General features: G+C 69.4%; 46 protein-coding genes and 2 pseudogenes (2 of these 48 cut by a window edge). 17 read left to right on the top strand and 31 right to left on the bottom strand.

Annotated features, from left to right (window positions below; translation table 11 throughout):
* Window positions 1-412 carry the end of a glycoside hydrolase family 3 N-terminal domain-containing protein gene (locus ACQEVY_RS10570; protein ID WP_432947153.1) on the top strand. The gene continues 1,907 nt to the left of window position 1, outside the view, so 412 of the gene's 2,319 nt are visible here — the last part of the coding sequence; its start codon lies off the left edge, out of view; it ends in the stop codon at window positions 410-412.
* Here ACQEVY_RS10570 and ACQEVY_RS10565 read toward each other — a convergent pair.
* From ACQEVY_RS10565 to ACQEVY_RS10540, 6 genes are all read right to left on the bottom strand, one after another.
* Window positions 376-1,290, bottom strand: coding sequence for a carbohydrate ABC transporter permease (locus ACQEVY_RS10565; RefSeq protein ID WP_432947151.1), 915 nt, complete (start codon window positions 1,288-1,290; stop codon window positions 376-378). The genes ACQEVY_RS10570 and ACQEVY_RS10565 overlap by 37 nt on opposite strands.
* Entirely contained in the window at window positions 1,287-2,306 is a 1,020-nt protein-coding gene (locus ACQEVY_RS10560) for a carbohydrate ABC transporter permease (RefSeq protein ID WP_432947149.1), read from the bottom strand. Before ACQEVY_RS10560 ends, ACQEVY_RS10565 begins: the two co-directional genes overlap by 4 nt.
* Window positions 2,306-3,676 (bottom strand): extracellular solute-binding protein, encoded by a 1,371-nt coding sequence (locus tag ACQEVY_RS10555; protein ID WP_432947147.1) that lies wholly within the window; start codon window positions 3,674-3,676, stop codon window positions 2,306-2,308. The genes ACQEVY_RS10560 and ACQEVY_RS10555 overlap by 1 nt, the downstream gene beginning before the upstream one ends.
* A gap of 210 nt (window positions 3,677-3,886) precedes the next feature.
* Window positions 3,887-4,273, bottom strand: a complete 387-nt coding sequence (locus ACQEVY_RS10550; RefSeq protein ID WP_432947145.1) for a hypothetical protein — start codon at window positions 4,271-4,273, stop codon at window positions 3,887-3,889.
* 344 nt (window positions 4,274-4,617) lie between these two features.
* The gene (locus ACQEVY_RS10545; RefSeq protein WP_432947143.1) at window positions 4,618-8,907 is read right to left on the bottom strand and encodes an NEW3 domain-containing protein; all 4,290 of its coding nucleotides are present in this window, start codon (window positions 8,905-8,907) and stop codon (window positions 4,618-4,620) included.
* Window positions 8,908-9,164: 257 nt separating this feature from the next.
* Window positions 9,165-10,055, bottom strand: coding sequence for a MurR/RpiR family transcriptional regulator (locus ACQEVY_RS10540; RefSeq protein WP_432947141.1), 891 nt, complete (start codon window positions 10,053-10,055; stop codon window positions 9,165-9,167).
* Window positions 10,056-10,325: 270 nt separating this feature from the next.
* Here ACQEVY_RS10540 and ACQEVY_RS10535 point away from each other — a divergent pair, with 270 nt between their 5' ends.
* Window positions 10,326-11,090 (top strand): sugar isomerase domain-containing protein, encoded by a 765-nt coding sequence (locus tag ACQEVY_RS10535; RefSeq protein WP_432955163.1) that lies wholly within the window; start codon window positions 10,326-10,328, stop codon window positions 11,088-11,090.
* A 51-nt stretch (window positions 11,091-11,141) separates the two neighbouring features.
* Here the strand turns inward: ACQEVY_RS10535 and ACQEVY_RS10530 are convergent, their stop codons facing one another.
* Genes ACQEVY_RS10530 through ACQEVY_RS10520 form a run of 3 tightly spaced genes read right to left on the bottom strand, consistent with a single transcriptional unit; the run spans window position 11,142 to window position 12,644 of the window.
* Window positions 11,142-11,873: a VOC family protein gene (locus tag ACQEVY_RS10530; RefSeq protein WP_432947139.1), complete on the bottom strand. Its 732-nt coding sequence runs from the start codon at window positions 11,871-11,873 to the stop codon at window positions 11,142-11,144.
* Entirely contained in the window at window positions 11,870-12,436 is a 567-nt protein-coding gene (gene cpt / locus ACQEVY_RS10525) for a chloramphenicol phosphotransferase CPT (protein ID WP_432947137.1), read from the bottom strand. The genes ACQEVY_RS10530 and cpt overlap by 4 nt, the downstream gene beginning before the upstream one ends.
* 52 nt (window positions 12,437-12,488) lie before the next feature.
* A complete protein-coding gene (locus ACQEVY_RS10520; RefSeq protein WP_432947135.1) occupies window positions 12,489-12,644 on the bottom strand; it encodes a DUF397 domain-containing protein in 156 nt (51 codons plus the stop codon).
* Between the two features lie 65 nt (window positions 12,645-12,709).
* Here ACQEVY_RS10520 and ACQEVY_RS10515 point away from each other — a divergent pair, with 65 nt between their 5' ends.
* Window positions 12,710-13,144 (top strand): VOC family protein, encoded by a 435-nt coding sequence (locus tag ACQEVY_RS10515; protein WP_432947133.1) that lies wholly within the window; start codon window positions 12,710-12,712, stop codon window positions 13,142-13,144.
* A gap of 128 nt (window positions 13,145-13,272) precedes the next feature.
* Here ACQEVY_RS10515 and ACQEVY_RS10510 read toward each other — a convergent pair whose 3' ends face one another.
* The 3 genes from ACQEVY_RS10510 to ACQEVY_RS10500 form a co-directional block, all read right to left on the bottom strand.
* Entirely contained in the window at window positions 13,273-14,088 is an 816-nt protein-coding gene (locus tag ACQEVY_RS10510) for an SAM-dependent methyltransferase (protein WP_432947131.1), read from the bottom strand.
* Between the two features lie 112 nt (window positions 14,089-14,200).
* The gene (locus tag ACQEVY_RS10505; protein WP_432955161.1) at window positions 14,201-14,413 is read right to left on the bottom strand and encodes a DUF397 domain-containing protein; all 213 of its coding nucleotides are present in this window, start codon (window positions 14,411-14,413) and stop codon (window positions 14,201-14,203) included.
* A 28-nt stretch (window positions 14,414-14,441) separates the two neighbouring features.
* Window positions 14,442-15,317 carry a helix-turn-helix domain-containing protein gene (locus ACQEVY_RS10500; RefSeq protein WP_432947129.1) on the bottom strand — a complete coding sequence of 292 codons (876 nt, stop codon included), beginning with the start codon at window positions 15,315-15,317 and terminating at the stop codon, window positions 14,442-14,444.
* 266 nt (window positions 15,318-15,583) lie between these two features.
* On the opposite strand from ACQEVY_RS10500, the gene ACQEVY_RS10495 reads away from it, so the two are divergent.
* Window positions 15,584-16,132, top strand: a complete 549-nt coding sequence (locus tag ACQEVY_RS10495; RefSeq protein ID WP_432947127.1) for an ATP-binding protein — start codon at window positions 15,584-15,586, stop codon at window positions 16,130-16,132.
* A 69-nt stretch (window positions 16,133-16,201) separates the two neighbouring features.
* Here ACQEVY_RS10495 and ACQEVY_RS10490 read toward each other — a convergent pair.
* The 6 genes and pseudogenes from ACQEVY_RS10490 to ACQEVY_RS10465 all read right to left on the bottom strand — a co-directional run.
* Window positions 16,202-16,360: pseudogene (locus ACQEVY_RS10490) on the bottom strand (LysE family translocator); the annotation flags it as partial.
* Window positions 16,361-16,514: 154 nt separating this feature from the next.
* Window positions 16,515-17,192, bottom strand: a complete 678-nt coding sequence (locus ACQEVY_RS10485) for an AIM24 family protein (protein WP_328767938.1) — start codon at window positions 17,190-17,192, stop codon at window positions 16,515-16,517.
* 201 nt (window positions 17,193-17,393) lie between these two features.
* Window positions 17,394-19,196 (bottom strand): S8 family peptidase, encoded by a 1,803-nt coding sequence (locus ACQEVY_RS10480; protein WP_432947125.1) that lies wholly within the window; start codon window positions 19,194-19,196, stop codon window positions 17,394-17,396.
* Window positions 19,197-19,727: 531 nt separating this feature from the next.
* A complete protein-coding gene (locus tag ACQEVY_RS10475; RefSeq protein ID WP_432947123.1) occupies window positions 19,728-21,536 on the bottom strand; it encodes an ABC transporter ATP-binding protein in 1,809 nt (602 codons plus the stop codon).
* Between the two features lie 73 nt (window positions 21,537-21,609).
* Window positions 21,610-22,881, bottom strand: coding sequence for an endonuclease/exonuclease/phosphatase family protein (locus tag ACQEVY_RS10470; protein WP_432947121.1), 1,272 nt, complete (start codon window positions 22,879-22,881; stop codon window positions 21,610-21,612).
* 327 nt (window positions 22,882-23,208) lie between these two features.
* Window positions 23,209-23,559 carry a winged helix-turn-helix transcriptional regulator gene (locus ACQEVY_RS10465; protein ID WP_432947119.1) on the bottom strand — a complete coding sequence of 117 codons (351 nt, stop codon included), beginning with the start codon at window positions 23,557-23,559 and terminating at the stop codon, window positions 23,209-23,211.
* A gap of 48 nt (window positions 23,560-23,607) precedes the next feature.
* Between ACQEVY_RS10465 and ACQEVY_RS10460 the strand changes: the two genes are divergently transcribed.
* Both ACQEVY_RS10460 and ACQEVY_RS10455 read left to right on the top strand, forming a co-directional pair.
* The gene (locus ACQEVY_RS10460) at window positions 23,608-24,519 is read left to right on the top strand and encodes an NAD(P)-dependent oxidoreductase (protein WP_432947117.1); all 912 of its coding nucleotides are present in this window, start codon (window positions 23,608-23,610) and stop codon (window positions 24,517-24,519) included.
* Window positions 24,520-24,792: 273 nt separating this feature from the next.
* Complete coding sequence (locus ACQEVY_RS10455) at window positions 24,793-25,710, top strand: aminoglycoside phosphotransferase family protein (RefSeq protein ID WP_432947115.1); 918 nt, start codon at window positions 24,793-24,795, stop codon at window positions 25,708-25,710.
* 27 nt (window positions 25,711-25,737) lie between these two features.
* Here ACQEVY_RS10455 and treZ read toward each other — a convergent pair whose 3' ends face one another.
* Window positions 25,738-27,483, bottom strand: coding sequence for a malto-oligosyltrehalose trehalohydrolase (gene treZ / locus ACQEVY_RS10450; RefSeq protein ID WP_432947113.1), 1,746 nt, complete (start codon window positions 27,481-27,483; stop codon window positions 25,738-25,740).
* Between the two features lie 209 nt (window positions 27,484-27,692).
* On the opposite strand from treZ, the gene ACQEVY_RS10445 reads away from it, so the two are divergent.
* A complete protein-coding gene (locus tag ACQEVY_RS10445) occupies window positions 27,693-28,247 on the top strand; it encodes a DUF1707 and FHA domain-containing protein (protein ID WP_328767929.1) in 555 nt (184 codons plus the stop codon).
* A gap of 194 nt (window positions 28,248-28,441) precedes the next feature.
* Window positions 28,442-29,770, top strand: coding sequence for a M14 family zinc carboxypeptidase (locus tag ACQEVY_RS10440; RefSeq protein ID WP_432947111.1), 1,329 nt, complete (start codon window positions 28,442-28,444; stop codon window positions 29,768-29,770).
* Window positions 29,771-29,989: 219 nt separating this feature from the next.
* On the opposite strand, the gene ACQEVY_RS10435 is transcribed toward ACQEVY_RS10440, so the two are convergent.
* The 3 genes from ACQEVY_RS10435 to glgX all read right to left on the bottom strand — a co-directional run bounded on the left by ACQEVY_RS10435 (window position 29,990) and on the right by glgX (window position 36,097).
* The gene (locus ACQEVY_RS10435; RefSeq protein ID WP_432947109.1) at window positions 29,990-31,240 is read right to left on the bottom strand and encodes a M14 family zinc carboxypeptidase; all 1,251 of its coding nucleotides are present in this window, start codon (window positions 31,238-31,240) and stop codon (window positions 29,990-29,992) included.
* 103 nt (window positions 31,241-31,343) lie between these two features.
* Window positions 31,344-33,734 carry a malto-oligosyltrehalose synthase gene (gene treY, locus ACQEVY_RS10430; RefSeq protein WP_432947107.1) on the bottom strand — a complete coding sequence of 797 codons (2,391 nt, stop codon included), beginning with the start codon at window positions 33,732-33,734 and terminating at the stop codon, window positions 31,344-31,346.
* A 236-nt stretch (window positions 33,735-33,970) separates the two neighbouring features.
* Entirely contained in the window at window positions 33,971-36,097 is a 2,127-nt protein-coding gene (glgX, locus tag ACQEVY_RS10425; protein WP_432947105.1) for a glycogen debranching protein GlgX, read from the bottom strand.
* Between the two features lie 173 nt (window positions 36,098-36,270).
* On the opposite strand from glgX, the gene ACQEVY_RS10420 reads away from it, so the two are divergent.
* The 4 genes from ACQEVY_RS10420 (at window position 36,271) to ACQEVY_RS10405 (ending at window position 40,700) form a co-directional block, all read left to right on the top strand.
* On the top strand, window positions 36,271-37,095 hold the full coding sequence (locus tag ACQEVY_RS10420) for a Tat pathway signal sequence domain protein (protein ID WP_432947103.1): 825 nt from the start codon (window positions 36,271-36,273) through the stop codon (window positions 37,093-37,095).
* Between the two features lie 60 nt (window positions 37,096-37,155).
* Entirely contained in the window at window positions 37,156-38,478 is a 1,323-nt protein-coding gene (locus tag ACQEVY_RS10415) for a copper amine oxidase (RefSeq protein WP_432947101.1), read from the top strand.
* A gap of 111 nt (window positions 38,479-38,589) precedes the next feature.
* Window positions 38,590-39,822 (top strand): SAV2148 family HEPN domain-containing protein, encoded by a 1,233-nt coding sequence (locus ACQEVY_RS10410; protein WP_432947099.1) that lies wholly within the window; start codon window positions 38,590-38,592, stop codon window positions 39,820-39,822.
* Between the two features lie 155 nt (window positions 39,823-39,977).
* On the top strand, window positions 39,978-40,700 hold the full coding sequence (locus ACQEVY_RS10405) for a 3'-5' exonuclease (protein WP_432947097.1): 723 nt from the start codon (window positions 39,978-39,980) through the stop codon (window positions 40,698-40,700).
* A 269-nt stretch (window positions 40,701-40,969) separates the two neighbouring features.
* Here the strand turns inward: ACQEVY_RS10405 and ACQEVY_RS10400 are convergent, their stop codons facing one another.
* The 3 genes from ACQEVY_RS10400 to ACQEVY_RS10390 all read right to left on the bottom strand — a co-directional run bounded on the left by ACQEVY_RS10400 (window position 40,970) and on the right by ACQEVY_RS10390 (window position 44,509).
* Complete coding sequence (locus ACQEVY_RS10400) at window positions 40,970-42,868, bottom strand: protein kinase domain-containing protein (RefSeq protein ID WP_432947095.1); 1,899 nt, start codon at window positions 42,866-42,868, stop codon at window positions 40,970-40,972.
* 88 nt (window positions 42,869-42,956) lie between these two features.
* A complete protein-coding gene (locus ACQEVY_RS10395) occupies window positions 42,957-43,523 on the bottom strand; it encodes a YbaK/EbsC family protein (protein ID WP_432947093.1) in 567 nt (188 codons plus the stop codon).
* On the bottom strand, window positions 43,460-44,509 hold the full coding sequence (locus tag ACQEVY_RS10390; protein ID WP_432947091.1) for a DMT family transporter: 1,050 nt from the start codon (window positions 44,507-44,509) through the stop codon (window positions 43,460-43,462). The genes ACQEVY_RS10395 and ACQEVY_RS10390 overlap by 64 nt, the downstream gene beginning before the upstream one ends.
* Window positions 44,510-44,589: 80 nt before the next feature.
* On the opposite strand from ACQEVY_RS10390, the gene ACQEVY_RS10385 reads away from it, so the two are divergent.
* Window positions 44,590-45,495: a LysR family transcriptional regulator gene (locus tag ACQEVY_RS10385; RefSeq protein WP_432947089.1), complete on the top strand. Its 906-nt coding sequence runs from the start codon at window positions 44,590-44,592 to the stop codon at window positions 45,493-45,495.
* Between the two features lie 14 nt (window positions 45,496-45,509).
* Here the strand turns inward: ACQEVY_RS10385 and ACQEVY_RS10380 are convergent, their stop codons facing one another.
* On the bottom strand, window positions 45,510-46,364 hold the full coding sequence (locus ACQEVY_RS10380) for a phosphotransferase enzyme family protein (RefSeq protein ID WP_432947087.1): 855 nt from the start codon (window positions 46,362-46,364) through the stop codon (window positions 45,510-45,512).
* 323 nt (window positions 46,365-46,687) lie between these two features.
* On the opposite strand from ACQEVY_RS10380, the pseudogene mgt reads away from it, so the two are divergent.
* Window positions 46,688-47,948 (top strand): annotated as a pseudogene (gene mgt / locus ACQEVY_RS10375) (macrolide-inactivating glycosyltransferase).
* Here the strand turns inward: mgt and ACQEVY_RS10370 are convergent.
* Both ACQEVY_RS10370 and ACQEVY_RS10365 read right to left on the bottom strand, forming a co-directional pair.
* Window positions 47,945-48,490: a DUF1697 domain-containing protein gene (locus ACQEVY_RS10370; RefSeq protein WP_432947085.1), complete on the bottom strand. Its 546-nt coding sequence runs from the start codon at window positions 48,488-48,490 to the stop codon at window positions 47,945-47,947. The pseudogene mgt and the gene ACQEVY_RS10370 overlap by 4 nt on opposite strands.
* 129 nt (window positions 48,491-48,619) lie before the next feature.
* Window positions 48,620-49,828: a S8 family peptidase gene (locus tag ACQEVY_RS10365; RefSeq protein WP_432947083.1), complete on the bottom strand. Its 1,209-nt coding sequence runs from the start codon at window positions 49,826-49,828 to the stop codon at window positions 48,620-48,622.
* Window positions 49,829-50,263: 435 nt separating this feature from the next.
* Here ACQEVY_RS10365 and ACQEVY_RS10360 point away from each other — a divergent pair, with 435 nt between their 5' ends.
* From ACQEVY_RS10360 to ACQEVY_RS10350, 3 genes are all read left to right on the top strand, one after another.
* Window positions 50,264-52,540 carry an MMPL family transporter gene (locus ACQEVY_RS10360; protein ID WP_432947081.1) on the top strand — a complete coding sequence of 759 codons (2,277 nt, stop codon included), beginning with the start codon at window positions 50,264-50,266 and terminating at the stop codon, window positions 52,538-52,540.
* A gap of 134 nt (window positions 52,541-52,674) precedes the next feature.
* A complete protein-coding gene (locus ACQEVY_RS10355) occupies window positions 52,675-53,865 on the top strand; it encodes a helix-turn-helix domain-containing protein (protein ID WP_432947079.1) in 1,191 nt (396 codons plus the stop codon).
* The gene (locus tag ACQEVY_RS10350) at window positions 53,862-54,404 is read left to right on the top strand and encodes a hypothetical protein (RefSeq protein WP_432947077.1); all 543 of its coding nucleotides are present in this window, start codon (window positions 53,862-53,864) and stop codon (window positions 54,402-54,404) included. The genes ACQEVY_RS10355 and ACQEVY_RS10350 overlap by 4 nt, the downstream gene beginning before the upstream one ends.
* Window positions 54,405-54,486: 82 nt before the next feature.
* Here ACQEVY_RS10350 and ACQEVY_RS10345 read toward each other — a convergent pair whose 3' ends face one another.
* The 3 genes from ACQEVY_RS10345 to ACQEVY_RS10335 form a co-directional block, all read right to left on the bottom strand.
* Window positions 54,487-55,662, bottom strand: a complete 1,176-nt coding sequence (locus ACQEVY_RS10345; RefSeq protein ID WP_432947075.1) for a hypothetical protein — start codon at window positions 55,660-55,662, stop codon at window positions 54,487-54,489.
* A 36-nt stretch (window positions 55,663-55,698) separates the two neighbouring features.
* A complete protein-coding gene (locus ACQEVY_RS10340; protein WP_432947073.1) occupies window positions 55,699-56,859 on the bottom strand; it encodes a hypothetical protein in 1,161 nt (386 codons plus the stop codon).
* A 297-nt stretch (window positions 56,860-57,156) separates the two neighbouring features.
* Window positions 57,157-57,671, bottom strand: partial view of a B12-binding domain-containing radical SAM protein gene (locus ACQEVY_RS10335; RefSeq protein ID WP_432947071.1) — the end only. 1,009 nt of this gene lie beyond the right edge of the window; only the last 515 of its 1,524 coding nucleotides appear in the window; its start codon lies off the right edge, out of view — the gene reads right to left on this strand; the stop codon is at window positions 57,157-57,159.

The following is a 57,671-nucleotide window of genomic DNA, read 5'->3' as shown; positions in this document are numbered from 1 at the left end:
GCTGTACTCCTTCGGGCACGGACTCTCGTACACGAGCTTCGCGTACGGCCCGCCACGCCTATCGGGACGGGAGGGGCACACCGTCGAGGTCGACGTCACCAACACGGGGGAGCGGCATGGGCGTACGGTCGTCCAGGTCTACGTCCGGCGGCTGCTGACCCCCGTCTGGCCGCGCACCCTCGAACTGCGCGCTTTCCGCTCTCTCGACCTCGCTCCCGGGGAGTGCCGTACCGTCACGTTCCCCCTCGGCGCCGACCAACTGGCCCAGGTCGGCGCCGATCTGGAGACCGCCGTGCTGCCCGGCACGCTGGAGGTCCGGATCGCCGAGTCGGCCCGGGCCGCGCTGACCGCGGTACCCGTCCTGTTCCGCGTGGATCAGAACTTCACCGCTCCCGACGCGACGCCCTTGTAGAACCACCGTTGTGTGATGGCGAACAGCACAAGCACCGGAATCAGGGAGATCACCGACCCGGCCATCACCACCCGCTGGTCGTAGCCGAACGACGAGGTCTGCAGCCGGGCCAGTCCCAGCGTGAGGGTGAAGTTCTCCTCGGAGCGCAGCACGATCAGCGGCCACAGGAAGTCGTCCCAGGCGGCGATGAAGGTGTTGATGGCGACGACCGACATCGCACCGAAGGCGCTCGGCAGGTACAGAAGCCGGAAACGCTGCCACTCTCCCGCCCCGTCGAGCATGGCCGAATCCTCGAGCTCCCGGGGGACGGCGAGGAATGCGGCCCGCATGATGAGGACATTGATGGCGCCGACGAAGCCCGGGAGCCATACGCCCGCCAGGCTGTCCACCAGCCCCAGGTCCCTCACACTCAGGAAGAGGGACACCATGATCGCCTCGAAGGGGAACATCATCGATGCGACCAGCAGGATCCAGACCGACTTTCGGCCCCGCCACGCCGGCTTGGAGAGCATGTAGCCCGCCATGGTGGAGAACAGCAGCTGGCTGACGAGGGACAGCACCACCACGATCATGCTGTTCCTGATGTACGTCGCCACCGGCACCTGGGCGAAGACCTGCTCGTACGCCCGCAGCGTCGGGTGCTGTGGCAGGAGGGAGGCGTTCGCGCCGAAGACGTCCTCCGTCGTCCCCTTCAATGAGGTCAGGAATTGCCACAGCAGTGGGCCGACGGTGATCGCCAGCACGAAGAGCAGCAGGAGATAGCGGACCACGAGTTCGCGGGGGCGTCCGTAGTCCCGCCAGCGGAAGCGCCCCCGCGCGGACCGCGGGGCGGCCGGGGTGCTCGGCGTGCTCGAGGCGGTCGGGGTGCTCGTGGTCATTCCTCATCCCCCCTGGTGAGGCGCTGCGCCAGCAGTGTGAGGCCCAAGGTCAGTACGAACAGAGCGACGCTGACCGCGGCGCCGTACCCGGCGTTGCCGCTCAGCGGATCGAGCCCGACGTCGCGGATGTAGAAGGGCAGCGTGCGGGCCTGGCCGCCGGGGCCGCCGGTGGGGCTGCCGAGCATGTAGATCTCGGTGAACACCCGCAGCGAGCCGATGCCCGTCAGCACGCCGACCAGCAGCATCGTCTGCCGCACGCCCGGCACGGTGATGTGCCAGAAGCGCCGGACAGCGCCCGCGCCGTCCATGGCCGCCGCCTCGTGCAGGTCCTGCGAGACGTTCCCCAGGGCTGCGAGGTAGAAGATCATGTACCAGCCGAGCCCCTTCCACAGCGTGAGGCCCATGGCGGACAGCAGGATCAGCCACGGATCGGACAGGAAGGGTATGGCCTCCCTGATCAGATGCCCCTTCTGCAGCCAGGTGTTGACCAGTCCCTCGTCCTTGAGCAGCCACTGCCAGCTCAGTCCGACGACTACGCTGGAGGCGATCACCGGCGTGTAGAAGGCGGACCGGAAGAACCCGATGCCGGGCAGCTTCTTCTCCACCAGCACCGCGAGTAGCAGCGGCAGCAGCACCATCAGCGGCACCACGATCACCGCGTACAGCACGCTGTTGCGGGTCGCCAGCCAGAAGTCGTCGTCGCCGAGCATTCGGGTGTAGTTGGACAGCCCGACGAAGTTCGCCGCGCCGCCCAGCGGCTTGGCGTCGGTGAACGACAGCAGGAGGGTGTTGAGGAAGGGGAACACGCCGAAGCCCGCCGCGCACACGATGGCGGGGAGGGCCCACACCCAGGGCAGCCACCAGCGGCGGTACAGGGCGGCGCCGTTGGCGCCCGGCGCGGGCCCGGGCCGCAGCGCCCGGCCCAGACGCCGCAGCCGGCCCGGGGCCGGGCCCGGTGCGGCGCTGCTCGCCCCACCTGGCCCGGCCGTCGGCTTCGCGGTCTGTGTCGCTGCCATCAACTGCCCTGCGTCAGCAGCTCGTTGGCCTTGTCCTGGGCGTCCTTGACCGCCTGTTCGGGGCTCTTCTTGCCCTGCATGGCCAGCTGCACCTGGGACACGATCGCGTTCCGCTGCGGGTCGGAGAGGACGATCTCGTCAGCGGTGGCGGTCTTGAGCTGCTCGGCGACCACCTTGCGGGCCTCGGCGAAGGGGTCGTCTCCGGTCACCGTGGTGAAGAACGGGTCCTCCAGCGACTCGGTGGTCGTCGGGAAGATCACGACGTTCGGGTCCTTGCACCAGGCCGTCTGGTTCTCCGCGTTGGTGAGGAACTTCGCGAACGCCAGCGCGGTGGGTGCGTTCTTGCTGGTCGCGGGGACGGAGATGTACTGCGGGGCGCCGGTGGTGTGGCCGAGCTTGTCGAACGGGTACTGGCCGACGCCGGTCTTGGCGTAGACCGAGGGGCTGTTCTGCTTCACGAAGCGCACGAAGCTGGGGTTCGTCGATCCGTAGGCCACCTGGCCGTTGCTGTAGGGCGTGGAGGGGTCGTCGCTGGACGACAGCGAGTCCTTCGGCATCGCGCCTCCCTGATACAGCCTCTTCATCCAGGCGACCCACTCGGTGGTCCTGGGGTCGTCGGCGAAGACGAAGGACTTGCCGTCGTCGGAGTACACCTTGATGTCCATCTGCTGCCAGTCGGCCGGGAGGCGCCAGATCGGGTTGGCCATCGTCGCGTAGTACTTGCCCTTGGCCGATTTGGCGATCTTCTCGTAGTCCTCGAACAGCCCGAAGAGGGTCGTCGGCGGCTTCTCGGGGTCGATACCGGCCTTCTCCAGCATCTCGGTGTTGTACGTCAGGTTGATTCCGCCGGTGTACCAGGGCAGCACGGTGTGGATGTCCTTGCCGGAGGCGTCCTTCAGGGCGCTGGAGTCCCAGAACGCCTTCACGAAGGGCTTCGACGCATCGGGGTCCTTCTCGTCGAGGTTGAGCAGGTAGCCGGACTTGGTGAGGGCCGTCGCGGTGACCTTGTTCAGGTTGATCACGTCGGGCAGCGTGCAGGCCTGCGCGTCCGCGACGTTCCGCTCGGTGAACTTGGCGTCGCCCGGGTCGTCGACCCACTTGACGGAGGTGCCGGGGTGTTCCTTCTCGAACGCCTTGATCACTCCGTTGAAGAACGTCCCGAAGTCTTTCTTCAAGTTGGTCGTCTGGAAGGTGATCTTGCCCTTGACGTCCCCGGTGAGCTTGCCGGAACCGACGTTGCCCTTGTCGACCTTGCAGCCGCCGGCGGTGGCCTCGCCGTCCCCGGAGCCTCCGGAGAGACCGCAGCCGGCCGTGGCCAGCGACAGGACGATGAGGCCGGCCAGGGATCCGGTGAGTCTTCTTGCGCGCATTTTTGCCCTCCTGCGACCAGGCTTCTGCTGGTTCAGTCGCTGGTTCAATTAACCAACTTGGACTCCGATTGATGAAAAGGTGGACCAAAATTCATCGGAGGTCAATGGGGTGCCGTGTTGCTTTTGGGTTCCGGCTCGTGGTCGCTGACGGTCGGATGCCGGGCGTCGGGTGTCGGGCGGGTGCCGGTCGGTGTCCGTCAGTTGCCTCGGTCAGTGGCGGTGCTCGTGGTCCGGGTGTGAGGGGTCGCCCGGGTGTTCGTGGCCGGCGGCGTACACGACGTCGGCGCGGGCTCGGTCCAGCCAGGCGAAGAACGCGCGCCGGCCCGCCGCCTGCCGTAGCCTGTGGGTGATGCGCTCCCGTACGTCCGCGTACGGGAGGAAGTCCGCCGGTGCGGCGCCGCCGTAGGGGTCGACTCCTCGGCGCAGGGCGTCACGGGTGAGGAAGCGGTCCCGGTTGCGGTCGTAGTAGTCACGTACGGCTGCTTGGGAGACGTCCTGCTCGTCCGTGAGGCGGTCCAGGAGGGCGCGGGCGGCGGGGGAGTAGGCGAGTACGACTGCGACGATGCTTCCGAGGTCGGCGACGTCGGTTTCGTCCACGGTGAGCGCGTGGGGCTCCGCCCGGGCAGGGGGAGTGAGTCCGCGCTCGGCGCAGGCGCGGTGGGCTAGTTCGTCGGCTACGACGATTTGGGTGGCCCAGCGGCGGCGCTGCCGCTCGGCGATGGCGGTTTGAGACCTGCGGGCCGTCTGTGGCTGGTCGCGCAGTTCCCCGCGCCCCTGATGGGGCTCTGTGTCGCACCGGACTTTGTCTGCGCCGTTCGCTGCATCCGGACCGGGCACCCCGTCGCGCGGAGGTATTGCTCTCAGCAGCGTATCCACCCGCGCCGTAGCGATCGCCTCGCCCCCCGCCAACGCCGCGACCCCCTCCGGCAAGTGCCCATGCGTCACAGCGTCACCTCCAGCGGAACCGCCTCGGTATAAGCGACCTGCCCGTGCCACGCCACCTTCGCCAGCAGCCAGTACGAGCCCGGCGGCACCGCCCGGCCGTCCACCTCGATGGCGCACTCCGCCCTCTCCCCGGGGGCGACCGTGAACCCCTGGCAGCCAGGTCCCACTCCGGGCCACGTGCCCCACGAGGAAACGGCCCACACGGTGCCAGTGATCGGACCACGCGTCGTGTTGCGCACGCTCACCGGAACCCGCGCCCGCTCACCCCTGCGCACCCGTACCCGCTCAACTCCCAGCCGCGACACGAGAGTTGGGCCGGTACGCCCGTCCGGCTCGCCCTCCCGGACCTCGCCCGGTACATCGAGGGCCACGACATCCTCGTACACCTGCCTGCCGTACGACAGCCGCGCCGCGAGCCAGTGACGGCCGGGTACGGCATCGGGGGCGGGCGTCACCGTGCACTCGGCGAGGGTGAATCCGCCGGGGCCCAGCGCGTACGGCAGTCGGGCGGGCTCGGCGAGCCAGCCGGGCGGTACGTGCAGGGTCACGTCGCCCGACACCGGTGCGTCGGTGAGTTCCGAGGCGATCCGTACGGTCGCGGTGACGGGCCGCCGCCTGTCGACGGTGAGTGCGCTCGGCGAGACGTACACGGTCACGGGCATGTTCCCGCGGGGTGCGGGGCCGGAGTTGTGCAGCCAGTACCGGGTGGGGACGGGCTGGGCGGGTTCGTACGCGGCGATCCCGGGCCCCTGCGTCGTACCGGGGGAGCCCGCGCCTGCCGGGTCGCCGGGCGTCGCCAGCACTGTCGCGACCTCGAACCCGGTCAGCCCCACGCCGAGGGCACCGTCCTCCGGGACCAGCGGCTCCCCCGGCGTCTCCAGGACATCTGCCCGCGAGCCCCCCGTCCAAGGCACCGGCCCGCGCACCCGCGCCCGCACCGGCCGGCCCGACACCTCGTGCATGCGCACCGCGACACCCCGCGCCGGGTCGGCCGGTGCCACACTGCCCCGAGCGAGCGGTGAGCCGATCGGCTTGAGGGCGTCGAGGAGTACCCGGCCCTCCGGCTCGAGCGCCAGCAGAGCCGTCCGCCTCGGCAGTACGGGGTCGTCCGCTGCCTGGCCTGGGGCCGTGCGCAACCGCGCCGTCAGCGGATGGTTGAACTCATGCCCCGCCTGCGGGAGTTGGAGCTCGCGCCAGTCGCCGTCGCCGCCCAGCACCGCGTACTCGAACGTGTGGGACCAGCGCTGGAGCTGGAAGGACGAGCCGTCGGGGGCGGTACGGCGCGGCGGGTCGATCCAGATGCCCGAGGGCCAGCCGGTGCAGGAGCGCATCAGGGACATGTAGAGATCGCCGGAGGAGGTGACCACGCAGCCCGGCGTGCCGCGGTTGAGGACGGCGAAGCTGCGGCCGTCCCAGGCGTCACCCGGTGGCAGGGCCTCTCCACCGCCGGCCGCGGTGGCCCGTATCGTCGCGTCCTCCAGGTCGGCCACCAGCTCGGCGACCGCCTTCGCGTCGTCCTCGGGGCGGGCGCCCGCGACCACGAGCAGCGGCAGCCGCTCCAGGTCACGCAGGTCCGCCCCCGGCACCCACTCCTCGCGCAGCCCCGCACGCGGCGCGACCCACACGATCGCCACGCCCCGCTCGGCCAGTTGGCGCCGCAGTTCGCGCCCGGCGGCGGGGTCCCAGCCGAGCGCCTCGGCGACCACAGCGTTGTGGTCGGGGGCGCCGACGGCGATACGGATGTCGGGGAGGTTGGAGTCGACCTCCAGGTCGCCGTAACGAGGACCGTCCGCGATCGTCGAGGTCGCCGTGACGCCCGCGCGGACGAGGGCCGCCGCGAGTGGAGCCCCGAGCTCACCGGCCTCGTCCCAGGAGCCGTAGATCAACTCGGCGACCCCGATCGACCGTTGCCCGAGCAACGCGCCCGCGTCGTCCCGCAGTTCGGTCCGCGCGGTGGAGCCGAGCCCGAACCACGTGTTGGCCGGGTTGTCCAACGTCCACGGGAACTGCTCGCTGTCCACGTCCACGAAGCCGAACCCGCGCCCGATCACCGCGTCCGCCACCTCATGCACCGGCAGCCCGCCCCGTACGTCCGACGGCCACCGCACCCGGATGAGCCGGTCGGCGCCGTCGTACCCGTCGATGGTGGTGGACACGTCCAGCCGCGCGACCCCCTTCCAGAGGCACAGCCGCTGCGTGTAGCGGAAGAGCCCGAGGTCCGCGGTGACGGTGACACGCGATCCGGCGGGGGAGTGCTCGACCCGTACGTCCGCGGTCACCTCGCCGCTGCGGGCGACGGTCGTGCCGGTCGGCGTGAGATGCCAGGGGCCCTCGCCGAAACGCGGGTGCCTCGGGTACTCCTCCTGCACGACCAGCTCGTTGCCGATGTCCCCGGCGCGCAGCAAGTCTCGGCCGCCCTCCGCCATCGCGCGCAAGCCGCTCACGCCCCCACCGCGCGCCGGGTCGACGGTCACCTCGTAGAACTCGTTGCGGATGGTCGTCCCTTCGCCCGGCGTCCAACCGGCCACGGAGCCCTCGGCGAGCGGCAGGGCGCGCAGGCCCATGCCCGGCACCTGCGGTACGACCACGCGGAGTTGGCCGTCGTCGTCGCGTACGGCGGGCAGCGGCAGACCCGTGTCGTCGAGCGGTACGAGACCCGGGTCGGCCACGGTGAGCACGTCGTTGCGCTCGCGGGTGGCGGCGTTGAAGACGACCAAGTCCGGTGTGCCGCCGGGGAGTTGGGCGACCCGCCGCGCCAGGGCGTCGGTCGCATCGGCATGCACCGTCCCGGCCAGGTCGTACAACTCCCGCCAGCCCGTCAGCAGATCGACATAAACCTGGTCGGACTCGGAGCCGGTGATGGCGTCGTGATGCGCGCCGTAGATCAGCTGCCGCCACGCCTTGTCGAGCGCCGCGTCCGGATACGGATGCCCGGTGACCAGCGAGGCGAGCGTCGCCCACGCCTCCGCGTCGGCGAGGAGCGTCTCCCCGTACCGCTGGGCCTGCTTGGTGTCGATGTACGAGACGTCCTTGCCGGTGTAGACGGGGTTCATGTCCCGCGTCTGCGGCGAGGCCTTGCGGCCTTCTTCGTCGAGCTGCGTGCGTACGGCGGCGAAGAAGTCCCTCGGGATGGCGCTGATGAAGCGGGGCCAGACGTAACGGGCGTTCCAGTTCCGGTGGATGTCCATCACCCAACGGCACGGCGGGGCGTAGTCCCCGCCGACCGGGAGCAGCACGTTGCGCGTGAGCGCGACTTGCTTGAGCCCCTTGAACAGTTTGTACGCGGCCTGCTCGGCCTTGGGGAGCGTGGGCGCGTTGTCGATCGCCCAGCCCGCCCCGTAGTGGTTGACCATGTAGGCGGTCAGCAGCCCGCGCCCCGAGGGGGCGATCCACGAGAACTCCGCCGGGAACTGCATCCGGTTCGGATCCCTCGGCTCCTCCCCGAAGACGGACAGCGTCGGCCCCCACTGGTGGAAGGGCCCGCGCGCCCATGAGCTGGAGCTCAGCCCCGCGTCCGCCATGAGTCCCGGGAACTGGGGATCGTGCCCGAAGGCGTCCAACTGCCAGGCGGTTTCCGGCGACGCGCCCATGATGGCTCGCTGGAAGCCGTCGCCGTACACGGCGTTGCGTATGGTCGCTTCGGCGCCGGTGAGGTTGGTGTTGGGCTCGTTGTACGTACCGCCCATGATCTCCACGCGACCGGTGCGGATCAGTTCGCGCAGAAAGGCGCGCTCTTCCGGGAAGGCGTCCCAGTACGGCTTGAGGTAGTCGACCTCCGCGAGCACGAAGGTGTACGCCGGATCGCGCCGCGCCAGATCGCAGTGGGCGCGGACGAGGCTCATGCCGGACTGGCCTCGCGAGTCGAAGGTACGGGCCGGGAGGCCGGTGGAGGCGGGGTCGTCGGCGACGTCCCAGGTCTCGGTGTACGCGGCCTGGGTGTTCCACCAGACGGGGTCGTAGTGGAAGTGGCTGACCATGAACATGGTCCAGCCGGGTTCGACGACGGTGAACTCGCTGGTGTGGTAGGCGAGTTGGTCTCCGTCGGCGGCTGTGATGGTGATCTCGCGACGGTCGCCGACGGGGAGATCGGTGACCACGGGGATCTCGGCGCTTACGGTGCCGTCCTCGGTGACGGTGGCCTGGCTCTCGCCGGTCACGCCGGGGCCCTCGACGGTGAGGCGGACAGTTCGGCCGGGGAGGTGGCTCAGCTCGACGGCAACCACCTGGCGCGGCTGCTCGGCGGTTCCGACGAAGAGCTCGGTCGACTCGACAGAGGTGACGCGCATGGGGCTCCTACGAGGGGGCTCGGGGGAGCCATATCCTGGCAGCGGGGGGTTGGTTCAAACAACCATGCGTAGGTGTTGTTGGTGGTTCATCCATGCAGGGCGCCTACGCGGCCTTGGCGATTCCCGGTGCGGTACGCGCCCGCTTGAGGGGCCGCAGGCCCCGATAGGGGCGCGGGGCTGTGACATTTGCGGCTCCGCCGCGTGGGCGCGACCAGCCCCCACCCACCCGCAGCCGAATAACTGCCCCTCCAGCGGAGCTACCGGCTGCGGCGAGACTTCACCGCATGCTGCGGCGTGATGTGATCTGTCAGCGCCAGCGACGCACTCGCCCGCTGATACGAGAGCTGGGCGACCCGCACGTACAGGCAGTCAATGAGGACGAGCACGGAGTGGCGGCCCCCGATGCTGCCGGTACGCCCGGGAAAGATGGTCTCCGTGGACGTGGAGATGAGCCGGATGCCGCCGGCCTTGGCAAGCGGCGACCGAGGATCAGAGGTAATCGCCACCGTCGTGGCACCCCGCTCCTTGGCAAGCTCGAACGGCTCGATGGTCTCGCGGGTAGCCCCCGAGTGCGAGATACCGATGGCGACATCGGCCGGCGTGAGCAGCGCCGCGGAGGTCGCCGCGGCGTGCACCTCGGTCCAGCCGCGAACCGAGCACCCGATGCGGAACAGCCGCGTCTCGGTCTCCTGCGCCACCGCACCGCTGCCGCCGACGCCGTAGATGTCGATCCGCCGGGCGCGGGCGACAGTCTGGGCCGCGCGCTCCATCGCGTCGAGGTCGATCCGGTCGATGGTCTGCTGCACCGCGCGCAGGTCGGCGCTGCCCACGACCTGGACGACGCGTTCGAGGTCGTCGTCCGGGGAGATGTCCGGCCCGATCTCGGCGCTGCCCCAGTCGGAGACCTCGCCGCGACCGCGTTCCTGGGCCAGTTCGATCAGCAGATGCTGGTACGAGTCGAGCCCGATGGCCCGGCAGAAACGGGTCACCGTAGCCTGCGAGGTCCCGGTCCTGCGGCCCAGCTCGGCGGCCGAGCAATGCGTGACGCCCGCCGGATCCTCGAGGATCAGCTCGCCCACCTTCCGCAGGGAGCCGGCCAGTCGCGGCAGCTCGGTGCGGATGAGAGAGGTGACGTCCGTCGGGGGCATCCGATCTCCTTGGTACTGGTTGCTACTGACGAGCTGCTGAGAATGTGACAGCCACCGTATAACTCCGTAGTTGAAATTCAGGACCGGAGGGAACTCGGCGGGTACGGGCTGCTGTAAGCGTGGGATAGGCGGGCGGGTGGGCGCAGGGGTGGATGTTGCCCGCCCATCGCCCCATGTGTTTTATTCATTCACGCATAGTTGTACGCGATGGTGGTTCAATCCACCGGTGGGGAGCACCCCGTGTCTGTCGAGTCCGTGAACGGCGACTCCGTGAACGCTGACTCCGTGAGTGCCGTCGGCTTCGCGCGCGAGAGCCTGGCGGTCCTGGACCGCATCACCGAGTCCGCGCGCACCGAGGTACGGCGTGCCGCCGAGCTGATCGCCGACTGCGTACGCGCGGACGGCGTCATCCAGGCTTTCGGTACCGGCCACTCCCAGGCCATCGTCCTGGAGCTCGCGGGCCGCGCCGGCGGCCTTGTCTCCACCAACCGGCTGAGCATCGCCGACCTCGTCCTGTACGGCGGCGAAGCCCCCGCCGTCCTCGACGACCCGCTCCTGGAGCGCAAGTCCGGTGTCGCCCGCCGGATCTACGACCTTGCCGCCCCTCGCCCCCAGGACCTCTTCGTCATCATCTCCAACTCCGGCGTGAACAACGTGATCGTGGAAATGGCCCTACACGCCAAGGAACAAGGCCACCGCCTCCTAGCCATCACCTCGGTAGCCCACACCCGCGCGGTCCCCGCCGCCCACCCCAGCGGCGCCAAACTCGCCGACCTCGCCGACGTAGTCCTCGACAACGCGGCCCCCCGAGGCGACGCCCTCCTCGAACTCCCCGACGGCGGCGCCGTATGCGCCCTGTCCACCCTCACCGGCGTCCTACTGACCCAAATGGCAGTAGCCGAGGCAACCTCCCTCCTCCTCACCTCCGGCCACCGCCCCCCGGTCTACGTCTCGGCCAACGTCCCCGGCGGCTTCGAAAGCAACCTGAAACTGGAGAAGCACTACGCGGGACGCATCCGGCGTACGGCCAGCTGAGGGCGGCGACTCGCTCCCCGCGCAAGCCGCTTCATCTCGACGACCGAATCACTACTCCAGGCGGCGAACCTGGAAGGTCAGCCCCTCCGGGCTGCTCAACCGCACAACACGACGCCCGGCCTCGTCGGACCAGACGACCGAGTCCTGGCCATGGCCAGGAGCCGGGCCAGGGCCGTGTGCGCGGGCGACGATGCAGTCCAAATCCCCGACCCCGACCGCAAGTTCCCATTGCGGGGCGGATGCGCTCGATCCTCCTGTGGCGATGAAATCTGCGCAGATCAGAGGGGCGCCAGTCGTCTCCTCGTAGAAGTCCCGGGCCTTGTCAGGCTGATCGCAGGCCAGGACCATACGGTGCGGAGCACCGGCCAAGCGGGGCGGGAACGTCCATCCGGTGAAATGGTGCGGCTGCCACAACGAGAAGGCGGCACCCACCGGATCGATCAGTGTCGCCATACGGCCCTGATCGCCCGCGTCGAAGGGAGCCACGACAAGACGAGCGCCGTTCCCCTCCGCCGCTTCGGCACGGCGATCGACGTTGTCGACTGCCATGTAGTAGGCGATGTGGGCAGGCGTATCCGGCGGATAGACCGGGTTCGCCAAATCACTCACGCCACCGATCAGATGGCCACCGACGGCAATCTTGGTGGCCCTGCGCCAGTCCTCCTCATCCACCGCGAACCGCCAGCCCAGCGTCCCCGCGAAGAAGGCGACGGTGCCGGCCAAGTCGCGGGTCTTGAGGTCCATCCAGCAGAACTCGTTCAACGAACCCAGGCGGGTCGTCAACCTGTGCTCCTTGTGTTCTCGACGCGGGCCAGCGGGAGCTGATCGGCGATGGTTCGCGCACACACCAGAGACTCGGTATGCGTCGTGTCCACCTCCAGGTCATAGACCACGCCCTCGTGAACCACATCCGCCTGCAACGCGGCCATCCCCTGGATGCGATCTCCTCGTGCGACCTCACGCCCTGCGGCGACCGCGCTCTCACACCTGACCCCGACCCACAACACGGCCATCCCACCCAGAGCCTTCTGCCACCGCTCCTGGGACGCCGCCCCGCCGAGGAAGACGTCATCGATGATGACTCTGGCCCCCGCACGGGCCATGGCCACGACGCCCTCCATCCAGGCCGCCTCCAACGCCCGGAATTCCGCCCCGACGCTCACCCCGCCGTCCGCGGCGAACACGATCCCTTCGTCCGACGCCTGCATCCTCGCGGGCATCGCATCGACGAAGGAGTCGCACCCGAACGCCAGCCACGGATCCGGCAGTACGGCCTGTAGACACCGCACGATCCCGGACTTCCCCGAACTGGAACCACCGTTGAGAACGATCACCTGAGTCGCCACCGCGCCACGGTAAGCCGCTTCCCACACATCAGGAAACGAATATCGTCGAGGTTCAGTCCAGGTGAGCGATGAAGGTGCGCCAGGCGTCGGCGGTGAAGGCGATCACTGGGCCGGTGAGACGCTTGCTGTCGCGGACCGGGACGAGGGCGGAGATGTTGTCGGCGACTTCGACGCAGTCGTGTCCGCGCCGCTGGCGCGCCTTCGGCAATCGCGACAACGTGCTGATCCCCACCGGGAAAATGAGCAACAGAGTCCCCCTGTTATGGTGCGCCGATGTCGTCGATCAAGCAGTTCCAAGTCACCTTCGACTGCGCAGAGCCTGCGCGCCTTGCCAGCTTTTGGTGCGAGGTATTGGGGTACGTCCTACCGCCGGTCCCGGAGGGCTTTGCCACTTGGGAGGACTACCATCGCTCGCTGCCGCCTGAGGAGCAGGTCACCTACTTCGCGTGCAGTGATCCCTCGGGTGTGGGTCCGCGCCTGCTCTTCCAGCGCGTTCCCGAAGGGAAGATCGTCAAGAATCGGGTGCATCTCGACGTGCGGGCCGGCATCGGGCTCGTGGGTGAAGAGCGCCTCGCCACACTGGAGGCCGAATGCGCCCGACTGGTCGCGCTCGGTGCGGTACACGAGCGAACGATGCTTGCCGATGAGGACAACGAGTCGTGCATCGTGATGCAGGACATCGAGGGCAACGAGTTCTGCCTCGACTGAGCATCCTGCGAGATGGCCAGATGGCGGGGTGGGGAGCCGTCTGAAAAGCCGCTGATCCCGCGTCAACACCTCGGCCCTTCCACCGGACCACTGCCCGGTGGAAGGGCCGAAGCGAACACACCGCCCCACTACGGCTTACGAGCAACCGCCCCGTACATCGCGATGTCCTCATCCCGGATCGGATCCGAATCCGTGCCGTCCGGGCGCCACTTGTGGACCTGCGTGATCCCGGGCTCGACGAGTTCCAGGCCCTCGAAGAACTCCTCGGCCTCGGGGAACGTACGCAGGCGCATGGGCATGTTGCGTGCCGCGTACTCGCGGGCGACTCGGCCCACCTCCTCGGGGGCGAACTCCGCGGTGCCGATGGACATCGCGAGGTAGCTGCCGGAGGGGAGGGGGTCGAGGAGGCGGCGGACGATGCCTACCGCGTCGTCCTCGTCCAGGACGAAGTGGACGATCGCGATGACCGTCAGCGCGACCGGCTTGGACAAGTCGAGCGTGTCGCGGAACTCGGCGGAGTCGAGGATGGCCTCCGGGTGCTGGAAGTCCGCCTCGATGTACGACGTCCTGCCCTCGGGTGCGCTGGCCAGCAGGCCCTGGGAGAGGGTGAGGACGATGGGGTCGTTGTCCACGTAGACGACGCGGGACTCGGGGGCCACCGACTGGGCGATCTCGTGGAGGTTGGGGGAGGTGGGGATGCCCGTGCCGATGTCGAGGAACTGGCGCATCCCCGCTTCCTCGGCCAGCCAGCGCACCGCGCGGTTCATGAAGTCGCGGTTGGCCCGCATGTGGACTGGCAGGGCGGGCCACTCGTGCGACATGGCGTCGCCGGCTTCCTTGTCGGCGGGGTAGTAGTCCTTTCCGCCGAGGATGTAGTCGTAGATACGCGCGGAGTGCGCGCTCTCGGTGTCGATTCGGTCGGCAGGCCATCCGTTGTCGGACAACGCGGCCCTCCCATCAAGTCGTCGGAGAACAAGGGTAGTTCGGTCAACAAGGGTGTTTCAGACAGCGGTCGATCAGATCAGACAGGTGTCGATCAGATCAGGCAGCGGTTGATCAGAGCAGAAAGTCCGCGTCGCCCGCCTTCACGCCCGTCAGGAAGCTGGTGATCTCTCGGTCGGTGAAGACCAGCGCCGGACCGGCCGGGTCGGTGGACTGACGTACCGCCACCCTCCCGTCGCCCAGCTTCTTCACTTCGAGGCAGGCGCCGCCCGCGTCGTCGCTCCACGGCTTGTGCCAGTCCTGCGCGCCGAGATCACGGGCCGGCATGCCGTTGCGTATGTGGTGGTGGTGCACGTCAGAGCTCCTTGCGTATCGCACCGAGGAGAGCCTCGGTCCTGCTGGCGGGCGTCGACTGGGCGCCCAGCCGGTCCAGGGCCTCGCGATAGACCAGGACGTCGTCGGCCTTGTCGAGATACACAGCGCCGACCAGGCCGCTGAGATACACGATGTCGGGCAACTCCCTGGCCCTGAACCGGAAGAGATGGAAGGCGCCGGCCCGCATCGCCGGATGCGGACCGTTGCTGAACGGCATGATCTGAACGGTCACATGGGGCAGCGCGTTCAGCGTGATCAGGTGGTCGACCTGGGCGCGCATCACCTCGGGTCCGCCGACCGGCCACCGCAGCACCGTCTCGTCCATCACGATCCACACGCGGGGCGGGTTCGGACGGGACAGCAGTTCCTGGCGCTGCATACGGAGTGCCACCCGGCGCTCGGTGGCCTCCTCCGAAGCGTGCGGATTGCCCGCGCCGAGCAGGGCACGTGCGTACGCCTCGGTCTGCAGAAGTCCGTGCACGAACTGCGCCTCGTACGCCCGGATCTGCAACGCCGCCTGTTCCAGGCTCAGATACGCGGCGAACCAGTCGGGCAGTACGTCACGGTAGGTGTGCCACCAGCCGCGCTTGTTGGCCTCGCGGACCGACTTCAGGAAGGTGTCGATCTCCTGCTGGTCCTTGACGCCGTAGATCTGGAGCAGCTTCTCGGCGTCCGGGAGCCTGAGCCGGGCCACCTTGGCGGACTCCATGCGGCGGATCGTGGAGTGGCTGACCCCGATCGCCATGGCCGCCTGCTCGTACGTCAGCCCGGCCCGGTTGCGCAGTTCCTCGAGCTGTTTGCCGAGGATCATGCGCAGGACGGAAGGCGCGCCGCCCCAGTCGGTTTCCGAGGTCACGCCTTACCTCCTCACCCGCAGTCCGGGCCAATGCATCGCAGTCTGTCACGATCATCGGCGACCGGGGCGGTCTGTGCCCTACAAAATGCAATTTTCAACTTGCTGGTTGCGAGACGTAGTCGGCAGGTGTCAGAGTGGTGGTACGTCCCGGACGGTGAACGAAGGGGCTATGCGGTCCAGTTGGGGGATCAAGGCCGCGACTCGGAGTGTTGTGCTCTGCAGACGAAAGGCGTACGGCGATGGTCTCGCCCTCCTTCCCTCAGTCCTTGGGCCGACTTTCCGGTGACGAACTCCTCCACAAGGCAGGCGTGTTCGGCCTGCCTGCCGTCCCCGTCTCGGTGGCCGCGGCCCGCAGGAACGTGCGGGAGCTGCTGAGCGAATGGGGCATCAGCCGCGAGACCTGCGACAACGCCGAACTGGTGACCTCCGAGCTCGTCACCAACGCGCTCACGCACACGGAGAGCGACCTGATCGTGTGCAGACTCCGTACCGCCGCCGACCTGCTCCATCTCGAGGTCGAGGACCAGAACCGCAGCTGTACGCTCCCCGCACGCAGACAGCCGAAGCCCGACGACCAAGGTGGTCGCGGGCTTCTGCTCGTGGGCATGCTGAGCAGCGACTGGGGTGTGCGGGACGCGCCGCAGGGGGCCGGCAGGATCGTATGGGCCGAACTTCCGACGGACTCGACGGACGGGACGGACGCCGCGGACATGACGGAGGCGACGGGCGCGCCTGAGGCGCCCATGTCACCGGCGGTACCAGAGCCCCGGGACGGATCGGCCGACGCCCATGCGGCCGATCCGTCCTGGACCTGAACTCCCTTACGTCCGGCGGCAGTTCCGCGACCGAGCACGCAGTGGTGACTCCGGCCTCCAGCGCGCGTATCAGCTCTCCAGCGCCAGCCGTGCCCCCAGAAGCAGCAGTACACCTCCGGAGACCTGCTCCAGCCGACGCCGCACCCCGGCCCGGGACAGCACCGCCTTCATCCGGCCCACGAACCACACGTACAGGCCGTAGTAGCCGACCTCGAAGACCGCCAAGAGGGGGCAGGTGGCGCGCGCGACCTTCAGCGGCCGGACGGGCTGATCTCAGCCCGTCCGGCGCTTGAGGACGAGGCCGTCAGGCCGACGGGGGTCTGGGGGCGGCGCCCCCAGCGGCGGTCCGAGGGGCCGAGCCCCTGGTAGTGAGGGCCACGTATCAGTGCTGTTGCGGCTTCTGCGGAGTCGCCTCGCTCGGCCGTACGACCACGTACCCCTCCCCCTGCAGAACCAACTGCACCGCCTCTCCCGAGCCACCCCGCAGCATCGACCCGATGGACTGTGAACGGTGCAACGAGGTCTGGAGGTTGGCGGTCCAGCCGACGATCGCGTCCGTGTCGACGTACACGGGGTACTGCGGCGAGACCGGGATGACCAGCGGATTGCCCTCGCAGACGAGGCCGAGCCTGCCCTGGCCGGTGAAGACGCTGTTGAAGAGGCCGCCGCCGGTCATGCCCGCGCCCTTCACGGTCTTGATCTCGTACTGCAGGGAGGCGTCGAAGCACAGGACGTTACGGCCGTTGACGGTGAAGACGTCGCCGGGGTCGATGTCCACGATGAAGCAGTTCTGTGCCTCCTGCGCGAACCAGGCCTCTCCCTGCCCGCGGACCGCCATGAGCGCCAGGCCCTCCCCGGTGACGGCGCGCTTGAGCATGCCGCCGACTCCCTGGCCCTTGCGCTCGAACTGCAGGTTGCCGCGATACGCGATCATCGCCCCCTGCCGCGCCAGCATCTCGCCGTTGACCATGTACCGGATCGACTTGGCGTTCTGGACGCTCATGCCCACGGTGGTGGCGGGCTGCACCATGTACTCGCTGGAAAAGAGATCACCCTTCATGGGGGCATCGTGTCCCGGACGTGCACGTTCCGCCAACCGGCGTCGGTATGAAAAGCACCGCCGAAAGTATCCGGCTGCGGAACGAAGGGCGGGGCGGCCGACGCCCGCTCGCGTCGGCCGCCCCTGTGGGGGGTGGCGGTCTGAAGCTGCCAGAAGGTCAGCAGCAGTTCGCCTGAAGGCCCTTCATCAGGTCCTTCAGCTTCAGAAGGTCAGCTTCCAGCTGTTGATCCGGCCGGTGTCGGCGGAGGCGACGTCCTGGACGCGGAGCTTCCAGGTGCCGTTGGCCGTCTCGCTGGAGGCGTTGACCGTGTAGGTGGTCTTGACGTCGTCGGCCGAGTCCGAGCCGCTGGACTTGAGGCGGTACGCCGTCCCGTCCGGGGCGATCAGGTCGATCACCAGGTCACCGCGGTAGGTGTGGGTGATGTCCACGCCGACCTGGAGAGCCGAGGGGGCGTTGCCCGTACGGCCGGTGACGGCGATCGGGGACTCGACGGCCGCGGCGTTGTCCGGGATGGAGACGGCCGAGGTGCTGGTGAAGGTGGTGCCCCCCGTGGAGCCGTCGGACCCGCTCACCGCCTGCACCGTCTTGGCCGCGTCGGCCAGACCCGCTCCACAGCCGCCCGAGCAAGTACCGGGCAGAGCACGCGAGTTGGTCTTGATCGCGGACTCGATCTGGGCCGGGGTGAGCGAGGACTTCGCCGACTTGGTCAGCGCCGCGAGGCCCGCGATGTGCGGGGCGGCCATGCTGGTGCCCTGGTAGTAGTCGTACGACTCCGAAGCCGGGCCCTGCCCGCCGGAGTTCAGCGTGGACAGGATGCCGTTGGCGGTGGTCGTCCGGGTCTCGCCGCCGGGGGCCGCGATGTCCACGGTCGAACCGAAGTTGGAGTAGTACGTCCTGGAGCCGGCCCGGTTGAGCGCGGCCACGGAGATGACGTTGTTGCAGCTCGCCGGGGAGAAGTTGGCGGCGTTGGCGTTGCTGTTGCCCGCCGCGACGACGACCGTGGTGCCGCGGTTGACGGCGTTGTTGATCGCGGTCTGGGTGGCGCTGGTGCAGGCGCCGCCCCCGCCGAGGCTCATGTTGATGACCTTGGCGACGTTGGTGTTGGCGGGCACGCCGGAGACGGTGCCGCCGGACGCCCAGGTGATGGCGTCGATGATGTCGGAGTCGTAACCGCCGCACTTGCCGAGGACGCGCACCGGGGAGATCTTCGCGTTGTACGCGATGCCGGCGATGCCCTTGCCGTTGTTGGTGGCGGCGGCGACGGTGCCCGCGACGTGGGTGCCGTGCCAGGAGGAGGTGCTGCCCTCGGGCTGCCCGCACTCGCCGTCCGCGTACCAGTCGCCCGGGTCCGCCGGGTTGCTGTCACGGCCGTTGCCGTCGACCGCGACCGCGGGATCGGCGATGAAGTCGTAGCCGCCGACGATGTTCGCGGCGAGGTCGGAGTGGGCGACGTAGCCGGTGTCGATCACGGCGACGGTGACGCCACTGCCCGTGGTGGTGTCCCAGGCACCCGGCACCCGCATGCCCGCGGTGGACTCGAACAGGTCCCACTGCTTGCTGTACTCGGTGTCGTTCGGGTCCGCGAAAGGCTTGTTGATGCGGTCCGGCACGACGTACGCGACCTGCGGGTCGGCCTGGTACTCGGCGACGACGTCGGCGACCGCGGCCTTGCTCAGCTTCTTGCCCAGGTCGACGAGCGCGGCACCGGTGCCGAGGCGGCGCTGGAAGTCGAGGTTCTCGCCCGCGTCCTTGCCCTTGGCCTCGGCGTCTTCGCCGGCAGCCTTGTTCGACCTGGCCTCGCTGGCGCCGGACTTGTAGCCGACGATCAGCCGCTCGGCCGGGGCGGCCACGGCGGAGGCGGCGGCCGTGGCCTGCTCGGCGGCGGCAGCCTTGGTCTTCTCGGCGGGGACGGCGGCGACCGAGGTGGCGGTGCCTGCCAGCAGCGTCGCGGATATCGCGGTGACGGATATCAGGGTCCGTCTCGCGGAGCGTGGAGTACGCAAGAGTGTGTGCCTTTCGGGGCCGGCTCCGGGGCGAGGCGCCCAGCGCGATGCAACACGGAGCAGCGTTCGAATCGCTTCGACGTCGAAGCGGCGGGGGGTGCGATCGAAGAGACAGTGCGATCGAGAACACGCGGCGGCCAGCCAGATGCGAGCGACCCTTACGGGGGTGACCTGTGGGTCAGCTGTGTTCGAATAGTAGGCGGGGTCTCGCTCCTCCGGATACGGGGAAAACCCTCGATCCCTGCCCTAGATCCCCCTACGGGGCGCCCAGTTGAGGAGCGGAAGACACCGCTTTCCGCCGCTCGGTCCGGGCTCGTCCCTCGTTCCGTATCGGACTGCGAGCCCGTTGTGGCTGGTCAGTTCCCCAATCCCGCCCCTTCCCGAAACTGGGGCTGCGCCCCAGACCCCCGCCAGGGGGTGGTGGGTGACACTGCGTGTCGCGGCTGCGGGTTGAATGTGGTTGCTCGCGCAGTTCCCCGCGCCCCTTACGGGGCGCCGCTCCTGGAGGGAGCCGTTGCGTCAGATGGACCGTCAGGCGTCCGTTGACGCCAGGAACTGAGTCGCCGCCAGTTCGGCATATAGAGGGTCCGCTGTCACTAGTTCGCGGTGGGTGCCTACGGCTCGTACCTCTCCTGCGTCCATGACGACTATGCGGTCGGCCACGGTGACCGTGGAGAGGCGGTGGGCGACTACCAGGACTGTGGTCGTGCGGGCTACGTCGGCGACCGTGTCGCGTAGTGCCGATTCGTTGACCGCGTCGAGTTGGCTGGTGGCCTCGTCAAGGAGGAGCAGGCGGGGGCGGCGCAGTAGGGCGCGGGCTATGGCGACTCGCTGGCGTTCGCCGCCGGAGAGCTTGGTGCCTCGGTGGCCGACCAGGGTGTTCAGGCCGTTCGGTAGGCGGTCGACCAGGCCGTCGAGGCGGGTGGTCTTCAGGGCGCGGAGGAGATCGGCCTCGTCGGCTTCGGGGTTGCCGAGTGCGAGGTTGTCGCGGAGGCTGCCGGAGAGGACAGGGGCGTCTTGCTCCACGTAACCGATGGCTGAACGGAGTTCGGACACGTCCCAGTCGGCGAGGTCCCGGCCGTCCAGGGTGATCCGGCCCTCGGAAGGGTCGTAGAAGCGCTCGATGAGGGAGAAGACCGTGGTCTTGCCCGCGCCGGACGGGCCGACGAAGGCGGTCATGCCGCGCGGTGGGACGGTGAAGGTCACGCCGTGGTGGATGTACGGGAGGTCGTCGGCGTAGCGGAAGCGGACGTTTTCGAAGGTGACCGTGGCGGGTTCGGCGCCGGGGAGGGGCAGTGGCGCGGGGGCGCTTGCCGGTTCGGCGGGCAGGCGGCGGGCCTCCTCTATCCGGGCCAGGGCCGCTGAGCCCGTCTGGTACTGGGCGACGGCGCCCACGACCTGCTGGATCGGCGACATCAGGTAGAAGACGAACAGGAGGAACGCGACCAGCGTGCCGATGTCGATGGAACCCGTCGCGACCCGGGCCCCGCCCACCGCGAGCACGGTGATGAACGCGACCTGCATCGACAGACCGGCCGTGTTCCCGGCCAGCGCCGACCACTTGGCCGCCTTCACGCTCTGCCGCCACGACTCCTGCGCGGCGGCGTGCACGGCCTGCTCCTCGCGGTGCTCGGCCCCGGACGCCTTGACCGTACGCAGCGCGCCCAGGGTCCGCTCCAGAGCGGCACCCATCGCGCCGACCGCGTTCTGCGCCTGTCTGCTGGCCCGGTTGATACGGGGGACGATCACCCCGATCACCACACCCGCGCCGACCACCACGCCCAGGGTGACGGCGAACAGCACCGGGTCGACCACCCCCATCATCACGAGCGTGGCGACGAGGGTCAGTCCGCCCGTACCTATGCCGACCAGTGAATCCGTGGTGACCTCGCGCAGGAGCGTGGTGTCGGAGGTGATCCGGGCCATCAGATCGCCGGGTTCGCTGCGGTCGACGGCGGCGATACGCAGCCGCAGCAGATGCGACACCAGCGCGCGCCGCGCGCCGAGAACCACCGACTCGGCGGTGTACCGCAGTACGAAGCCGCCCAGCGCGCCGATCGCGGCGTTGGCGACCACGAGTGCGGACATGGCCAGCAACGCCCCGGTGATGGCCCGGTCGTGCTGCAGATCCTCGATCAACCCCCGGGCCACCAACGGCAACGCGAGCCCGGTCGCCCCGGTCATCAACGACAGAACGGCCCCGCCCAGCAACGCCCAACGATGCGGCCGCACATAGCCGAGCAACAGCCGCCAAGGCGGCACGTCACTCGACACGGGCGCCTCGCTGGACGCCTCGGTATCCGACTCCGACACGGCACTCCCCCCATTCCCCGTCCCCATTCAGCCAAGGTACGGCACGGGTCTGACACGACCTGGGGATGTGGAGGGAGTGCCCCGCTGGGGCCCGGTGCCCTCAGCCCAGTCGTACGTCCTGCCACACCAGCCGGTGGTCCGACGTCGGGACGTCGGCCCCGCCGCCGACCAACCGGTACAGCGGATCGTCCGGCGTCGGCCAGAAGATCCCGTTCCCGGCCGGGACGAGGCCGCAGGACGGGATGACGTGGTCGACGCGGAGGTTGCCGGGGGCGTTGTCGTTGAAGTCGGCGGTGTCGTATGCCGGGTTGCCAGTGTGGGTGGCGTTGGCGCCGCCCTGGATGCGGGCGGCCTCGACACCGCCGCGAGCGGCCGGAGGCGTGGCGGGCAGGTTCACCGCCCCGTGGTCGAGGAGCTGAAGGATGGCCTTGTCGTAGCTGTCGCCGTCGTGCGGGTCGGCGTTCAGATCACCCGCGATCACAAACCGCGTGCCGGGCCGCAGACCGCCCCGTACGCCCTTGTCGTCGTAGAGATACGCGCTGCGGCGGCGACCGCCGATGTAGTCCGCCCAGAGGCGGATCTCATCGTGATTGCGGCGGCCGTTACGGTCCTCCGGGCCGTCGAAGCTGGGCGGAGTCGGGTGCGAGACGAGGAAGTGGACGGTGGAGGACCGGCCGGGGCCGAGCCGGATGGGCAGATCCCAGTGGCTCTTGGAGGAGAGCCGGAAGATCGCCCGGGCCTCCTCGCTGTAGTACCCCGGCGGCATGACGTTTCCCGGCATGTCCTTCCACAGGAAGTGCTGGAACGTACGGGCCGCCCGGACATCTATCGGGTACTTGGAGAGGACGAGCATCCCGTATTGCCCGGGAAACCAGCCGTACCCGAACGCGTCCTGCCCGTACGCATCGGACCCCGGCGTGGTGACGGCACCGTTCTTGCCGTCGAGGTCCACCCCGGAGGCCACACCCGTGTTCACGGGCGCGGTGAAGCGGAACGGATAGCGGACCGGCTTCGCCCCGTTCTGACCGACGGCCAGGTAGTTGCGCAGGAACAGCCGGGCCGCCGTGCCGCCCTCGTCGTAGTCGAACTCGTTGATCACGAGGACATCCGGGTCGACGCGCTGAATCGTCTCGGCGGCGTTCCGCGCCTGCTGATTGTCCGGCGTGGACAGGTCCTTGACGAGGGCGCCCTCGGTGCCACGGTTCAGCGAGGCGTTGAAGGTGGCGAAACGGACGGCCCGCCGGTACGAACTCGCGGACGCGGCAGACGCGTTCGCACTGAACGCCGTCGTACCGGCCAGCGCGGCGCCGGCAAGACCTGCGATTGCGGCACGGCGCGAGAACGGTGGACGGTGCGGTCTGGGGTGGTTCATCGGGGCTCCGGAGGAGGAGTGGGGAAGACGTGAACGCACGTAGTCTCTGCGCGTAGACGCCGCTGCCACAAGGGGGTTGGGGTTTCTCGCGCGTTGCCGGTGAAGCGGGTCTGTCGGTTCGCCGACACCACGGTGTACGGCCGTCGAACTAGGCCTCGGGAGAAGAGCTGGCCCCGCCCCCGTACGCAGCCGACGAAAAGATGTCTCGGGACCCGAAGTAGCCACCTTTTTGTGGGTACTTGGCGGCGGGCGTCAGCCGGGCGAACCTGGTGAAGGGCGGCCGTGGGCTGCGGGAACCTGGTGAGAGGTGGGTGCAAGCGTGATGAGTCAATAGGCTGACTGGCTCTCGGCGAGCTTCTCCAAGCGGCGGTAACCCCAGTCCGAGAGGGGAGCCAGCGCTTCGGAGAGCTCCAGGCCGAACGCGGTCAAGGAGTACACGGTCTTCAGTGGAAGCACATCGTGTACCTCCCGGTGCACCAGTCCGTCGGTCTCCATCTCGCGGAGCGCCTGAGTCAGCACTTTCTCGCTGAGGCCCGGCAGCTCCCGGCGCAGCTCACCCGGGCGGCGCGAGCCGGATTCCAGTAGCCAGAGCAGGGCCGTCTTCCACTTTCCGTCGATCACCGCGATCGCGGCAGTTACCCCGCAGACAGTCGGGTCCTGGGCACGACTGCGCGTCATCTTGACCCCATTCGTAGCAAGTTGTCGATATTTACACGGAGTTGAGCCATGTCCCGAAACGTAACCGAGCACACCGAACACCACGACCAGTCTGCCGTCACCGTCCTCGGGCTGGGGCCGATGGGTCGATCCCTGGCGGGCGCCTTCCTGGATGCCGGACTGCGCGTCACGGTCTGGAACCGGACGCCGGGCCGGGACCGGGAGCTGGTCGCGCGGGGCGCGGTCAGTGCCCGGTCGGCCGAGGAAGCCGTTGTCGCGAGCGGGCTGACCGTGGTCTGCGTCGTGAACTACGACGCGGTGGACGCCATTCTGCGCCGCGAGGCGGTCACCGACGCGCTCAAGGGGAGCACGGTGGTCAACCTGACCGCGGACACGCCTGACCGGGCCCGGGACGCCGCGGCATGGGCGACGGAGCACGGCGTGCGCTACCTGGACGGTGCGATCATGACGCCGGTCACGACCATCGGCACTCCGGCCGCCGTCTTCCTCCACAGCGGCCCGGAGGACCTCTACCGCGAGCATCAGCCCGTCCTGCAGGCGTTGGGCGGCACCCATACTCACCTCGGCGACGACATCGGCCGGGCGGCGGCATACGACATCGCGCTGCTCGACATCTTCTGGACCGCCATGGCGGGATACGCCCACGCCTTGGCGGTGGCCCGCGCAGAAGGGATCTCCGCGCGACAGCTGGCGCCGTTCGCCAAGGGCATCGGCGACATACTCCCGCCCCTCTTCGAAGAGCTCGCGGAGGAAGTGGACAACGGAACCTTCTCCGGCGAGGACAACCCCCTCACCTCGGCCGCGTCATCCATGGCCCATATCGTCCACACCTCCGAGGCCCACGGCATCGACGCGGGTGTGATGCGCGCGGCGGAAGGCCTGGCCCGCCGGGCCATCGGACAGGGGTACGGGGCTGACGGGTTCCTGCGGATCGCCGAGCTCCTGGGTGGCCGTCAATGAAGAGGCCTCGTGGGGGCACGTACGTGTGGTGCGGGAACGTGGTGCTGTCGTGCGCCGGGTGCGGCGCCGGCTGGGGCGGGATTCCGGAGTCGTACTGCTGATCCTGGGGGCGCGGCCGGCACGGGAGAGCTGATTCCGTCCCCCAGCGCCCGGCTGTCGGACCCCGGAAAGTGCTGTTCACCGGCTCGCGTCGCCCCCGCTGTCCGGGCAGGATGCTGACCGTAGTCCTTTTGACCTACGGAGACCGGGACACCGAACGGCGACGGCGCGACCATGACCCAGGCAACGACACCCACGGCGGACACCGTACGACGCCTTGTCCGCTCCCTGCTTCCGGACGGCGGGAGATCCGACATCCGGCCCGTCGGCGCGGGCGCGGAGGCCGCCACCTGGTACGTCGGGACGCGCCATGTGCTGCGGCTCGCCCCGGACCGCGAGGCTTCTGTGCGTCAGCGGCGCGAGCTGCGGCTGCGGGACGTGGTGCGGACGCACCTGCCGGTCGCCGTCCCGGTGAGCATCGCGCACGGCGAGTGGGCGAGCGGGCTGACGTACACGCTCGACACCCTGATCCCGGGCGGCTCCGGCGAGCGGCACGACGTCTCCGCCGTGGGGGAGGCCGATCTGGCGGGGCTGCTCACGGGGCTGCGCGAGGTGCCCGTACGCCAGGCCGAGGCGCTCGGTGTGCCCCGTACCGCGCCACGGTCCCTGGAGGCGCTGCGGGCCGCCGCCGCGCGGGCCGGCGAACGGCTCGGCGCCGCCGACGAGTTCGACGCCGCGCGGCTCCACCAGCTCACCGCGCCCGCCGCCGTCCAGCTCGGGGCGCAGCCGGGGGCCGCCGTTCTCGTCCACCACGGCCTCACGGGTGATCGTCTCGTGGTGAGCGCCGACGGGCGCGTACGCGGCGTCCTCGGCTGGGACGACGCCCTGGTCGGCGACCCCGCCGAGGACATCGCCGGTCTCGCCCGCGCCGTCGGCGCCCCCGCCGCCGTCCGCGCGGCCACCCTCGCCGGATACGGCGCCCGCCCGTGCCTGCGCGGCCTGTGGCTGGCCCGCTGCGACGCCCTGATCCGCCTCGCCGACCGCCTCCGGGGCCACGGCAGCGACCCGCTGCCCCCACTGCGCACCCAGCTGGACCGCGCCTGGGAGGCGATCCTCCTGGAACGCGTCACGGAGCTGCGGGACGAGGACTGATCACCCCCCGGCGTCAGCAGCACCGCATCACTCCTGCGTGAGCACCACGCACGACTCGCCCGGCAAGCTCAACAGCCCATCCGCGCCCGGTACTTCCACCGGCTCCCAGGCCGCCAGCATGCGCACGCGAGCCGTACCGAGAGGGATCGACGCGGGCTCCTTGCCGAGGTTCACCGCCACCCGGACGTCGCCCCGGCGGAATGCCAGCCAGCGGCCCTCCTCGTCGTAGGCGACCTTGACGTCCGAGAGGTCGGGGTCCGTGAGGTCCGGCTGGTCGTGCCTGAGGGCGATGAGTTCGCGGTACCAGGCGAGCACGCGCGCGTGGGGCTCGTTTTCCGGCTCGGACCAGTCCAGGCAGGAGCGGTCCCGGGTCGCCGGGTCCTGCGGGTCGGGGACGTCCTCCTCGGCCCAGCCGTGCGCGGCGAACTCCCGGCGCCTGCCCCGGCGTACGGCCTCGGCCAGCTCGGGATCCGTATGGTCCGTGAAGAACTGCCAGGGCGTGCCCGCCGCCCACTCCTCGCCCATGAACAGCATCGGCGTGAACGGCCCGGTGAGCGTCAGCGCCGCCGCGCAGGCCAGCAGACCGGGGGAGAGGGCGGCCGAGAGCCGGTCGCCCTGGGCGCGGTTGCCGACCTGGTCATGGGTCTGGGAGTAGCCGAGCAGGCGGTGTGAGGAGACGCGCGTACGGTCCAGGGGGCGGCCATGACGCCGGCCGCGGAAGCTGGAGTACGTCCCGTCGTGGAAGAAGCCGCCCGTCAGCGTTTTCGCCACGGCCGCGAGCGGGGCCCGGGCGAAGTCCTCGTAGTAGCCCTGCGACTCACCGGTCAGCGCGGTGTGCAGGGCGTGGTGGAAGTCGTCGTTCCACTGCGCGTGCAGACCGAGCCCGTTCTCCTTGCGGGCCGTGATGAGCCGCGGGTCGGCCAGATCGGACTCGGCGATGAGGAACAGCGGCCGGTCCAGGTCCCCGGAGAGCGCGTCCACGGAGGCCGACAGCTCCTCCAGGAAGTGGTACGCGCGGGTGTCCCGCAGCGCGTGCACGGCGTCCAGCCGCAGGCCGTCGATGCGGTAATCGCGCAGCCAGGCAAGGGCGCTGCCCAGCAGATACGCGCGCACCTCGTCCGAACCGGGCGCGTCCAGGTTGACGGCCGCACCCCAGGGCGTGTGGTGCGTGTCCGTCAAGTACGGGCCGAACTCGGGCAGATAGTTGCCGGAAGGGCCGAAATGGTTGTGTACGACGTCCAGGACGACACCGAGACCCAGCTCGTGCGCCCGGTCGACGAACCGTTTCAGCGCCTCGGGGCCGCCGTACGGCTCGTGCACCGCCCACAGCGAGACCCCCTCGTACCCCCAGCCGTGCCGCCCCGGGAACGGGCACAGCGGCATCAACTCGACGTGCGTGACGCCCAGTTCCGCGAGATGCCCGAGCCGCTCGGCAGCCGCCTCCAGGGTGCCCTCGCGGGTGTACGTGCCCACATGCAGCTCATACAGCACCGCGCCCGGCAGCCCGCGGCCGACCCACTCGGTGCGCCACTCGTACCGCTCCTGGTCGACCACCGCGCTCAGCCCGTCGGGCCCGTCGGGCTGCCGCCGCGAGCGCGGATCAGGCCGTACGGGGCCGTCGTCGACCGCGAAGCCGTAGCGCGTGCCGTGTTCGGCCTCCGCCTCTGCCGTCCACCATCCCGCGCGCTCCGGATCGCGCTCCATCTCCTGTGTGCCGCCCGCGCAGTGGAGCGTCATACGGCCGGCCTGTGGTGCCCACACCTCGAACTGCACGAACGGTTCTCCCTCGTCTGCTCACCGCGATCTCGCCGGTCCCATGGTGCGCCACAGGAGATCAGTCGCGCGGCTGAAACGGCTCGAACGAAGGATTGAACCTCTGTGGGTCGCAATACCGAACCAGAGCCGAACCAGAGGTGTACCAAGTTCCCGGCTAGTTCCTGGTTTTCTGGACACCTCGGCGCCGCTGACCGACAATCACCAGCGTGACGTCGTCTTTCGAGTTCCACACTTATCCCGCCGCGCGGCTGTCGGACGCCGAGCGTGACAGGGCGTTGAGTGTGCTCCGAGAGGGCGCCGCGCTGGGGCGGATCTCGCACAACACGTTCGTCCACCGGATGGAACTCGCACTCGCCGCCCGCACCTCCGACGAACTCGCCGCGCTCACCGCCGATCTGCGCAAGGAGAACCGGTTCTCGCGGCTGGTGTTCGGCACGGTGGAGGCGGTCTCCGGCTTCACCGTACGGCTGCGCAGGGCTTGGCAGTCCGAGAAACTCCCCAAGTTGCTGCTGCCGCGCCCCGACAACCCGTACCCGCTGCGGATCGGCCGCGACCCGGCCAGCGGACTCAGACTCAGCCACGAGACGGTCTCCCGTGTGCACGCCGAACTGACCCGCCAGGGCGGCCTGTGGGTGCTGCGCGACCTCGGCTCGACGAACGGCACCGCCGTGAACGGGCGGCGCGTGATCGGCGCCGCCGTGGTCCAGGCCGGCGATCAGGTCAGCTTCGGGCGCATGACCTTCCGGCTCGCCGTCGACTGACGACTCCTGCCCCGACGGGCGGAACCTCTGCCTCCGGGTAAACGGCCCGCAAAGGGTGAACTACCTGCTCGGACGGCGGTGTTGACGTACCCGCGCGATCGTGACTCACTGTGCGTACACCATCCACAGCAAGTGAAGCAACGGCTACTCGCAGCGGAGGTAAGACCCTGCCGCAACTCCTCCGCTACCCGTCCGTGGACGAGCTGCGCGGCCAGGCGGCGGCGCTCGTCCAGCGTCACCCGAAGGACGCCCGGCTGCGCCGGGTGGGCACCTCACGCGCCGGGCTCCCGATGTGGCTGCTGTCCGTCGGACACGGCAGCCGTCAGGCCCTCGTCGTCGCCGGCCCGCACGCCAACGAACCCGTGGGCGGCGCCACCGCCCTGCGCCTCGCCGAACGCGCGCTGGCCGACCCCCGGCTGTGCGAGGGCGCCGACGCCACCTGGAACCTGCTGCTGTGCCTCGACCCGGACGGCGCCCGCCGCAACGAGGGCTGGCTGTCCGGGCCGTACACCCTCGGCCACTACTTCCGGCACTTCTTCAGACCCGGCTTCCGCGAGCAGCCCGAGTGGCTGCCCGACGGCGCGGACGGCGCCGCCCTGCCGGAGACCCGCGCCCTGCTCGACCTCCAGGACGAACTGCGGCCCTTCCTCCAGTGCTCCCTGCACGGCGTCGACGTGGGCGGCGGCTTCGTCGAGCTGACCCGCGAACTCCCCGGTCTCGCCCCGCGCCTCGCCCACACCGCGGCCCGCCTGGGCATCCCCCTCGAACTCGGGCCGTACGACACGCTGTACTGGCCCACCCTGGGCCCCGCCGTCTACCGCATCCCGCCCCCGCGGCGCGCGGACCTGGCCGCCGCCATCACGGAGGCGGCGGTCGAGTCCACCTGGTTCCACCCGCACCGGTACGGCACGGTGACCGCCGTCGTCGAGGCCCCCATGTGGGGCGTACGGGCCGTGGGGGACGCCTCGCCGTCCGCCGACCCCGATGCGGCTCTACGGGCCGTCAGCCGCACGCTGCGCCGCGACACCCGGCTTCTTCAGGCGCTGCTGACCCGGATCCGCCCCGGCCTCGGCTCGGCCGCGGACACGGCGTCCCTGCTCGCACCGGTCGACGACTATTTACTGGTCTGCCCCGGCCTCGCGGACTCCTGGGACCCCGACACGGCGGTCGACGACGGTACGCATCCGCTGCCGCCGCTCGATACGGCGCGGCTGACCGCGCTGCGTATCTCCGCGCGGCGGATAGCGCTGCGGACGGCGGGGCTGCTGCACCAGCTCGTGACGCGCGCCGGCCGTGATCCGTCCGGGGCGCTGCCGGACCTCGAGCGGCTGATCGACGCGTGGTGCGCTGATTACCACGATGGGTATCAGGCGCGGTGGATTCCGGTCGCGCGGCAGGTTGAGTATCAGGCGCGGGTGGTCCTCCACGCCTTTCAGCTCGCGGGCCGCGCTGCGCCGGTTTCGCGCCCCGGCGCCAGCGCGCTCGGCACGACGCCGGCGAAGGCCGAAGTGCCCTTTGAATGAGCTGAGCGCTCGGCTGGAATTGCAGTTCGCAGCTGCGGGTGCGTCGTGGCTGGTCGCGCCCCGCGGCGGAGCCGCAAATGTCACAGCCGCGCCCCTGAAAGGAAGGCCTGCGGCCTCCTTTCAGGGGCGCGGCTAGGGCCGCGAATCGCGCAGACTACGGGCCGCGCCGACCAGCGCGAGCGCCGCCTCGGGTCCCGCGTAGGAGCGCAGATCGCGGGCCTACTCCGCGCGCTCCCGTGCATGGTGTGCCGCCGCCACGACCGTACGGCTCTGATGTTCCACCTGGTGTTCCAGGGGGACCCAGCGGGCGCGGAAGCGTTCGGCGAAGGCTTCGCTCCAGGAGGCGACCAGGTGCTGTAGGTGAGGGGCCGCGCGGTCGTCCGTCTGCTGGAGGACGCGTAGGAGCATCGCGGCGGCCCGGAGGGGGAGGCGGCGGCCGAAGGCGTCCACGCTGCCTACGTACGCCATCGTCGTGTCCGCCGGAGGGTGACCGGCCCAGTCGTCGGCCAGTCCCGGCACCAGCTCCAGGGCCCACTTCGCGGCCCGCAGCAGCGGCCCGTCGGGGCCCGGCAGGCGGGGCAGGGCCTCGGTGAGGACGCCCTCCACCTGGAGCGAGTCCCGCAGCAGCCGGCGCGCCAGATGGCGCATCGCCGCGTCCGGCGCGGGATGCGGCGCCGGGTCGTCCACCAGGTCGCTGGCCCACATCGGCACCTCGACGACCGCGGTGAGACCGCCGTACCGGTGGGCGTGGTACCAGGTGCTGTGCCGGACGTCGTCCGGGATGCTCGGGTACGGCGCGTTCGTGCCCGGCTCCGGCATCACATGTACCCCGGGCCCGGAGGCGGGCCAGCCCGCGGCGTCCGAGGCGCCCCTCTCGACCGGGATGTGCAGCTCGGCCGCGGACTTGGCGAACGGCTCCGCGAGCCCTGGCACATCCTTCGTCAACTGCACCCAGCTGCCGCCCAGATCGGTCCCGTGGAGCGTCGCCTGGAGGTAGGGACGCAGCTCGTCGATGACCTTCGTGAGGGCACGCGTCTCCGGCGGCAGCCGGTCGGGCGGCAGCACGGACGGCGACCACTCCGGCTGTTCGGCTCCGGCGGGGCGGAAGAACCCGAGGTGATAGTCGAGCAGGGTCCGCGGCGCCGGAGTCTCATGAAGGCTCGCCCCGTCCGGATCCGCACAGAGCAGGAAGTGCCACGACGTGTCGGCCCTCAACTGCCGCTCGTGCAACACCCGTTCCGCCAGCGCCAGCAGAGTGGAACCCCCGGTGGGCTCATTGGCATGAGCTCCCGCGACCACCAGCACGGCCCGCTCGGCATGCCCCAGTGACAGAAGATGCAGCGGTCGTCCCGCCCGCGAGACCCCGACCTGCTCAAGGGAACACAGCCATGGCCGCTGAGCCGCCAACGTCCGGGCCGACTCGACGATTTCGGTCACACTGGGGTAGCGCAGCTCCGGCAGGACACTCACCCCCGTCTCGGACCGCCCGGCTCGCCTTCCGCAGTACTCCACGGTCTGGATGAACTGTCAAGGAGGTGTCCGCGGGCGTACGGAGGTATGAGTGGCGCTGACCTCAGCCACGCGAGCCCTCGGCTTCACCCACCCTCTCCAAGAGCACCACGGGCAACCGCTCGAAAAGCGCCTCCACGCGCGCGTGCCCCGTGAACTCCCGTCCCGGAGTGAGTAGATCGGCCCACCGACCGGCGGGCAGCGGCAGCACTGTGTCGCGCCAACCGCCCGCCTCCTCCAGACGCAGAGACAGGCGGGTGACGGCGGTGATCGCCTCCCCGGACCGTACGAAGGCCACACAGTGCGCGGCGGCCGGGCCGTCCGCCTCGAGCGGGGTGTACGTCGCCGATTCGCCGAAGACTGCGGGGCGTTGCCTCCGAAGTCGTAGTGCGGTCGCGGTGAGTGCGGCCTTCTCGGCGGACAGGTCGTCCGGCTCCTGGGGCGGGAAGTGGGCCGAGCGGCGGTTGTCGGGGTCCACGAGGGCCCGGTACTCGACCTCCGTGCCCTGGTAGACGTCCGGCACGCCCGGCATCGTCAGGTGGACGAGGGCGGACCCGAGGACGTTCGCCCGTACATGCGGCTCCAGGGAGGCCCTGAACTCGGCCGCACGCCGCCCTGGCGCCCCGCAGGGCCCCGCCCTGAGGAAGGCGGCGACGGAGGCCTCGTACGCGGGATCCTGCTCCGTCCACGAGGTGAACAGGCCGGCCTCCCTGACGTGCTTCAACAGGGCGCCCTGGAGCCGTTCCTCGGCCGCGGGCCCGAGACCGACCGCCGTCTGCCACGCCGCCCACGCCACCTGCGGATCCGGCGCGCCCACCCCGTCGACCGCCGTCTGCCCGGTCACCTCGGCCAGCAGGTCGGCCCAGCGCAGAGGGCACTGGGTGAGGACGGAGATCGCCGCCCGGACGTCGGCGCTGCGCTTGGTGTCGTGGGTGGACAGCGCGGTGCCGGTGGCGGGCCAGTCGCGCTGCACGCGCGCGCAGTACGCGTGGAAGTCCTCCGGGGGCACGGCCGGGTACTCCGGCTCGCCGCCCACCTCGTTGGCCGAGAGGACGGGCACGTACCGGTAGAAGGCCGTGTCCTCGACGGACTTGGCCCGCAGCGCCGACGCGGTCTGCGCGAACCGCGCCCGGAAGCCCTCGAGCGCGGGCCCCTCCCCGGTCCGGCCGAGCACCAAGTCCCGTACGGCGTCGACCGCGTGAGCCTCCTCGGGCACCGTGAAGGCCCCGCGCGCCTCGTGTGCGGCCTCCTCGGTGACGACCGCGGCGGCGTCCCCGGAGGCGTACGGGCGGTAGACCTGGAGACGTACGAGGAGTTCGCGCAGCGCGGTGCGGAGGGCCCAGGGGGCGTGGTCGCGCAGCGCGGGGTCCGGGGACGTACGGCACAGGCGGTCGGCCTCGCGGGTCAGGCGGTCGATCTCGGTCGCCAGCTCGTGATGGACCACCTTGTACGCGGCCCGCCGCACCGTCGCCTCCCAGACGCCGCCACGGTCGGCTTGAGGCGCCGCGAATCGCCGGTACTGGCCGAGGAGTTCGCCCGCGCCCGCCGGGTCCGTGAACAGGCCGTCGATGTGCCGCAGCGCGTCGTACCCGGTGGTGCCGGCGACCGGCCAGGCGGCGGGCAGCGGTTCGCCGTCCGCGAGGATCTTCTCGACCACCGTCCAGCGCCCGCCCGTCGCCTCGTGGAGCCGCTGGAGGTACGTGTCGGGGTCCGCGAGGCCGTCGGGGTGGTCGATCCGCAGGCCGTCGACCACGCCTTCGTCCAGCAGCTGAAGGATCTTCGCGTGGGTGGCGTCGAACACCTCAGGGTCCTCGACCCATACCCCGATGAGCTCCGAAATGCTGAAGAAACGGCGGTAGTTGAGCTCGGTGCGGGCCAGCCGCCACCACCCCAGGCGGTACCACTGGGCGTCCAGAAGCTGCGGCAGCGGCAGCTTCTCGGTGCCGGGGCGCAAGGGGAATGCGTGTTCGTGGTAACGCAGCACGTCGCCGTCGACCTCCAGGTGGTCGAGCTGCGTGCCAAGCCTGCCCCCGAGCACCGGCAGCAGCATCCGGCCGTCCTGGGCCTCCCAGTCGATGTCGAACCAGCGCGCGTACGGCGAGTCCGGGCCCTCGCGCAGCAGCTCCCACAGGGCGCGGTTGTGCCGCGGGACCATCGCCATGTGGTTCGGCACGATGTCCACCACGAGGCCCAGGCCGTGCTCCCGGGCTGTGCGCGCCAGGGAGCGCAGGCCGTCCTCGCCGCCGAGTTCGTCCCGCACGCGCGCGTGGTCCACCACGTCGTAGCCGTGCAGGGAGCCGGGCACGGCCTCCAGCACCGGCGACAGGTGCAGGTGCGAAACGCCGAGCGCGGCCAGGTACGGGACGGCTGTCTCGGCGGCGCCGAACGGGAACTCCGGCTGAAGCTGGAGCCGGTAGGTGGCGGTCGGCGCCGGTTCGTTGCGCTCAGGTGTCATGGCAACGTACGTACCCGCAAGTGAGCCTTTCGTGTCATAGACGCGCGCACGGGTGACTTTCCGAAGCCCGGTGCAGTATCGCGCCCCTCCAGGGGCGCGGTGCTGTATCGATTTGCGGCTCCGCCGCGTGGGCGCGACCAGCCACGACGGACCCGCAACTTTCGACCGCATCCCAGCGGCGCGCCCCGCGGCGGAGCCGCAGTCCCGCGCCCCTTACGGGGCGCGGGACTGCGGCATCACGCCGGCCGCTGCAGCACCACCACGCTGCGGTCCACCAGCGTCAGACGATCCCCCGCCTGCACCTTCGGCCCCGTCCCCGGCGGTACCCCCTCTGCCCGCGACGTATCGACCACCACCTGCCACTGCCTGCCGTGATCGACCGGCACCACGAACTCCATCGTCTTCGGAGACGCGTTGAACATCAGCAGGAACGAGTCGTCGGTGATGCGCTCCCCGCGCGGCCCAGGCTCGGAGATCGCGTTGCCGTTGAGGAAGACGGACAGGGCGCGGGCCTGTGTGGAGTTCCAGTCGCGTTGGGTCATCTCCTCGCCTGCCGGGGTGAACCAGGCGATGTCGGACAACTCGTCGTGGGTGCCCTGCACGGGGCGCCCGTGGAAGAAGCGGCGCCGCCGGAAGACGGGGTGCTCGCGGCGCAGCCACACCATCGCGCGGGTGAACGCGAGCAGGCCGCCGCCGTCCGCGGGGTCTTCGAGGTTCTCCGGCCACGGCACCCAGGCCAGCTCGTTGTCCTGGCAGTACGCGTTGTTGTTGCCGCCCTGCGTGCGGGCGAACTCGTCGCCGTGGCTGAGCATCGGTACGCCCTGGGAGAGCATCAGCGTCGCGATGAAGTTCCGCATCTGCCGTGCCCGGAGTTCCAGGATCTCCGGGTCGTCGGTCTCGCCCTCGACTCCGCAGTTCCAGGACCGGTTGTGGCTCTCGCCGTCGCGGTTGTCCTCGCCGTTCGCCGCGTTGTGCTTCTCGTTGTACGACACCATGTCGTGCAGCGTGAAGCCGTCGTGGCAGGTCACGAAGTTGATCGAGGCGAGCGGCCGCCGGCCGTCGTCCTGGTAGAGGTCCGAGGATCCCGTCAGCCGGGACGCGAACTCCGCGAGCGTGCGCGGCTCGCCGCGCCACAGGTCCCGTACGGTGTCGCGGTACTTGCCGTTCCACTCGGTCCACAGCGGCGGGAAATTGCCCACCTGGTAGCCGCCCTCGCCGACGTCCCAGGGCTCGGCGATCAGCTTCACCTGGGAGACCACCGGGTCCTGCTGCACCAGGTCGAAGAACGACGACAGCCGGTCCACCTCATGGAACTGCCGGGCGAGCGTTGCCGCGAGGTCGAAGCGGAAACCGTCGACGTGCATCTCGGTGACCCAGTAGCGCAGCGAGTCCATGATCAGCTGGAGTACGTGCGGGGAGCGCATCAGCAGGGAGTTGCCGGTGCCCGTGGTGTCCATGTAGTAGCGGGGATCGTCGGTGAGCCGGTAGTACGAGGCGTTGTCGAGGCCCCTGAAGGACAGCGTCGGCCCCAGGTGGTTGCCCTCGGCCGTGTGGTTGTAGACGACGTCCAGAATGACCTCGATGCCCGCTTCATGTAGCGCGCGTACGGCCGACTTGAACTCCAGGACCTGCTGCCCGCGGTCGCCCCAGGAGGCGTACGCGTTATGGGGGGCGAAGAAACCGATCGTGTTGTAGCCCCAGTAGTTGTTCAAGCCCATGTCGACCAGACGGTGGTCGTTCACGAACTGGTGGACCGGCATCAGCTCCAGCGCCGTGACCCCGAGCTCCGTGAGGTGCTCGATGATCGCGGGATGCGCCAGCGCCGCGTACGTGCCGCGCAGCTCGTCCGGCAGTGCCGGATGGCGCATGGTCAGGCCCTTCACATGGGCCTCGTAGAGCACCGTTTCGTGGTACTCGGTGCGGGGGAGCCGGTCGTCGCCCCAGTCGAAGTACGGGTTGACCACCACCGAGGACATCGTGTGGGGTGCCGAGTCGAGATCGTTGCGCTTGTTCGGCGAGCCGAAATGGTAGCCGTACACCTCCTCGCCCCAGTCGATGCTGCCGCTGATGGCTTTCGCGTACGGATCGAGCAGCAGCTTCGCGGAGTTGCAGCGCTGTCCGCGTTCGGGTGCGTACGGACCGTGCACACGGAAGCCGTAGCGCTGTCCCGGCATGATGCCGGGCAGGTACGCGTGCCGCACGAACGCGTCGGCCTCCCGCAGCTCTATCGCCGTCTCCGAACCGTCGTCATGGAGCAGACACAGCTCGATTCGGTCGGCGGCCTCCGAGAAGACCGCGAAGTTGGTGCCGGCGCCGTCATATGTGGCACCGAGTGGGTACGCCTGTCCAGGCCAGACCTGCATGGATACGACTCTTCCAGTTGTGCGACGTCGCGTGGGGCGACTCCGGCCCGAGTCTCCCCGAAAGTGATGGAACCACCTATGACTTACGTCCCTCTTACCGACCGACCAGTGCATACGCGGTATGCCAGTGGGGCGCAAGTGACTCTTAGGGATACAGGGGAGCAGGGGGGAATGTGCGCAAGATAGTGCACCGTCATCTGGGCAAGGTGGTCGCGGGGGCGGGTATCGCGGTGGCCACGACCGCCGTGATGGTCGCCGTCACGCTGCCGGGCTCGGCGGGGGCCGACGACTCCGGCACCGGCGCGGGGGCCGGTCAGAGCGGCCAGCAGGCGGGCCAGGAGGGTCAGGGAGCGGCGGGCCAGGCCGGTGTGCGGCCGGGGGTCGTCGAGCGGGCCCCGGCGGAGGGCGACACCGGTGAGGGGCGTGATCCGCTCACCGAGGACGAGACCGAGCGGGTCGAGCAGCTTGCCCTGGACCGGCAGCTGCGGCGCTCGAGCGAGAACGTCGAGGGCGAGGCGGGCGGGCCGCAGCCGCTCACCGTCGACCTCGCGGATCCCGAGGCGAGCGAACTGGACGACGCGGACGCGCCGCGCCGTGCCGAGGTGTCGTTCTACGACTACAAGGACGACGCGCTCGTCACGAAGACCGTCAACCTCGACACCGGCAAGGTCGAGGCGACGGACACCCAGGAGGGTGTCCAGCCGCCGCTCAGCCGTGACGAGAACGTCGAGGCCGCGGAGCTTCTGATCGCCGACCCGCTCGGCGCGGGCCTGAAGGCGGACTACAAGGACGCCACCGGCAACGAACTGACCAAGCCCGACCAACTGCTGCTCAACAGCATGGTCTACCGGGCGAACCCGGGTACGCCCGCCGCTCTCGCCGACTGCGGAGAGCACCGCTGCCTGCGTCTGTTCGTGAAGGTCAAGAACGGGCCCTGGATCGACACCCGTGACCTGGTGATCGACCTCAGCGCCCGCAAGATCGCCAAGGTCGGCTGACCCGAGCCGCATCAGTTCGCTTTTCCAACTCACGCTCTTCTTTAAGGAAGTCATCACTCCATGCGCGTGAACAGAATCAGCCGTGCCCGCAGCCGGACGATGGTGGGCCTGTCGGTGGCCGCCCTGACCGTCGGCGCGACCTCCGCCGCGGGACCGGCCGCCGCCAAGCCCGCGGCCAAGCCGAAGGCCGCCCCCGCGGCGGCCGCCGACTGCAGCGCGGCGTACAAGATCGAGCAGAAACTCGCCGGCGGCACCACGTGGACGATGTGCTGGCACTACGAGAGCGAGGCCGGGCTCGTCCTGGAGAACATCTCGTACCAGCCCAAGGGCGAGCCCCGCCCGATACGCGTCCTCACCAGTGGGAAGCTCGCCCAGATCCACGTCCCCTACGACGACGGATCCGTCGAGTACGACGACCTCACCGGCGCCGGCTTCGGACAGGGCCTGATGAACATGGCCCCCGGAGAGTGCCCCGGCGGCACCATCAAGACCGTCAAGGTCCCGGACGCCATCGACCCGGAGCAGCCGAACGTCAAGGGCCTGTGCACCACGACCCGCTCCCGGGGCCACGCCTACCGCATGCAGGGCGACACTGCGAACAAGGTCTACCAGCAGCAGGGCAAGGACCTGCTCGTCTACACCGTCAACCAGGTCGGCTGGTACGAGTACATCACCGAGTGGCGCTTCCAGGACGACGGCCAGATCAACATGAACGTCGGCGCCACCGGCAGCCTCTCACCCGGCGACTACGACGCCGGTGACGGCCGCGGCTGGCCCATCGGCAAGGGCGCCAAGGACTACGCCACCAGCCACAGCCACAACGTCTTCTGGCGGCTCAACTTCGGCCTCGACGGCAACTCCAAGAACAAGGTCGAGCAGTACGACTCCAAGGTCAGCCCGCCCGCCCAGGGCGGCGAGGCCCCGCGCAACAAGACCACGCGCACGCCGATCACCAAGGAACTCGCGGGCGACGCCAAGAACATGCGCTGGTGGCGGGTCGTCAGCACGACCGGCAAGAACAAGGACGACCACGCTCGTTCGTACGAGCTCGTCCCCGGCGCCACGTCCAAGTACCCGGGCCGCAGCTACACCAAGCACGACGTGTACTTCACCCAGTACAAGAAGTGCGAGCAGTTCGCCAGCCACAACCTGCGCAACTGCGGGGCCGGAGCGGGCAAGTCCGTTGACAAGTGGGTCAACGGACAGAACCTCACTCACCCGGTGGCCTGGGTGAACATCGGCTTCCACCACGTCGCCCGGGACGAGGACCAGCAGCCGATGCCGGTCCACTGGCAGGGCTTCTCGCTCACCCCGCGTGACGTCACCGCTATGAATCCGCTCACTCCGCCCGCCCTTGCCGATCAGAACGGTCAAGTGGAATAAGGACGTTGAGAAACGACCTGTCCATCCGGCTGCACCGTTGACCGCGCACGGAGTACCCTTCCTTGATCATTGGCTGGGGGAGTGCTCGGGGGAGCGGAAGGCGGTGCGCGGGTGGGCTCGGGAGGGCGGGAGTTGCCTCCTGGTGACGTAGGTCACGAGGGGAACTCCACGGACGTCCCGCCCGGGGCGGTGTCTCTGGCGAGACCGATGGAAATCGGTGCGGAGCTGGACTGGGGCGCCGACGCCTGGGGCGAGGTGCGCACGCGCGCGCAGCGGGCCGGGCGCGCGTACATATGGCTGAACCTGGTCGAACAGCGGCTGCGCGCGGTCGTGGCCGCTGTTCTGCGCCCCATCTACGAACCCGTGCACGGCGAGGACGACTGGGTGGTCGCCGCCGCCGGGCCCGCCGGTCAGGAGTGGGTGCAGCGCGCGGTCGCGGTACGCGAAGTCAGCCGCCGCAAGGGCTACTTGCTCGACCCGGCCGACGACAACGTCCTCAGCTTCCTCACCCTGCCGCAGCTGCGTGAGCTGATGGTGCAGCACTGGCCCTGCTTCGAGCCGTACTTCGACGAGCGCCGGGACGTCGAACTCGCCCTGGACGAACTGGAAGTCACCCGGAACGTCGTATCCCGCAACCGCGCCCTGTCCGAGGCCGTGCTGGCCCAGGCCGAGCGCGCCTCGGCGAGACTCCTGGAGATACTCGGGGCGGGCAGCGATGTGCCGTCCGCGCGGCGGCTGCCCGTCGACGCCGTCGAGAACCTGGTCGGTGACCGTTACGCGGACGTGGTGGGCGTACACCCCGACCGGGTCCGGCTGATGCGGCAGTTCCCCGCCGAGGACCTCTTCGGCAGCGCCCGCCGCCTCGACGCCATCGGCATCGGCCTGAACCTCCTGGTGCAGAACTTCTCCGGACGCCGGCTCGTACGCCTCGCCGAGTCCGGCTGCCGGGTGCGGCTGCTGTTCCTGAACCCCGCCTCGAGCGCCGTGAAGCGACGCGAGCGCGAACTCGGCATCAAGCGCGGCGAGTTGAGCCGCTCCGTCGAGATGAACATCCTCCATATGCGGCGCGTGAGGGCCCGGCTGCGCGATCCCGGCGCCTTCCAGATCCAGGTCTACGACGAGACCCCCCGCTTCACCGCGTACCTCGTCGACGGGGACGGCTCGGACGGCATAGCGGTCGTCCAGTCATATCTGCGCCGGACGCGGGGGATGGAGGCGCCGGTGCTCGTACTGCGCGGTGGCGGACGTGTGGTCAAAGCGGAGGACACCGGCGAAGAGGGGCTTTTCGGTACGTATCGCGAGGAGTTCGAGCTGGCTTGGGCGGATTCGCGGCCTGTGTCCTGACAACTCCCGTGACCGGTGAAGGGAACGAGCGGCGTGGGCGGCGCAATGGGAGGCGGATGGGGTGGCGATAAGCGGAACGCGGTCCTCTGATTGTCAGTGGCTCATGGGATCGTAGAGATCACTGGGGGAACGCACCACGAAGAAGGGGGCCCGGTATGGGCTGGCACGGCGAGCTGCTGATCGGCTTCGACCTGGAGACGACCGGGACGGATCCGCGCGAGGCGCGCATCGTCACGGGAGCCGTGATCGAGGTCAGGGGCGGGGAACCGATAGGGCACCGCGAGTGGCTGGCCGATCCGGGAGTCGAGATTCCCGCGGACGCGGTGGCGGTACACGGCATCAGCAACGAACGGGCGGCCGCGGAGGGCCGCCCCGCCGATGAAGTGGCCGACGCCATCGCCTCGGTACTCGTCTCGTACTGGAAGACGGGCGTCCCGGTCGTGGCGTACAACGCGGCCTTCGACCTGACCCTGCTCTCCGCCGAACTGCGCCGCTACGACCTGCCCTCACTGCGCGAACGCCTCGACGGCCTCGCTCCGGCACCGGTCATCGACCCGTACACCATCGACCGCTCCGTGGACCGCTACCGCCGCGGCAAGCGCAACCTCGAGGCGGTCTGCGCGGAGTACGGAGTAGCCCTCGACTCCGCCCACGACGCCTCGGCGGACGCCCTGGCCGCGGCCCGCCTCGCCCACGCGATAGCCGTCCGCCACCCGAAGATCGCGGCCCTCGGCCCGGCGGAACTGCACCGCCGCCAGATCGAGTGGTACGCCGAGTGGGCGGCAGACTTCCAGAACTTCCTGCGCCGCAAGGGCGACGCGACGGCGGTGGTGGACGGGACGTGGCCGCTGCGGGATTCGGCGAGCGAGCGGGTCTGAGGGCGCGTCGGGCGCAGGGCGCTGGCGGGATGCGGTGACACCGAGCGCCGAGCGCAGGCCGCGCACGGGACGCGGTGACGCCGCGGCTGCGGCGTGGCCGCCTTGCTCGGCGTCGGATGTCTCGGCTGCCGGCGCCGCTGTCGGCGCCCGGCGGACGGCCGTTGGCAGACGGCGAAGTGGCCGACGGTTGCGGCGTACCGCTGAGCGGCGGGCCCGCGTCCGTCCTCGACGACACTGCGACGGCGCGACGGGGCGCGGCGGCGGGGACGTCACTCCGTACTGCGCAGTGCGACCCAGGTCTCGCGGGCCACGACGCCGTCGGCGGCCAGTCCCTTGCCGCTTTGGAAGCTGCGTACCGCGGACTCCGTGCCGGGGCCGAACTCGCCGTCCACGCCGGTGTTTCCCACGCTGTATCCGCGCTTCGTCAGCATGCACTGCAGCTGCAGCACGCGTTTGCCGCTGTCTCCCGGGCGTGTACGTCCGTTGCCGGAGTAGTGCGTGCAGTCGGAGATCCAGGGCGGGGTTGCGGGCTCGGGGGGCGGACTGCTCGGGGACGGAGTGGCGTCAGTGGGGGCGCTGGTCTTGGTGCCGGGAGCGGAGGGATCGTTTCGCCGGTCGTCGTCGGCGGGGTTGGAGGCCTCAGGGCGCGAGGCGTCTACGTCGCGGCCGTTGGCGCCGTTGCCGGACGCGCCGTTGCCGGAGGCTCCCTTACCAGTCGCACCCGGGGTAGCCGTCCCGTCCGAGGCGCCCGGCGTCGGCGAGGCGTCGGCACCGCCTGGCACGGTGCTGTCGGCGGTCGTCGCACCGGCTCCCGGAGTCGAAGCGTTCGTGTCGGTGTCCTGAGGAATGAGCATGAAGATCCCGGCGGCCACCGCGCAGAGGGTGACGGCCGCGGTGACAGCCAGCACCGGCTTCCTCCGTGCCCAAGGACGGGTTCCCACCGGGCCTGACCGCCCCGTGGACTGCCCTGGCGGTGTGACGTCGGAAGGAGCTGCCGCCTGCGCTGGTGCTCCGGAACCGGGCGGAGAGGGCTGGGACACCGGCCCGGAACCGGGCGGAGAGGGCTGAGGCGCCGACCCGGAAGGGGTCCGTGGCTCCGCCATCGGCCGGTTGTCCGAGGACCATCGGTTGTCCGAGGACCGCCGGTTGTCCGAGGACCGTAGACGAGTCGTCTGTTCGACGGGGAGGCGGTGCAGCGCCTCGTACGCCTGCTGCCGTGCGAGCACCTTGCCGCGCAGCGGCTCGGGCCAGGTCGACGTCCCGGAGTGCGCTCCGGCCGCCGCGTCGATCAGGTCCTGAGGGGCGGGCCGCATCGCAGGTTCCTTCGACAGACAGTCGGACAGCAGCGAACCGAGCGCCGCGTCCGCCGCCGAGACCTTGCCCATCACCTCCGGGTTCGGCTCCTCGAACGCCACCCGGTGCATCACATCCACACCCGTGCCGTCACCGAACGGGCCACGCCCCGTCGCCGCGTAGACCAGCGTTCCGGCCAGCGAGAAGACATCCGACGCCGTGTCGCACAGGCCCGTCCGCAGGTGCTCCGGCGACATATAGGCCGGAGTTCCCACCCGGTTGCCCGTACCGGTGATCGCGCTGGCGTCCGCGGCCTTCGAAAGACCGAAGTCGATCACATGCGCGCCCTGGACGGACAGCAGAACGTTGGACGGCTTCAGGTCCCGGTGCACGATCCCCGTGGCGGCGAGGTCGGAAAGCGCCTGCCCGAGTTCCTTCACCAAACGCCAGATCGTGGCGGTCTCCAGGGCGCCGTCCTCGCGTATGGCATCGGCCAGATCGAGTCCCGGGACGTACTCGGTGGCTATCCACAGCAGTTCGTCCTCAAAGCCCGTGCCGCATAAGCGCGGCGTGCGCGGTGTACGGACCCGCGCGTGCACCGACGCCTCATGCTTGAACCGGCGCCGGAACTGGGCGTCCTCCGCGTACTCCGGCCTGATCACCTTCACCGCGACCAGGCCCGGGCAGTCGTCCGCGGGACGAGCCAGATAGACCCGTCCCATGCCACCGCTGCCGAGCGTCCCCAGCGGCACATAGGGGCCGACACGGCCCGGGTCGCCGGGCCGCAGGGGTGCGGCACCGGTTTCCCGCAGTGCGGCAGCCTCGTTCGTCGCTGAGTCCGGTGACTCCGGTGGCGCCGGCCGCTGTTGTGACACGTACCCCCCGAAGTGCTTTCATGCGTACGTCAGTTCGCCCCCACTGGAATCACGAGGCTAACCTCCGGCCGGACCTGCGGTCAGCCCTTCAACCACTTCTGTCACGCGAGCCGCCAGGGATGGCTTGATCTGGTGCAGGACTCGCGATCCGCTCCACCCGTGGCTCGGCGACGCGCGCGTAGTCCTCGCCGGAGATGACCAGGGAGCGGTCGAGACGGGCGGCGTTGAAGTAGAGCCTCGGCTGCGCCACGACGTCCGGGTCGGCGACGAGTTCGAGGTCGGGGTCGAAGCTGAAGGGGAGGACGGTGCCGGGTACGGCGTGGGCCAGGCGCTCGGCGGTCGCCGCGTCGCTGAAGCCGGCGTAGCGGGCGGCGTAGAGCGTCCGGACGGCGTCGAGGTCCACGCGGCGGTCTCCGGGGACGACCGCGAGGACGTGACGCGTGGTCTTCCTGTCCAGCTTGACCCTCAGGACGATGCACTTCGCGGCCTCGGAGGTGGGGTGACCGCGGAGTGCGCTGACGGCTTCGGTGGAACCTTCGGGCTCGTGGTCGATGAGTTCGTATGCGATGGAGGAGGTGTCGAGCAGGGTGATCAGACGGTCGTAGGTTTCGTGGGTGTGGGTGTGGGTGTGGGTGGCGGCGGGGCTGTCGGGCATGCGGGGTCCTCTTCGGTGACGTTCGGGTGCGTGGGGTTCGGGGGCTTGGCGTCCGGGCGCCTGGCGTCCGGGTGCGTGGCGGTTGTGAAGTCCGTGGTGCGGTGGGCGCGTTCGATGGCCTGGCCCCAGTACGTTCCGGCGACCATCAGGGCCGCGCCGAGACCGGTGAGTACGGTGAAGTGCTCGCCCGCGAGGCCGATGCCGACCGCCGCGGCCCAGATCGGTTCGGTGCCGAGCAGGAGGCTGGCCCGGCTGGCCGAGGTGCGCTGGACGGCCCACGTCTGCGCGAGGAACGCGAACACGCTGCAGAACAGGGCGAGGTAGAGCAGCTGCGCCCAGGCCGCGAGGCCGACGTGCGCCAGGTCCGGTACGTCGCGGGCAGCGGGCGCCAGGAACAGAGCCGAGCCGACGAGAGTCTGAACCGCCGTCAGCTGCAGCGGACGTATCGTCCGGCCCGCGGTGAGCCGTCCGACGAGGACCACGTGCGCCGCCCGCACCACCGCGGCGCCGAGCATCAGCAGGTCACCGAGGCGGAGTGCGTGGAACCCGTTGCCGGCCATGAGGAGCCCGACGGCCAGCACGCACACCCCGGCGGCGACGAAGAAGACCGGAGGCAGACCACCACGGTGGCCCGAGCGGTCCAGGAGAGGGGTGAGCACGATGGTCAGGCTGATGATCAACCCCGCGTTGGCGGCGCTCGTGTGGGCGACGCCGTAGGTCTCGATCAGCAGGACGGCCGCCTGGGTGACTCCCAGCGGCACACCGGCCCGGATCTCCTCGCGGGTCCACCCACGGGTCCGCCCATGGGGTCCCCGACGGGCGGCGGCGACCAGGCCGAGGCAGGCGAGCGCGGACAGCGCGTACCGCGCGAACAGCACCCCCAGAACCGGGAGCGCGGCGGCCGCCGTCTGGGCGGAGAGATAACTCGAGCCCCAGACGAGGGCGACAAGGAGAAGTACCGCATCGGTACGGCGGGCATCAGGCACGCGCCCACCTTGCCTTTCCCGCTCGATGAAGCCCAGGGCCACCTTCTTAAGCAACCCTTTAGCATCCCTACACTGAGCCAATGGACGAACGGCAGCTGAGGATCCTGCGGGAGCTCGGCGAACTGGGCAGCGTCACCGCCGTAGCCGAGGCGCTGCTGGTGACGCCCTCGGCGATCTCGCAGCAACTGCGGCTGCTGCAACGCGCGATGCCCGTCCCGCTCACCGAACGCCAAGGGCGAAGACTGGTCCTCACCGACGCCGGGCAGGCACTGGCCGACGCGGCGATCGAGGTGCAGACGGCGCTGGAGCGGGCGCGGCACACCGTCGCCGAGTTCGTCGACCGGCCGGACGGCGAGGTGTCGCTGGCGGCCTTCCACAGCGCGGGCTCGGCGTTCTTCCCCTTGCTGCTACGGGCCGTCGCCGCACCCGGCGGACCCCAACTCGCCCTCGCCGACGAGGACGTCCCGCAGGCCGACTTCCCGCCGCTGACCAGGCAGTACGACCTCGTACTCGCCCACCGCCTCGAGCACGCGCCCCCGTGGCCGCGCACCGTGACCGCGACCACGCTGCTGCGCGAACCGCTCGACGTCGCCATGCCCGCCGATCACCCGCTGGCCGTGAAGCGCCGGCTCGTACCACGCGACGTGGCCGACCAGCCGTGGATCACCGTGCATGACGGCTTCCCTCTCATGGCCACCATCGAGGCGATCGCCACCGCCGCGGGTCAACGGCTCCAACTCGCCCACCGCATCAATGAGTTCGCCGTGGCCGCCGAGGCAGTCGCCGCAGGCGGAGGCCTCGCCCTGATGCCCCGCTGGACCACCCGCCCACATCCCGACCTGGTCCTCAAGCCCCTCACCGGCGTACGGGCCCGACGCCACATCGACGCCCTCTACCGCCCCGAACGCACCGCACGCAAAGCCGTCCGCACGGTCCTGACCGAGCTGCACCGCGCAGCCGACGTGATCCGCCGCCGGGACCGCTGAACCTCAGCCGGGCCTCAGAACGAATACCACCGCACGGTCGCGTCCCCCTCCCGCAGCGAAGCCACCCGCCGTTCGAACTCCTTCCGTGCCTTCGGGTTGCTCGGTGCGTGCTGGGCCACCCAGGCGCAGCTGGCCGTCTCGCGCGCCCCGCGCAGTACGGCGCAGCCCTCCCACTCGCGTACGTCCCAGCCGTATGCGTCGGTGAAGGAGTCGTAGGCCTCGGCCGGGAGCCCGTAGCGGTCGCGGGACAGGGCCATGACCACCAGGTCGTGTTCGCGCAGGTCTGCGGAGAAGGTTTCCAGGTCGACCAGGACGGGGCCGTCGGGGCCGACGTGGACGTTGCGCGGGAGGGCGTCGCCGTGGATCGGACCTGGGGGCAGATGCGGGGTGAGCGCGGCGGCGGAGGTCGTGAAGCCGTCGCGGCGTTCGCGCAGGTACGCGGCGTCCGCCGGGTCGATTGCGTCGCCCGCGAGCCGGAGCCAGCGCTCGACGCCGCTCAGCAGTTCGCGTCGCGGCAGGTTGAAGGCGGGGGTGGGCAGGGCGTGCACCCTCCGGAGCAGTTCGGCGAGATCGCGGGGCTCGGCGGGGCGTATGGGCTTGGGCAGCCGGTGCCACACCGTCACTGGGTGGCCGGCCACGAGCCGCGCCTCGGGTTCGGCGGCCCGGACCGCGGGGACGTCCGCCTCCGCGAGCCAGTGCGCTACGGCCAGCTCCCGCCGCGCCCGGTCGAGGAGTTCGGCGTCGCGCCCTACTTTGACGACCAGGTTGCCGACGGCGAACACGGCGTTCTCGCCCAGGGCGAGGAGTTCGGCGCCGTCTCGGCCGAGTCCCGCCGCGGCGAGCACGTCCCGCGCCTGTGCCTCGTCCATCAATTGCCTCCTGTGGCCGCCTGTGCGCTCCGCTGGGTGGGCGGTTCGAATCTGCGGGTCCGTCGTGGCTGGTCGCGCCCCGCGGCGGAGCCGCAAATGTCACAGCCCCGCGCCCCTGAAAGGAAGGCCTGCGGCCTCCTTTCAGGGGCGCGGTACCGAAGCGGACTTCGGGAAGTCCGCCTAGTCCGGCATCAGACACGTACGCGCCTCGTGCCCGCGTCCGACGTCGAGATCGCGCCATCCGCCGCCCAGTGTCGCATTCGCCCAGGTGGGAGCCCGCGCCCGGATCCCGACAGCCCCTAGGAAGGGCGCCCGAAAACAGATTGCACGAGACGTTCCGTCTCGCGTACGGTCTCCGGCATGACCACACCCCGCCCCGCCCACATCGCCATGTTCTCCATCGCCGCCCACGGGCACGTGAACCCGAGCCTCGAGGTGATCCGTGAGCTCGTGGCCCGCGGGTACCGCGTGACGTACGCGATTCCGCCGGCCTTCGCCGAGAAGGTCGCCGAGACGGGTGCCGAGCCCAAGCTCTGGAACTCCACACTGCCAACCGACGACGACCCGGAAGCGTGGGGCACCGAGTTGATCGACAATATCGAGCCGTTCCTCAGTGACGCTCTCCAGGCGGAGCCGCAGCTCGCGGCGGCGTACGAGGGGGACGAGCCGGACTTGGTCCTGTACGACATCACGGCGTACCCGGCTCGTACCCTGGCTCACCGCTGGGGCGTACCGATCGTGCAGTTCTCACCGAACCTCGTGGCCTGGGAGGGGTACGAGGAGGAGATCGGCAAGCCGACGTTCGAGCCGCTCAAGCAGACACCGCGCGGCAAGGTCTTCTACGAGACCTTCGCGCGCTGGATCGCCGACAGCGGCATGGGCCTCAGCGTCGAGGACTTCATGGGCCGCCCCGACCGCTGCCTCGTCCTCATCCCCGAGGCACTCCAGCCCAACGCCGACCGCGTCGACCGGAGTCGCTACACCTTCGTCGGCGCCTGCCAGGGCGACCGCTCGGGGCAGGGCGACTGGCAGCGCCCGGCCGACGCCGAGCGCGTACTGCTCGTATCCCTGGGATCGACTTTCACCAAGCAGCCCGGCTTCTACCGCGAGTGCCTCAAAGCCTTCGGCGACCTGCCCGGCTGGCACATGGTGCTCCAGATCGGCAAGCACGTAGACCCGGCCGAGCTCGGCACGATCCCTGCCAACGTGGAAGTACGGGACTGGGTCCCGCAGTTGGCGATCCTGAAGCAGGCCGACGCCTTCATCACCCACGCGGGTGCGGGCGGCAGTCAGGAGGGGTTGGCCACCGGGACGCCGATGGTCTGCGTGCCCCAGGCCGCCGACCAGTTCGGCAACGCCGACGTGCTCCAGTCCCTCGGCGTCGCCCGCCACGTGCCCACCGACGAGGCGACGGCCGAGACCCTCCGCGAGGCCGTCCTCGCCCTGACCGGCGACCCGGAGGTGGCACGTCGCCTCAAGGAAATCCAGGAGCAGATGGCAGCCGAAGGCGGCACGCAGCGCGCGGCAGACCTGATCGAGGCGGAACTCGCTGCGGCCCAGGGGGAACCCCTAAGCCACCCCTAAGCCCGGGTCAGCTCCGCAAGCTTGACCACAGTGTTCCAGTTGCGGCTGGTGGCAATCAGGCCCTTCACCAGCCGCGGCTTCGACAGGGCCTCGGCCAGCTTGGAGCGGCCGAGGCCATCAGGGACGTACAGGTAGAGGCAGCGGTCACCGAGGCGGAACTCCTCGGGGAGGAAGGCCTGTTGGTCGATCGGCGCGAACCGTTCGGGTGCGACCGGCGCGGAGAAGTACGTGATGTGCAGCTGCTTGGGCTGGAGTTCGGCCGCCGGGAACGGGCAGGCCTCCAGCACCGCCTGAAGGTACGCGTGGTCGCGGACCAGGACGTCGACGGTGAAGCCGAAGTGCTTCTCGATGGCTGCGGTGATGTCGGCGGCGAGGGAGTCCTCGTCGCCGCCGTCCGCGGTGAAGATCGCGTTGCCGCTCTGGAGGTACGTGCTCACCCCGCCGAAACCGACTCCCTGCAGCAGCGTGCGCAGTTCGGCCATCGGCACCTTCTTGCTGCCGCCCACGTTGATCCCGCGCAACAGCGCCGCATATGTCGTCATACGCACACCATAGAACCGCCGCACACGACAGATCCGCGTACGACAAACACGACAGATCCGCATACGACGAAGCGGCCGCCGTGCCCCGTGGGGGCGAGCACGACGGCCGCGGTCGGAGACGTTACTCGCTTATTCGACGATCTTCAGGAGCTTGTTCGGCGTGCCCGGGGACGCGTTGGAGATCGTGTCCGGGATCGCGCCGTCGGAGAGCGCCTTGGTGACCGCCGCCGGGTCGGCGTCGGGGTTGCCGGCCAGGTAGACGGCGGCGGCGCCCGCTACGTGCGGGGTCGCCATGGACGTACCGGAGATGGTGTTGGTGGCGTCGTCGCCGGTGTTCCAGGCGGAGGTGATCTCCGAGCCGGGGGCGTAGATGTCCACGACGGAGCCGAAGTTGGAGAAGTCCGACTGCTGGTCGTCCTCGGTGGAGGAGGCGACCGTGATGGCCTCGGGGACGCGGGCCGGTGAGCCCTGGCTCGCGTCGGCGGACTCGTTGCCCGCCGCGACGGCGAAGGTGACGCCGGACGCGATGGCCTTCTTCACGGCCGCGTCGAGGGCTTCGTCGACGGTGCCGCCGAGGCTCATGTTGGCGACGGACGGGCCCTCGGCGTTGGCGGTGACCCAGTCGATGCCCGCGACGACCTGCTCGGTGGTGCCGGAGCCCTGGTCGTCGAGGACGCGGACGCCGACGATCTTCGCCTTCTTGGCGACGCCGTGCGCCTCGCCCGCGATGGTGCCCGCGACGTGGGTGCCGTGGCCGTTGCCGTCCTGCGCGACGTTGTCGTTGTCGATCGCGTCGAAGCCGTCCGTGGCACGGCCGCCGAAGTCGCTGTGGCTGACGCGGACTCCGGTGTCGATGACGTACGCGGTGACGCCCTCACCGGCGCTGTCGGGGTAGTTGTAGGCGCCGTCGCCCGCGGTCTCGGTCTGGTCGATGCGGTCCAGGCCCCAGGAGGGCGGGTTGGCCTGGGTGGCGTCGATGTGGAACTTCTTGTTCTGGACCACCTTGGCGACCGACGGATCGCCGGCCAGCCGCTTGGCCTCGGTCTCCGAAAGACCGGACGCGGAGAAGCCGTTGACTGCCGAGGCGTACGTGCGCTTCAGGGAACCGCCGTACTCCTGGGCGAGGTCCTTCTTGGCGCCCTTGGTGGCCTTCTCGTCGAGCAGCACGATGTAGCTGCCGGAAACGGCGCCCTTGGCGTCGAGGCCGTAGACCTTGCCCTCGGCCACAGGGGCCGCACCGGCGGTGGTGCCGGCGACGACGGTCACGCCCACCGCGGTGGCGGTGGTGGCTATGGCCGCGATCAGCCTGATTCTGCGGGCACGCTGGGTTGTTGCCATGGAGAGGGTTCTCCTCTGGGTTCTGTGGGGGGATTTGTGGGGGGACTTGCTTGTGTGGGGAAACTCGCCGCCGGGCACGGAAAGTTACCCGGTGGTTGGCACGAAACCCTGTCTGATTGACGCGCGCAGATCAACACCTACATACACCTGTGACACATTCAACAAGTGTTCGCAATAACAAAGGGGTTCAGGCCTGACAGAACGGACGCGACGTCCGACGGACCGGACATCATGATCGCGAACCCCGAGAAGTCAATTTACGTGTAAGGGGCCACCTCCTCCTTGGTGCTGATGCCGCGGGGGCCAGGGGGAGGAGTCGACCCTCCGTCAGTTCACCGGGCAGCACGACGAGATGCGCTTATCCCGCCCATACCTTCAAACAAAGCCATGGGGACGGCAGGGGGTCGTCACCACAGACAAGGGGGCAAGCCCGTCATGGGGAACGGAGACACACGGGTGCGGGGCATAGCCGCCCGGGCCGGCGGCTGGAGCGCCCGGCACCGCTGGGCGGCCGTCGGGATCTGGATGCTGTTCGTCGTCCTGACGATGGGGCTCGGCTCCGCGGCGGGCACGGTCGAGGTCAAGGACAGCGAGCAGATCAGCGGCGAGACCAGCCGGGCGGCGACCATCGCCGAAGAGGCCGGCATCGACGAGCCGGCGGGGGAGACCGTGCTCGTCCAGGCCAAGGACTCCGGCACGAAGGCGACGGACGCGGACTTCCGCGCCGCCGTCACGGCCGTGATGCAGGCGGTCGAGAAGACCGGCGAGGTGACCGCCGTGACCTCGCCGTACGACACGAAGACCATCTCCAAGGACGGCCGCAGCGCGCTCGTGCAGTTCGACATGCGCGGCGAGGCGGAGACCGCGGGCGAGCGCGTGGAGCCCGTACTCAAGGCCGTCGAAGAGGTGCAGAAGGACCATGAGTCGCTGACGATCGAGCAGATCGGCGGCGCCAGCATGATGAAGACGTTCGACGACGCGTTCGGCGAGGACTTCCAGCAGGCCGAGTACTCCGCCGTGCCTGTGGCGCTCGGCATTCTGCTGGTCGCGTTCGGCGCGGTGGTGGCGGCGCTGGTGCCGGTCGCGCTCGCGATCACCGCGATCATCGCGACGATGGGTCTGATGGGCATCGTCAGCCATGTGATGCCGATGAGCGACACCGCCAGCTCCGTGATGCTGCTGGTGGGCCTCGCGGTCGGCGTCGACTACTGCCTGTTCTACCTGCGGCGCGAGCGCGAGGAGCGGGCGGCCGGACGCGACGCGCAGACCGCGCTCCAGATCGCCGCGGCGACCAGTGGCCGCGCCATCGTCGTCTCCGGTGTCACGGTGTGCGTGGCGATGGCGGGCATGCTGTTCACCGGGATCGCCGAGTTCGAGGGCATGGGCCTGGCCTCGCTGATGGTCGTGGCGGTCGCCATGGTCGGTTCGGTGACGGTGCTGCCCGCGCTGCTCTCGCTGCTCGGTGAGCGCGTGGAGAAGGGGCGGATCCCGTATCTGCACCCGGAGAGCAAGCTGCGGCGCAACCGAGGGCGTGGCAACCGTGAGAGCCGCTTCTGGACGGCCGTGCTCAAGGGTGTACTGGCGCGGCCCGCCATCTCCGTCATCGTCGCGGCCGGTGCCCTGCTCGCCATCGCGGCTCCCGCACTCGGCATGAAGACCCAGAACCTCACCCTGGACCAGGAGTTCGGCGACTCGCTGCCCATCGTGGCGACGTACGACCGGGTCAACGAGGCCTTCCCCGGCGGGTCCGACCCGGCCGAGGTGGTCATCAAGGCCGACGACATCAACTCGCCCGAGGTGAAGTCCGCGATCGCCGACTTCCGTACGCAGGCGGTGGAATCGGGTGCCTCGCGCGGCCCGGTCGACGTCAAGGTGCACGACGAGAAGAACGTCGCCTTCGTGTATGTACCTCTGGTGGGCGGTTCGGACCTGGACAAGGCCGAGAAGAGCCTGACGACCCTCCGCGACGAGGTACGCCCGGCGACGCTCGGCAAGGTCGACGGTCTCGAGGCGCCGGTCACCGGTCAGGTCGCGGGCTCGAAGGACTTCAACGACCAGCTCGGCGGCGCGGTGGCCCCGGTCTTCGCCTTCGTCGTGGTCTTCGCCTTCCTGCTGATGCTGCTGTCGTTCCGCTCGGTGACGATCGCGATCACCGCGATCGTCCTCAACCTCCTTTCGGTGGGGGCGGCTTACGGCATCCTCGTCGGCGTCTTCCAGCACGGCTGGGGTGCCTCGCTGGTCGGCGCGGAGGGCGTGGGCGCCATCATCACCTGGCTGCCGCTGTTCCTCTTCGTGATCCTCTTCGGCCTGTCCATGGATTACCACGTGTTCGTGGTCTCCCGGATCCGCGAGGCGCGACTGCGGGGCCGCAGCACGAAGGACGCCATCCAGCACGGCGTCGTCACCACGGCCGGCGTCGTCACCAGCGCCGCCGTCATCATGGTCGCCGTCTTCGCGATCTTCGGCACCCTGTCCATGCAGTCCATGAAGCAGATGGGCGTCGGCCTCGCGGCAGCGGTCCTCATCGACGCGACGATCATCCGCGGCGTCCTGCTCCCCGCGGCGATGGCCCTCCTCGGCGAACGCAACTGGTACTTCCCGAAGTGGCTCAACCGCCTCCCGGACCTCACCCACGACGAGTCCCCCGGCGACGCGGTGGCCTCACCGCCTCCGTCTCCGCCGGCGGTGGAGGGGGAGAAGGTGAGGGTCTGACCTTCTCGCGGTAGTCGCGGTAGTTCGGTACGTGGCCGGGGTGCGCATCGCGCATCCCGGCCACGTTGCTGTGTACGGAAGCCGCCCTGGTCGGCGCGTTGCGATTTTCGCAAGACATGGTTTACGGTGGATGCATGAACGAGACTGTGATCGACCGTGTGCGCAGGGTCATGGAAGCAGCCTCCATCAGCCAGGCCGCGTTCGCCGAGAAGGTGGGGCTCACGCCCGACAAGTTGTCGAAGTCCCTTGCTGGGGTGCGTCGATTCAGCTCGCTCGATCTGGCGCTGATCGCCGAGGCCGGCGGCAGGACGGTGGACTGGCTGCTCACGGGGCGCGAGCCGCTGCGCCCGTCGTTCGCGGCGCGTACCACCGCCGGGTCGGCTCCCCGGCGGGACAGGGTGAGTGATGCCGCAGACCGCTTCACCGCGGCGTACGAGGTACTGGAGCTGTTGGGGAGACCGCCGAAGCTGCCGCAACTGCCCTCCCCGCGCTCCGATCTCAAACGCTTTGTGGACCAGGGAACACAGCTCGCTCAGGATGCCGTCGGTGTTCTGACGGCGGCGGGCAAGTCCCGTACCGTGGCCGAACTCGAGACCGACGCGCTGATCACGGAATGCGCCCAACTGTTCGGCGTGGACGTCGCGGTGACACGACTGCCCGACGGAGTGGACGGGCTCACCTGGCAGACGGATGCCTTCCGGCTCATCCTTGTCGGACCCACGGAGTCCTGGACCCGGCAGAGGTTCACGCTGGCTCACGAACTCGGCCACATCCTGGCCCGCGACGCCCAGGACCTCGTCGTCGAGTCACATGTGGCACCCGGCCGGCAGAAGGACCTGACGGAGGTACGAGCCAATGTCTTCGCCTCGAACCTGCTGATGCCCGAGCCAGAAGTCCGACACCGGTTCCGGCAGGTGGCCGACCGGCACAGCAAGCTCACCGACGAGGCCTTCGCCAAGCTGGTCGTGGCGTTCAAGGTCTCGCCCAGCGCGCTGGCCGCACGGTTGAGCCAACTCCGCCTGATCGACGCACAGTCGGCCCCGCACTTCCGTGGTCTGACGACGGAGACCTGCCACCTGCTGGCGGGTGCGACGGACGCCTTCCAGAGGCAGCTCGCCTGGGCGGCGGCCGAGCGATACCCCGTACGCCTCGTGGCATCCCTCTACCAGGCCTACGCCGACGGCGAGACCACTCTCCGCCCCCTCGCCGCGCTCCTGGGGATGGACGTGGACCAACTCCACGACCTTCTCGACCCGGCCGAGCCCGACACACCTGAACCGGTCCCCGGCGAAGCGGAAGAAGGGGACCTGGTCTTCCAGCCATGAAAGTCTGCTGGTTCCCGGACAACACGGTGCTGTGCAATTTCGCGGCCGTCGACCGCCTGCCCCTGCTGGAGAAACTGCTCGACGGCCGCGGCCGCTGGACCGAGGCCGTGGCTCACGAAGCACAGCAGTCAGCCGCCTACCTTCCCCGGTTACGGGACATCGTGGCGGTCGGCATGCTCGGCGAGCCGATCACCATCACGGACCTCGACGAGATCGCCGAGGTCGACCGTCTACGCCGAGCGGTCTTCGGCGGTGTGGCGTCGGTGCCGACCAAACACCTCGGCGAGGCCGAGACCTGCGCACTGATCATCAAGCGCCCTGAGTTCCGCGATTCGGTGTGGATCACGGACGACCGGTCGGCGGCCGCCTTCACGCGACGGCGGGGCATCACCACGAAGGAGACCTTCGACCTCATGAACGAAGCTGTCGTAGAGGGGCTGGTGACTGCCGTGGCCGGCCATGAACTGCTCGGCCGGATGGTGGCCGCCGGGCGTCGTCTGCATCGGGTTTCCGACTGCCCTGATGATTTGCTGCGGTAGGCAGAGAACGCCAACTCCTGGGGCACCTGGGGCACCTGGGGCACCTGGGGCATCGCGGAAGACTTTCTCCTGATCAGGTAGATCAGGAGGCAGCACCTCGTTTCCACACCAGCACCATGCCTGCCTTGGGCAGGATCCAGTCGTCGATGCTGACGCTGACGACACGCGTCACCGTGAGCCCCGGGCTGTAGTCGACGGAGGCCGGCCGGGTGGCTCCGAAGTAGTCGAGGGCTCTGATGCTGTCGATGTCGTTCACCCCCACGCTCACCGAGTAGTTCGCGCCGAAGGTCGGTCTCGGTACCTCGAAGCTGAGCAGATTGCCGTCCGCCCGCACCTTGGCCACGAAGGAGTACTGGACCCTGATGCTCTCAGCGTCCTCGAACTCGTCGACCGGGACATGGACGAAGAACTCACGCTCGGCCTCGTTCACCCCGACCGGCACTGAACGGCCCGCGAACGACACGGAAGTGAGCGAGAAACCGTCGGTCCAGTCCGCGTCGAACTCGCCCGAGGAGGGGAGCCGCCAGACCCCGCCCAGATCCTGGGCACGGAGCGTTCTGTCGTACTCCTCCCCCCAGGTCGCCACTTTGAAGGCGAACCGTGTGCGGCGTGTGTTGTTGGTGTGGTAGCCGAATTGGAAATAGACGACGTAGTAGTCGTGGTCCCTGCCCCCTGGTGCCGCGCGCTCGATCTCCAGGATTTCGGCGCGGACCACGAGGTTGTGCCAGATCTCCTCCGAGTCGAAGACTCCCAGGCGTAATTTGCGGGCCACCACGGAGCCGAGTTCCGAGCTGCCCGAGCGGAGTCGCACAGCGCTCTCGATGACCCGATCCAGTTCGGCAGGCGACAGCTCCAGCGAGTTTATGTGCCTGCCGACCGCCATGGACCGGACCACCGCTTCGCGGACCATTTCCCGCTCAGCGTCCATGACGCTCTTGACCTGCTCGACGAAGCGGTCGTCCGCGATCTGGTTGAGCAGTACCTGGAAGAGCACGATGACCAGGCCGGTCTGGAAGATGGCGTTACCGATGTCGAACAGATGTAGGCGACTCTGAAGGTTCTCGGCGCCTTTGTTGATGACGTACTGGCCATCCGCGTCACGGACTATGTAGACAGTTTCCTGCGGCACGGTGATCATGAGAATGATGCCCACGGCCACCGCGAGGAGACCGAGGAGCAGCCCACGGCTGCGGTACAGATCCGTCAGCGCACCACCGAGAGTGCGACGGGAACCCGGCGGCCCGGTAGGTGACCCCACGATCTCCCCCTTCGTCCTTCGTCGACGTGCGGGACGTCAGCGCGGCAGGTAGCGGATGATCGCCGCGACAGATTCTTCCTCCGCGTGCAGATAGCGCTCCATGTTGGAGTACGCGATCCGGTCTCCGTCCTGGACGAACAGGGCCGATTCCGCGCCGAGCCGTTCCAGCAGGGGCGCCCCCACCGTCAGGTCCACTCCGGCGTCCGCGCAGATCCGCTCCACTGTCAGCCCCTTGCGGACGCTGAGCAGCAACAGACATTCGAGTGGTGAGAAGACATGCGTGGACAGATATCCCCGGCACGCGAAATCAAGAACTCTGGACGTCTTGGGATCGGTTTTTCCCCTGGGGAGGTCAAGCTGTTCCACCTGCCCGGTCAGCACGGCATGCTCCGCGTCGTGAATGGCTTTTCGGCCACGCCTGATCAGTTCGGCGAGACCTTCGAGCCCGAAGCGGTCGTAGAGCAGACTGGCCTGCCGCGTGTGGTTCAGATACACCGACCACAATTTCGGCCTTTCCACGCCGTGCCGGCCGTGGACGAGAATGTTTCCGAGCACTTCTTCAGAAAGAATGGAGGAGCCCGCGTAGCAGGTGCCGAGAATCTCGGCGATTCCCTCCTCCAGTCCCATGGCGAAGATATCGGGGTCGATACGGCCGGTGACCGTGTGGACCACTTCGTGCGCGAAGAGCGCCTCACTGTAGAAGGGACGCAGTTTGTCCCGGCGGAAGTACACTCCGCGAGGGATGTCGAAATTCTCTTCGTCTTCGAGGTCCGGCGCGAAGGCCGACCAGCCGAAGCGGTGGAACGGCTCGGGAAACACGTCAACGATGCGCAGGGGCGCGTCCCTCACGTCCAGCCCGAGGTCCACCAGGACGGACTGGACCTGCGGCCCGAAGTGATCCAGCCGCTCTTCCACCGAGGCGAAGTCGTCGACTCGTTCGAGTTCCGACTCGGCCACGAGCCGGAGGTCGCGGGCGATGAGTCTGCGCTCGGCGTCCTCCTCGGTGGAAAGGACTGATTCGGCTGCCGAGTCGAGACGCCCGGCGGCTTCCTGGAGGATGCGCGCGGCCTCCGACGCGGAGTCGGCGCGAGCGTCGGAGCCCATAAAGTCAGTCACATAGGAAGCAAAGCGTTCAATGTTTGCGAAACGACAGGCACTGAGATAAATTCCCCCGAACAAATATTCGGAAAATTCCATGACTGAAAGGCCCCCTCGCCTTGTTTCGGCATCCGTAACCGCCCCGGTCTGACGGGGCTCCTATCGTAGCTTATCGGAGCTCCGTCAGACCGTCGCTCAATTCGGCCGTCAGCCGCCGCCGCCATTGCCGTTCACCCACATGTGACCCACCTCCCTTCCCTCCGGGATGTTTATGGTTTTCGTGGCCACCGGAAATCAGTCATCGGGATTCTCTGGCGATTTTCCGCCCGGGTCGTCACCGCCGCCGTTGCCGTGTACCCACATGGAATCCACCTCCCGTGGTTGTTCACCTGGTTTTCACAGTGACGCAACGGCTTTTCGCAATTCGGTCAGACGACTATTGGTGTGGGCTGCTATCTCGGTTTCGCAGGCCTGAATCCGTCCGTCCTCGACAGCCTCGAGGCAGTGAAGGGCGGTCTCCAGCAGGGCGCGCGTGACGTCGTCAGCCACCTCCGTGGCGTGACGGGGGGCACGCATCTCGGCCGGTCCTTCCTGAGCGCGCAGTCGGAACAGAGCCTTGGCTGCGAGAGTCTCCAGCTCCTCGAACGGCCTGAGTACCCTGACGAACGCGTCGTAGAGGGCGGCTACCTGAGGATCCGCGAAATCGTAGTACATGCGGTAGGCGTCTTCACGGAAGTCGACCTGCTTTCGCCTGAAGTAGCCGAGAAGGGGTGAACCGGGGTAGACCTCCAGCCGGTTCACGACCCTCCGGTAGCTGCCCACGTTGTTTTCGAGGAGGAAGTCGATATTCGTGCGGATGCCGTCAAGGCCGGACAACGGCTGGAACATGATGAAGCCTACCGAGAATTCGA

This window comes from Streptomyces sp. CA-288835, from assembly GCF_050936385.1.
In the GTDB taxonomy this organism is placed as follows: domain Bacteria; phylum Actinomycetota; class Actinomycetes; order Streptomycetales; family Streptomycetaceae; genus Streptomyces.
This window is presented reverse-complemented; position numbering and strand designations above follow the sequence as displayed.

Bases quoted from the DNA above. Each gene is read 5' to 3' on its own strand.
- ACQEVY_RS10555 (WP_432947147.1), bottom strand. From the start codon at position 3,676: ATGCGCGCAAGAAGACTCACCGGATCCCTGGCCGGCCTCATCGTCCTG.
- treY (WP_432947107.1), bottom strand. From the start codon at position 33,734: ATGACACCTGAGCGCAACGAACCGGCGCCGACCGCCACCTACCGGCTC.
- ACQEVY_RS10565 (WP_432947151.1), bottom strand. From the start codon at position 1,290: ATGACCACGAGCACCCCGACCGCCTCGAGCACGCCGAGCACCCCGGCC.
- ACQEVY_RS10455 (WP_432947115.1), top strand. From the start codon at position 24,793: ATGACCCAGGCAACGACACCCACGGCGGACACCGTACGACGCCTTGTC.
- ACQEVY_RS10385 (WP_432947089.1), top strand. From the start codon at position 44,590: ATGGACGAACGGCAGCTGAGGATCCTGCGGGAGCTCGGCGAACTGGGC.
- ACQEVY_RS10395 (WP_432947093.1), bottom strand. From the start codon at position 43,523: ATGCCCGACAGCCCCGCCGCCACCCACACCCACACCCACACCCACGAA.
- ACQEVY_RS10380 (WP_432947087.1), bottom strand. From the start codon at position 46,364: ATGGACGAGGCACAGGCGCGGGACGTGCTCGCCGCGGCGGGACTCGGC.
- ACQEVY_RS10365 (WP_432947083.1), bottom strand. From the start codon at position 49,828: ATGGCAACAACCCAGCGTGCCCGCAGAATCAGGCTGATCGCGGCCATA.
- ACQEVY_RS10540 (WP_432947141.1), bottom strand. From the start codon at position 10,055: ATGCCCCCGACGGACGTCACCTCTCTCATCCGCACCGAGCTGCCGCGA.
- ACQEVY_RS10405 (WP_432947097.1), top strand. From the start codon at position 39,978: ATGGGCTGGCACGGCGAGCTGCTGATCGGCTTCGACCTGGAGACGACC.
- ACQEVY_RS10545 (WP_432947143.1), bottom strand. From the start codon at position 8,907: ATGCGCGTCACCTCTGTCGAGTCGACCGAGCTCTTCGTCGGAACCGCC.
- ACQEVY_RS10465 (WP_432947119.1), bottom strand. From the start codon at position 23,559: ATGACGCGCAGTCGTGCCCAGGACCCGACTGTCTGCGGGGTAACTGCC.
- ACQEVY_RS10485 (WP_328767938.1), bottom strand. From the start codon at position 17,192: ATGAAGGGTGATCTCTTTTCCAGCGAGTACATGGTGCAGCCCGCCACC.
- ACQEVY_RS10340 (WP_432947073.1), bottom strand. From the start codon at position 56,859: ATGGAATTTTCCGAATATTTGTTCGGGGGAATTTATCTCAGTGCCTGT.
- ACQEVY_RS10355 (WP_432947079.1), top strand. From the start codon at position 52,675: ATGAACGAGACTGTGATCGACCGTGTGCGCAGGGTCATGGAAGCAGCC.
- ACQEVY_RS10470 (WP_432947121.1), bottom strand. From the start codon at position 22,881: ATGAACCACCCCAGACCGCACCGTCCACCGTTCTCGCGCCGTGCCGCA.
- glgX (WP_432947105.1), bottom strand. From the start codon at position 36,097: ATGCAGGTCTGGCCTGGACAGGCGTACCCACTCGGTGCCACATATGAC.
- ACQEVY_RS10360 (WP_432947081.1), top strand. From the start codon at position 50,264: ATGGGGAACGGAGACACACGGGTGCGGGGCATAGCCGCCCGGGCCGGC.
- ACQEVY_RS10505 (WP_432955161.1), bottom strand. From the start codon at position 14,413: ATGCCGGCCCGTGATCTCGGCGCGCAGGACTGGCACAAGCCGTGGAGC.
- ACQEVY_RS10350 (WP_432947077.1), top strand. From the start codon at position 53,862: ATGAAAGTCTGCTGGTTCCCGGACAACACGGTGCTGTGCAATTTCGCG.
- ACQEVY_RS10460 (WP_432947117.1), top strand. From the start codon at position 23,608: ATGTCCCGAAACGTAACCGAGCACACCGAACACCACGACCAGTCTGCC.
- ACQEVY_RS10560 (WP_432947149.1), bottom strand. From the start codon at position 2,306: ATGGCAGCGACACAGACCGCGAAGCCGACGGCCGGGCCAGGTGGGGCG.
- ACQEVY_RS10415 (WP_432947101.1), top strand. From the start codon at position 37,156: ATGCGCGTGAACAGAATCAGCCGTGCCCGCAGCCGGACGATGGTGGGC.
- ACQEVY_RS10515 (WP_432947133.1), top strand. From the start codon at position 12,710: ATGTCGTCGATCAAGCAGTTCCAAGTCACCTTCGACTGCGCAGAGCCT.
- ACQEVY_RS10475 (WP_432947123.1), bottom strand. From the start codon at position 21,536: ATGGGGACGGGGAATGGGGGGAGTGCCGTGTCGGAGTCGGATACCGAG.
- ACQEVY_RS10370 (WP_432947085.1), bottom strand. From the start codon at position 48,490: ATGACGACATATGCGGCGCTGTTGCGCGGGATCAACGTGGGCGGCAGC.